Raw genomic sequence first — 52,926 nt, forward strand, 5'->3', positions numbered from 1 at the left:
CCTCGCCCTGCACTACTCCGCCGGGTTCCGCACCGTCGGCATCCGCGAACGCATCGCCCAACACCACGGCGCCTGGCGCGACACCGTCTTCCTGGAACGCCGCCGCGCCTGCGACGACAACTAACCCCACTCAATCCCTGCACATCGCTACCTGTCACCGAACGCCGGTAGTGGGGGCACTGAAAGGTGCCCGAAATCTCGCCGCCGGGCTACCGGCCCGACGTCTACTACCTGCAGCAGCTCGGCGCTCTCGACAGTGCTGGGAACCCCGGCATCGCCGCGGCATCTCCCAAACCCGCCTCGGACTCGGCTACGTCGGCCTGGAATGGCAAACGAGCTTTCCCTCGCCACCCTCCGCGGTGTCACCCGCGACGCCCGATCCGGGGTCGACCACCTGGTCAACTAAACCCAGGTACCGGCGAAGGGTGCAGCGCTGTGCTGCCGCCGCGTGCAACGCACTGACCTGACTGAGGCGGAGACCGTCAGCCCTCAGGGACACGCGTCCGTCGTGGTGCCCAAGTCGGTTTTCGTCTCGGACGCGGTGCTGTAGGACGTCCTGACGGGCTCGGGCTCGCAGGTCGCTGAGGTCCCACGCCCGGTCGCGCTGTTCCGCAACCCGGTCGTGAGCGAGCCCAGGGCCCACGGACCGGTAAGTGCAGCGGGGCGTGCCGGTTGGACGGGATGGTGATCACCAGATCCCGGAGGTGTGGCCTGCTCGGCCACGAGGGCGGCATGAGCGGATAATCCCCCGGCAGCCATGCCTGAAAACATCGCCGACGGGTCTGTCGAACCCTAATCCAGGGCGGACAGGATGCAGAAGAAACCGCATGTCAGACCACGGTCGGTGCGAAGATCATTACCTCGTGGGGTAGTCCTGTGTCTGAGGACTTGAACCCCCACCAGTGGGAGGAACCCCCCGTTCCGGGGATTCGTCTCCATGACGGCGATGCTAGCGCCGCGGCTGTCGGAATATCCAGGTCCCTTCCGGGAGTAGCCTGGATCGGGCTTGCGCTGAAGCGTGCGTTGGTGCTCCGCGTTGGGCGGGATTGCTCGCGAGCCACGTCACCCGCGTCCAGCGCAGCCTGTCGACGAGACCAAGGCCGCATCTCCAGCCGAAACGTCCACTGGCGCTGACAAATTTCCTTCAAGTGCTCGAACCCGACACTGTCCCGATGCTGAAGACCAGCCTGCAATCGACCCAGCCTTCATACGAGCGCGCAACCACGTCCCGACCTCCGCGACGACGTCGGTGGCAGTTTGGCGACGATGCAGGTAGCGGCGATAATCTAGCCGCGAGACTTGCTACGAGACGTCGCTGAGTGTCAGCGCCTGCAGGGTTTCGATTCAGGACGGTCGGCTACTCTGCGTATCTATGATGAAACACTACGTACATCTCAAACTTGGTGGGGAGACGTACGAGTTCGTAACGCTCTATCGAGCACTCGGGCATGATCATCCAGAAGCGGGCCGCGTCCTAGGCGGCCCCGATCTAGGTTCGCGATACCCCGATCACCAACGCCCAGCGATCGAGCCTGACCGCGACGACTGGTCCATTGAGCTCCCCGCCGTGATCTGGCTGATGGACCTGGTCCGTGATGGAGTTGTAGCAGCTGAGTATGTGCGCGAGCTCCTCATCACCATGAGTAGCCCACCCGGTGGATGCTGCTGGGCCTGTGAGTCACTGGAAGAGACCGAATCAGATGTCATCGAGCGATGCCGGCGAGAGCGCGACGAGTGGCTGGTCTGGTGGAGCAGCGTTACTCCTCGCTCGCACCCCTATGCCGTGACCGGCTCGTCGATCCACCACTGGGATTGTCGAACCTTGGGCGAGCCCGTCCCGCCGCCGGTGATTACCAGCAAGCACGACTACCTGAAGAATCGAAGGGCCTTTTCCCCGTACCGGCGTGACGCCTTCAAGCGGGTGACTGTTGAGGAAGCGCGCTCATGGCGCTTGCGCCGCTGCAAGATCTGCTCTCCCGAACTTCCCGCAGCTTGGCGTGACGGAACCTCCGATGTGCCATCAACTTACTGACATCCCACTGGTCTGCCGCGGTTCGCGTCCGCGGTGGAGCGGTGCTTTCTGCGGCGCAATAGCCAGCGTCGCAGTTCGTCGGCGCCCCAGATGATGACGGGATAGGGCAAGACGAAGGCGAGCATGTCCGGCGTCAATGCCGCTGTGCCGAGAAGTTCTTGCAGGGGCGGGAGGTAGATGATCGCGACGGTGAGGGTTAGTTCGAACGCGATTCCCCACAGCAGCAGCGGGTTGGACAGCGCGCCGATGGATCGCAGCGACGCGTGTTCGGTGCGTGCGGCGAAGGCGGTGCCGGTCTGGCCGGCGACCAGACCGAGGAAGGTCATGGTCGTGGCTTGCAGGTAGGCGTGGTGCAAGGGCGTGCCGGGGGCGGTGGGGCGCCGGGATGCCACCCGGCGGTGAGCAGGACGTAGCAGAACCCGGCCATCGCCAGGGCCGCGGCGATCACGCCGAGGAACAGCCAGGACCGCAGCAGCATCGGGGTCGTGACGACCGGTTCGCTGCGTTTGCGGGGCGGTCGCCGCATCAGGCCGGGTTCGGCGGGTTCGCGGCCGAGTGCAAGCGCGGGGAGAGTTTCGGTGCCGACGTCGAATGCCAGCAGCTGCAGGACGGACAGCGGTAACGGGATGGCGGGCGCCCCCGGAGAGCGCGAACACCAGGAATGACGTCACTTCCGGAGTGGCGTGGGCGAAGATGTAGACGATGAACTTCCGGATGTTGTCGTAGACCTGCCGACCGGCCCATGGAGACTCCGATGTCGGCGCGCCGCAAGGCGGGGGCGTCGTTCGCACCGTCGCCGGTCATCGCGACCACGTGCCCGGCGTCGCGCAGCACGTCGGCGATGCGCAGCTTCGCTTCCGGCGACGACCGGGCGAAAATCAGCGTGCGTGCAGCAGAGGCACGTGGCTGTCGACCAGGTCGGCCGAGCGGAAGGCGGGCATCGATTCCCCGGTCAGCGCGGACAGGTCGACCTCGATGCCGCCGTCGAGCAGCCGGGCATCCACCGAGACCCGATCGCCTTCCTCGATGATGAGCACGTCCCCGGGCACCAACTCGATGGCCTCCACCTCGGACGCCCGCCCGTCGCGGATGACCTTCGCGCGCATCGGCAGGTAGGCCGCGAGCGCCTCCACCGCCTTCTCCGCGTGTTGTTCCTGGACGATCGCGAATGCGGGGTTGATCGCGATCACCACGACGATCGCGATGGCAACGGGTTGGATGCCCACCGCCCACGCCAGGCCGGCCGCCGCCCACAGCAGCAGCGCCAGCGGGTGCGTGAATTGCCGTGCCAGCTCGCCCGGCCACCTTCGGCCACCTCGTCGTCGCAGCTCGTTCGGCCAGGCGTGGACCAGCCGCCGCTGCGCTTCGCGGGTGGTGAGTCCGGACCGGGAGCTGCGCAGGTCGCGCAGCAGGAGGTCGACCCGCTCGGTCGGGTCGAGGCGAACTCCGGGCTCCACATCAACGGCCTCGGCCATCGGGCACCCCATCGGCTTCCGGTTCCGTCACCGCCCCGGGCTACCCACCGCAGCGGTCGGCCTCGCCGGAACCACGGGGCTCCCAAGGCTGCGTGCACGGGCGGTCTGCGCGACCATCGGTGGGGTCTGGGGCCGCGTGCGGGAGGGAGCGCGGATGCGCGGAATTCGGGGCTTCTTCGAGCGCTTTCGCCCGGCGGGAACGCCAGGAGCGGCGGCACGCCCCGGTGTGCCGGTCGACCGCGTGGCGGAGGCGTCCGCCGAGCTGGCACCCGTGTTCGCGCTGCTCGAAGATGCTGAGGTCGAGGCGCGGCAGGTTCGCGCGAACGGGCGAGAGGAGAGCGCCCGGATCCGGCAGGAGGCCCGCGAACGAGCGGAGGCCATCGTCGCCGATGCCAACGCGCGTGCCGGAGCGGTGCGTGCCGACGTGGTGGCCGAGCTGAGTGGCCTCGGCGGCGGGCGCGCGTGCTGGGCCTGCTCGCCGAGTCGGACAGGTTGTCGGAGTTCGCCGAGCTGGTCGGTGCCGGTGCGTTGCCGGGGCGAGAACGAGTCGTGCTGCTGGGCGGCCGCTTGATCCGGGAAGCGGTCCTGCAGCAGAACGCGTTGTCCACTATGGATTCCTTCTGCGGTGGGGACAAAGCGGTCGCACTGGTCGAGTCGGTGCTCTCGATCACTACCGAATGCCAGGAACTGGTCGGCGCAGGCGTCTCGGTCGAGGTGGTCGAGGAGTTCGACTTCGCACCTCTGGTGCGCGTTCGGGAAGAGACCGCACCGCACGATGCCGACGGCGTTCGCCGGCGCTGCGCGGCTGTGCTCTCCGCGCTTCGGGAGTTGCAACCGTGATAGCCCGGCAGCGCATCGAGTACACCGGGGTCCGCGAGCTGCGCGGCCCGTTGGCGGTCGTTGCCGGTGTTCGCGGCGTCGGGTGGGACGAGTTCGTGCGAATCCGGTTGTCCGGCCGGGAGATGCGGCACGGCTTGGTGCTGGAGGTCGACCGGGGACCTGGCCGTCGTGGAGGTGCTGGAGGGCACCGCCGGCATGGACACCGCGGGTACCCGGCTGGAGTTCACCGGGGAGCCGCTGCGCGTTCCGGTCGGACCTGGGTGGCTGGGGCGGATCTGCAACGGCCGAGGTGATCCCGCCGATGGTGGACCACCGGTGTTCACGACGCGGCGGGCCGCGGTGGCCGGTGCCCCGATCAACCCCGGGCGCTGCGAACCCCCGGCCGAGCCGGTGCTCACCGGCCTGTCCGCGATCGATGCGCTGACCACCCTGGTGCGCGAGCAGAAGCTGCCGGTGTTCTCCCTCCCCGGGCTGCCGCACCTGGAGTTGGCCACCCAGATCGCGGCGCAGGCCAACGTCGGGGGCGAGCCCTTCTCGGTGGTGTTCGCAGGCATGGGGCCGACGCACACCGATGCCGCGTTCGCCCAGGACGCCCTCGCTCCGCGCTCGGCTGCCGGAGAGCTCGTGCTGCTGCTCAACACCGCCGATGACCCGGTGATCAAGCGGATCCTCACGCCGCGGCTGGCGTTGACCATCGCCGAGGCGCTGGCCTTCGACGGCGGTCGGCACGTGCTCGTGGTGATGACCGACATGACCAGCTACGCCGAGGCCCTGCGCGAGGTCTCCGCCGCCCGGGGTGAGGTCCCGGGCCGCCGCGCCTACCCCGGATACCTCTACAGCGACCTGGCGTCGGTGTACGAGCGGTGCGGCCGGATCCGCGGTCTGCCCGGATCGGTGACGGTGCTGCCCGTGCTCACCATGCCGGGCGGCGACATCACCCACCCCGTGCCCGACCTCACCGGCAACATCACCGAAGGCCAGATCGTGTTCTCCCGCGAGGTGAACGAGCAGGGCATCTACCCGCCGATCGATCCCCTGTCCTCGCTGTCCCGCCTCATGCGCGTCGGGTCGGGCCCGAACCGCACGAGGCCCGACCACCTGCCCGTCGCCGCGCAACTGGTGGCCGCGCTCGCCAGGGCCCGGCAGCTGCGCGAGCTGTCCGAGCTGATCGGAACATCGGCGCTGAGCCGGATCGATCGGTCGTACCTCGATTTCGAGGAGGCGTTCCGGCGCGACCTGGTCGCCCAGCGCCCCGACGAGTCCCGAACCCTTGACGACACCCTCGAACGCGCCTGGCAGGTGCTCCTCCACCTGCCGGCCGGTGAACTGGCCATGCTGCCGAGCGACCTCCTCGACCGCCGTCGCACCGATCCACCGGCCCAGCAGGAAGCGGGGTGACCGAGATGGCCGAGATCCGGGTCCCGCCGGGACGAGCCGGGCGGCTGCGGCTGCGCCGCCGACTGGACATCGCCGAGCGGGGCGCCGTGCTGCTGGAGCAGAAACTGCGTGCTCTGCAACGAGAAGAGCGTCGGCTGGCGCAACTGGCCCGCACCAGCGAGAGGGAATGGACGCGAACCGCGACGGAGGCCGAAACCTGGTTGATCCGGGCGACCTTGCTCGCCGGGCAGCGCGGGCTTCGGCTCGCACATCCCGACCAGGCCGCCGAGGTCGGCGTTCACTGGACCACGGCGATGGGGGTGAGGTATCCGGACGACGTCTCCTGCACCCTTCCGCGGCGAGGCCCCGAGTCGCCCGCGATACCCTGCAGCGCGGCCGTGATCGAAGCAGGAACAGCGCACGGGGCAGCCCTCGTCGCGGGTCTGCGGCACGCCGCAGACCTTGCGGCCTGGCGGCTGATCGGCGCGGAGATCGCCACGACCCGGCAGCGCGTGCGCATGCTTCGGCGCTACTGGGCGCCGCGGCTGCGGAACGCGCTGGCCGCCACGGACCTCGCACTGGAGGAACGGGAGCGAGCCGAGGCAGTGCTGCGTCGTTGGACAAAACCATGATCCCAAGCCCGTATCACCTCGGCGATCACGCCCAGGAACAGCGTTTTCGGGTACCTCTGCATCAGGCCGTGCATGCGCGGTGAATCCTCAGCCGGGCACGTTGCGTTCCAGCTCGTCGAGCCACGCGCGGGCGGTGGCGTCGCTGGGTGCCCGCCAATCGCCGCGAGGCGACAGCGCGCCGCCGGATCCGACCTCGGGCCCGTTGGGCAGCGCGGAGCGCTTGAACTGGCTGGATTGCACGAACCGGTGCAGGAACACGGCCAACCAGTGCTTGATGGCGGGTAAGTCGTATTCGTTGCGCTTCTCGGGTGGGATCAGCGACGGCCAGCTGCCTCGGTCGCGGTCCGACCACGCCTGGTGCGCGAGGTAGGCGATCCGGCTCGGCAGATACCCGAACCGAAGCAGGTGGTAGAGGTGGAAGTCCTGCAGTTCGAACGGGCCGACGGTGGCTTCCGAGCTCTGCGCCGGTTGGCCCGTCCCCGGCTTCCCGGCGGGAACCAGTTCCGGCGAGATCACGGTGTCCAGGATGGACTGCAGCACCTCGGCTGCCGCGTTGCCGAGCTCCCCGGTGTCGATGGTCCAGCGGATCAGGTGCTGGACGAGCGTTTTCGGCACCGAGGCGTTGACGTTGTAGTGCGACATGTGGTCGCCGACCCCGTAGGTGCTCCAGCCCAGCGCGATCTCGCTGAGATCGCCGGTGCCCACGACGATGGCGCCGCGCTGGTTGGCCAGCCGGAACAGGTGCGACGTGCGCTCTCCGGCCTGCACGTTCTCGTACGTGACGTCGTAGACGGGCTCGCCGCGGGCTGCCGGGTGGTCGAGGTCGCGCAGCATCTGCATCGCAGACGGCCGGATGTCGATCTCCCCGGCCGTGACACCCAGCGCCGCCATCAACCGGTGGGCGTTGTCGCGAGTCCGCTCGCTGGTGGCGAAGCCGGGGAGGGAGAAACCGAGCACGTTGCTGCGGGGCAACTCGAGCAGGTCCATGCTCCGCGCCGCGACGATGAGCGCCTGGGTGGAGTCCAGCCCGCCGGAAACTCCGATCACCACCTTCCCGGCGCCGGTGGCGGCCAGTCGCCGGGCCAGGCCCTGCACTTGGATGTTGTACACCTCGCGGCATCGCTCGCCCAGGGTCACCGGATCGGAAGGCACGTAGGGAAAGCGCGGCACTTCGCGGCGCAGGGGGACCGAGGTGGCCGGTGGAGCCAGGTCGATCTGGACGCGGCGGAGACCGCGTACGCGCTCCATGTGGTCGTGCGCGGAGTCGGCGAAGCTGGTGGTCCGCATGCGGTCCTGAACCAGCCGTTGCAGGTCCACATCCGCTGTCACTAGTTGCGGGCCGGAACCGAACCGGTCGCCCTCGGCCAGCTTCTCGCCGTTCTCGTGGATCAGCGCGTGCCCGTCCCACGCCAGGTCCGTGGTGGATTCGCCGGGCCCTGCCGCGGCGTAGAGGTAGGCGGCGATGCACCGCGCCGAGTGCGACGCGCACAGCTGACGGCGGTAGTCGGCCTTGGCGATGGTGATGTTGCTGGCCGAGAGGTTTACCAGCACGTTGGCGCCGGCCAGCGCGGCCCACGTGCTGGGCGGGACCGGGACCCACAGGTCCTCGCAGATTTCGACGTGGAACGTGAACCCGGGGAGTCGTGGCGCCTCGAACAGCAGGTCGTCGCCGAACGGGACGTCGTTGCCGAACAAGGTCACGCGGCGCGCGATCGCATCACGCGCCGCGGCGAAGTAGCGCCTCTCGTAGAACTCCCGGTAGGTGGGCAGGTAGCTCTTGGGGACGACGCCGACGACCTCGCCCCGGTGGATCACCACCCCGCAGTTGAAGAGCCGTTCGCCGAAGCGCAGCGGAGCGCCGACCACGAGCACCGTGTCCAGCTCACCGCTCCCGGCCACCACACGGCGCAGCCCGGACAGCATGGAGTCCAGCAGGGCGTCCTGGTGGAAGAGGTCATCGATGCTGTAGGACGACAGACCGAGCTCGGGGAACAGGGCCAGCACAGCGTTGTCCGAGGTAGCGCGGCGCGCCAGGTCGAGGATGCGGTCGGCGTTGAGCTCGGGGTCGACCCCGCCGACCACGGGCACGCCGACCGCGACCCGCGCGAATCCGTGCCGGTACAGCGATCCGAAATCAGCCATCGCCGACCATCGTCGAACATGCCCAGGACCGGCGCAGCGAACGCGGACTTCGGCAGCGCGTGGACCGGCGTCGTCGGTGAGGACAGGGAAGGAGTTGCTGCCGCGACGCGAACGTGGCAGCGACGCGCGGATTGGTCCGGTCGCCCCTGGTGCGGGCGAACGTCACGCCGGATGCTTGACGACAGCGCACTGCGCAAAGCGGTTGCATTGACGAGTCGAGCTCCGTCCCTGGTACCTGCCGCCGGGACGGTTCGGCACGGGCCTTTCGGTCACCGCACGAACGGGCCGTGACCTCACATTACAGACAAGTAGGCAGGAACTGCTCATAAGCCGGTCATTGGCCTGGGTTCATTCGGCATGCACTTGACCACTCTTGCCAGGTTGGGCATGTATCAGGCTGCCAAATAGCTCTTGACTCGTCCCGCCAACTTGGAGCCCTGGATTGTTGTTGGCCGGCATTCGACCACCGCCGATCCCCAAGATGCGGCGGGAGGGCGCCCATCTACTCGGGCAGCTGTGGCTTGCCATCTCGCTAGACCAACACGCGGTTTGCTGTTGACCAGACAGGCCCAACGTGTGCGATTCGTCCGTACGAGTGGATCAAGCTTGTGTTGGAACGCGAGCGTCTCTCGCACTGTTAGAAAGGTGGCGTTCACGTTGTGACGTCATCCTGTTCCGAAGCTGTTGGCACTGTGGGGGTTAGTGGTGCTCGGCCTGCGGCCCTCGCACGTCGCCGGATGAGAGGGCTAGTTGATGGACCCGAGTATCGATGTGGGCTCCCTGGCGAGTGAGGCCGCTCAGGTGGTGGTGACCGGGCTCGTGGGCAGTGCAGGCGCGGCGCTGCGGGCTCGCCTGGTGAAGCTGTTCACGCGCGGCGACGCTGATCAGGAGCAGCAGTCCGCTGAGGTGCGCAAACTCGATGAGACCGGAAGGCAACTGGAAACAGTCTCGGAAGAAGAACGGGAGGAACTGTCTCGACAGCTCGAACCGAACTGGCAGCGGCGCTTGATGGTGTTCCTCGAGGATCATCCAGATGCCGCGGAGGAACTGGCGGCCCTCGTCCAAGATTTCAGCAACAACGACGAGGATTCGCCTCAGCGAAGCGGGCCGATGTTTGCAAGTGGCGGTGACAACGCCGTGGTCATCCAGTCTGGCCGTGACACCCGGTTTGGTGGGGGGCTGCAGCGGTGACTGTGCCGGGATGGGACAACTTCACCCCCGTCGGCAGTGCGAGCGACGCATACGCGCATGCCCCTGTTCCGCAAAAGGACCTCGAACCAGCCGGCCCGGGAATGACTGTCCGAACGGGGCCGCACAGCACGGTCTTGCAGGCTGGCGGCAACATCGAGGTCAACCAGATCCTCGGCAAAGTGCTATCCGAATGTGGCTTGCGATCAGAACTTGCTGCTGTTCGGCAGTGCTATGCATCGATCGCCCCACAGCAGTGGAACCACTTGGTTCAAGTCTGGAAAAGTCACCAGCTGATCCTGATTACGGGCCAACGGCGCATCGGCAAACGCACTGTGGCGCTGCGGCTATTGGGGCAAGTCGATCCGGAGACACGGCTTGATGGTGTAGACGTCGAGAGCGTAAGGGAACTGAATAAGGACTGGGACAAGCCAGATGTAGGAATGCTACCTGCGAGGTCAGGCAGAACTTACTTCCTCGACCTCGGCGAAACCGCCACCGACGCCTTCCCCGAGGACTTCGGAGTCAAGTTACGGTCATTCGTTGAGGACCGCGCACACTTGGGAATTAGGCTCGTGGTGACCATGACCGACGAGGCGTGGTCACGATGCGCGCAGTCGGTTCATGACGAGCGAGTGCAGATCTTTCCACCTGTCGCGCATGACGTCGCTACTGAGCACCTGGTGCGCCTCCACCGCCGTGACCGAGTTGGATGGCTCGACCAGGAAATCCTGAGTTCGCTGCTCACCAGCAGCACGAGACCGCGAGATGCTGCAGGGCTCGCGTCCGCCATCGCACATGCACCCGAGCCTCCGGTGCATGACGGTGAGGTGAAGCTGAACGACGTCCTGGCGCGGGTCGCTGATGAGTTCCGCGCATGGGGCGGACACCTGTCAAGTTTCTTTGACGACAAGGACAAGCACTCGGCTGAGGACCGTGCGCTTCTGATCGCTTCCGCCGTACTGGACGGGGCGCCACCGCTGGTCGTATGGAAGGCCGCCATGAACTTGCTCGGCGGCCGGAAGTCGGAGCCAACGGTTGAGGAACTGTTGCTGGATGATGATCTCGAACCCAAGCTGGCGCGAATCGCTGAGATGGACACGGACGCGGTCACTGATGATGTCTCGCTCGATGTTGCACGGCACGGGCTCAGCTACGCCGTTTTGCCTCATATCTGGCGACAGCGGCCACAACTTCGAGAGGCGCTCCTGGGCTGGATCCGTAGGATCACCGGTCCTGGCGGCGAAGGTGAGAGCCGGCTTCCCGTGGTCGGGAAGCGGCTCTCCACGCTCGTCGATAAGTACCCGGAGTTCGATCTGATCGACACCCTCACTCGATGGGCGAACGATTGGCCGGAGAACTGCGGGTTGGTCGCCGGCCTGCTGACAGAACTTGCCGGTGACACGCCGCTTGGTATGAAGGTACGAGACAAGACCCGTACATGGGCCTACAACTATGGCAAGCGCACATCTACAACAGCTCCGACTCACGAAGCAGAAGTCGTGGCCGAGATGTGTGCCGGGCCGTTTGCTGATGACTACCCCAACGGCACCCTCATCAGGCTGAAGTGGCTCTTGAACGGGCCGCCATCCGACACCATCCACGAGTCCGCCCGACGCGCACTTCATCGTCTGTGCCGTAATCCCCAAGACACGGCCTCGGCGTTGCATGCCGTGCTGGGCTGGGAAAACGATGCGCCGCTGGCCACGGCTCGTGGTTTCCTGAGCCTGATCGACATCAACACGGCCCAGGCGGCCACACAGCAGTTGCTGGAGCAGGCCAGCCATGATCCTGAAGTTCTTAACGGCCTGCGCAAAGGTTGGCGAATCGCCACCAAATCCGAGGAGACCATCGACGCTGCAGCCGACACGGTTCGGTGCTGGATATCAGCGATGCGGTCAGGCGTCCTTCGCATCGAGCCGGCCGTTTCCTTGCTCGGCGAGGTCATGCGTCAAGGTGTCGCAACAAACTTCCTGGCCAAGGCGTTCATGGATGCGGCTTCGGATGGTGACACTGACGCCACAGGAGCCGAGCTGCTCACCAAGATCATGATGTCCCGGCCAATGGGGTGAAACGTTGTCCCGCAGGCGACGCCAGAAACATCATCTCGTCTTTACCGCACACCTCAGAAGTCGCTTGCCCTCGGTCAGGTTCGTTGTCACCTTGGAGCTTCACTGGTGGTGCACCGGCGAAAGAGTAGCCGGTGCACCACCCTCCTTGCTGGCCTTGATCCGCAGCACCGTTCGCCAACATGCAGGCGATATCCTCGTCAATCAAGACCCCTACGATCTGTATGCTGTACAAGATGCGTTGCTGTTGAACACGGCCGATGACCTCATGCCTGAGGGCTTCCCTGATCTGCGCATAGCCCTCACTGACGCGAGAGTTGTCCTCGACGAGACGGCACAAGCAGCTCTCGCTGACCATGACGAGGCGCAGCGACGGCAATGGCAACGCGCGAACGCGTTGCGTGCGCAGACGATTGCTCTCAAGGATCTCCTCGTGGAACCTGGACTCGGATTGGCATGGATGGCTAAAACACAACCCGACTCAGCCGTGAACAGGAAGCAGGAAATTATCGACTTTCTTGATCACATTGCCAAGGAAGCTGGACCGGTGGCTGAAGGCGACACTCTTGTGGAGCCGTTGGTTGAGTTGTTCCGCGAATTCGTCGCACCGTTAACCGATCCAACGCAGCGGCAGTTAGTGCTAAAGACCCTGCCAGCTTTCTTCGAGTACTACGGGCAATATGAACTCGCGCAAAAAGCCGAGCAATCTGCCGCCGTCATCCAGGCGACCGTGACCACGACGGCGCTTGATTCCGACATTCTGTCCGAGCGCGCAGAAGAGGCCGAGGTAGATGACCACCACCACGAGACCACATCGCCACGTCGCCGGTGATGATCTTGCCGATGCAGTCGCGACTCACCTGCCTGGCTGGCATCCTGCGTCGCAGGCAGCTCTAACGAGGTGGTCAGTGCGCCTGCGTTCATCGGGTGGGAGAGGTTCACTGGTTCCACAACGGCCGGGATGGCCCGTGGGTGTTGGCCAGTCTGGGTGCCTTCTCTAGCTGCGATTGCGAGGTGCCGAGCCATGACGGCGGAACGGAATATGCCGGTGTTGGTCGGAGTGGACGGCTCGGAGCAGTCGCTCGTGGCTGCGCAGTGGGCTGTCATGGACGGCGATCTCCGGACGGCCCCGGTTCGTCTGGTGACGGTCGTCGACGATGCGAGCCGGGACGACGCTGCGTTCGAGCTGCTTTCGAGAGTGGCTGATCAGTGTCGCAGCGATCGCCCGCGAGTCGAGGTGTTCGACGAGATCAAGCACGGGTTGCCGATCGAGAACTTGGTTTGGGCGTCCTCGGGGGCGCAGCTGCTGGTGGTCGGATCGCGTGGGCGTGGTCAGGTCGCCGAGGCGGTGCTGGGTTCGGTGAGCACGGCGGTGGCCATGCATGCACGTTGTCCCGTGGTGGTCGTTCGGGATCGTCGTACGAGCTTCTCCGTCGGCCCAGTGGTGGTCGGTGTCGACGACTCGGCACCTGCCCGTGCAGCACTGCGATTCGCGTTCGAGGAGGCCGCCGCGCGGCGGACCGACCTGCTGGCGATGCACATCTGGCGACCGGTTCTCGCCGAGTATTCCTGGATCGAGAACTCCCCGGCGGGGGCGGCGTGGTTCAGCTTGGATGATGCACAGCGGGAGCTGGACGAGCAGCTCGCCTCGTGGCGTGAGAAGTATCCGAACGTCGAGGTGCGCGACGTCGTGCGCTACGGGCATCCGGTCGAGGAGCTGACGGCGGCGGCCTCTCACGGCCAGTTGCTCGTCGTCGGCCATCGCGGTATCGGTGGGTTCAAGCAGCTGTTGCTGGGGTCCGTCGCGCATGGCGTGCTGCATCACGCCGAGTGTCCGGTGGCCATCGTCCGTTCCGCTCTCACGCCTTGACAACGGAAACACCGCCGTAGCATTTGTCGGGGCCCGGTGTCATTCGTGGTCGCGGACTACCACCACGGGGCAGGGTGCGTGGTTGACGCAGTACTGGCCGACTGAGCCGAGCAGGGCGTGGGCGAAGCCGCCGTATCCCCGGTGACCGACGACGAGGAGGTCTGCCGATTCGGCTGCGTCCAGTAGGGCTTTGGCCGGGTGACCGCGAGCCACCTCCTTCCGGATCGCGGCGTCGTCGGTGTCATCGACGGTTTCATGGATGATGGTGTTGAGCGCCTCTTCTGTTACGCGATCACATTCTTCGGCCGTGCGCATGGGCCAGTCGTAGAGCTCAGGGAGCTCCCACGACATGACGGCGGTGATGCGGCCGTTGGTCAAGTGGGCTTGCCGGACGGCCCATCGCAGGGCATCCCGGGACGACGGTGAGCCGTCGACACCGACGACGATCGCGAAGTCGCGTTGCTCGGTCATGCTGTCTCCAAGTCGTTGCGGTCCGCTTCGAGGAGGGCCGCAACGACAGCGTCGACTCAAGCCGGTCCGACAGCGGGTCCTTTCTGCACGGAGATGGTGGGGAGGTGTTCACGGACCAGCAGGCTGCTCATGGCCAGCACCCACAGCGCGGTCAATCCGCCAGGAATGTAGGTGGTCAGGGCTGCGCCCGGGGCCAAGACGCCGCCGACGGAGAGGACGGTGATCGCGCTGAGAACCGAGATGACGGCGACGAATCCGGAGAACCAAGCTGCCCATTGCGGGAACACCCCGGTCCGAGCAATGGCCACTGCGGTGGCCGTCAGCGGCACGGCGAGGGCCAGTCCCGTGACAGTGGCCGCGACGGTCACAACCGTGTAGGGAGCGGCGGCGAACACGAGCAGGGCGGGGCGCGAGGTCATCGCGAAGACCGCTCCACCGAAGACGGCGGCACCGAAGAATCCGATCGTGGAGGTCAGCGCGAAACCCGCCAGCACGACCGCTGGGGCGTCGCTCCGGTCGTCCGCGAGCCGGAAAGCGGTGGCCAGCGTGGCGCCGAACCACAGGAACAGGGCGATCGCGGCGGCGTAGAGCAGCACGGCCGTGAGGACGACACCGCGTTCGGCGAGCAGGTACCCGGCGATTGTGTCTGCGGATTCGGTGATGCGTGGGGCACCGGCGAGCAGGATGCCGGCGATGATGGAGAGAACCAGCGCGCCGAGACCAGCCAGCCCGCCCCAACGCATCTCGTGACCTTCATTCATCGGTTCCCCCTCGAGGATTCGACATGGGATCAATGTCCGAGGGTTCACCTCAACCGGCAACGCGTCATGCGGCCGAAAGTCCCTTGTTTCCAGTGGTGTTCTTGCCATCGATTAGCGATTGCAGGCCTGCCTCTGCGAGTGCCGAGCACGTTTGCGGTGCGGGTCCTTCTCCTCCTGCGCGTCCGCCTGTGGTCGGTGATGCTCGAAATTGGCGGCGACTGGAGATCCAAGGGGTGCACGATGCGAACGGGAGTGGCGCAGAACGTTCCGATCAGCGTGCAGGTGACAGGTGAAGTGGCACCCGGCATCGCCGACTACGCGGAGCGTCGAGTCCGTTCGGCTCTCCGCTACGCCCATGAACCTGTGCTGCACGCGAGAGTGCGCGTGCAGCGACATGGTGATCCCGCCGTCGCACGCCCGATCACCGCGCAGGCCAACCTCGATGTCAACGGGCGGATAGTCCGCGTGCAGGTGGCCGGCTCCGTTGCCACGGAGGCCCTCGACCTGCTGCGTGACCGCCTTCAGCACCGCCTCGAGCACATCGCGCGGCGCCGTAAGCGTGGAGCGGTGGTCGAGCCCCATGAATGGCGCCACGGCGGCGAACCCGCGCATCGCCCCTCGTACTTTCCGCGTCCGCCTGACCAGTGTGAGGTCGTTCGGCACAAGTCGTTCACGCTGGCGCGCTGCGATGTGGACGAAGCGGTGTTCGAGATGGAGGTCATGGACTACGACTTCCACCTCTTCACCGAACTCGGCTCCGAGCAGGACAGCGTCTTGTACCGGACGCCGGACGGCTACCGCCTGGCCCAGGTCGACCCGCACCCGGCGGAGTTGGCCGAGCATTTCACGCCGGTCACCGTGAGCGAACGGCCACCGCCTGTGCTGACCACCGTTGAAGCGGCCGAGCGGCTCGGGACGCTGGGCCTGCCGTTCCTGTTCTACCTGGACGGTGAGCGGGGCCGAAGTGCTGTGCTCTATCGCAGGTACGACGGGCACTACGGCCTGATCACGCCTGCCGAGTGACGCGGCTTCACAGCCACGTCTCGATGGCCAGCAGATCTCGCATGGAGATCACCCCGACCACCGTCTGCCCCTGCATGACCGGCAGGTGGCGGACGCCGGAGTCGAGCATGCGCCGCGCGAGGTCCCGGGTTTCCTCGCCGAACTTGGCGGTCTCGATCTGGTGGGTGGCGAACGTGGTGGCCGTCGTGGTTCGCGGATCGACGTCCTGGGCAATGGCCCGGACCACGTCTCGTTCCGAGATGATGCCCATGATCCGGTCGCCCTCGAGAACTGCGAGGGCACCGACGTGATCCGCGGTCATCTTCCGGGCCACTTCTTTGATCGAATCGGTCGCCTCGCAGGTCAGCGTTCCTTGGCGGAAGACTTCCTCGACTCGCATGGATCCTCCTCGCGGGCACCGCGCACGGTTGTGCGTGCGGGCGGTGGGGACGGTTGATCTCGGCGCTCGATCACCTGAACCTGACGTGTCCCCGGCGCCGCCAGGGCGAGCGCACGAGCGACGTGGCGGGCGGCGATGTCCCCGACCGGGTCGGTGATCACCACCGCGCCGTCGCGCACGGACACGGACCACTTGTCGAAGCCTCCGTAGCGATCGAGGTTTCGCCGCACTTCGGCTCTGATCACCGGATCGTCCCGGGCCAGACCGCGCATCAGATCGCGCCGGGTCACGATGCCCACGACCACGCGGCTCTGGACGACGGGAACGGCACGCAAGTGGTGGCTGAGCATCGTCTTGGCGATGTCGGCGCAGTCGGTGCCTGGAGCCGCGGTGCGCACCTTCTTGGTCATGACCTGGCTGACGAGGGTCGGTGGTGCCCCGCTCGGCATGTGCAGGTGGTGTTCAGTGGTGCGGGGATCGTGCGGGATCGCATCGCGGATCAGATCGGCCTCGGTGACGATGCCGACGAGAATGCCGTCCCAGTCGATCACGGGTGCGGCGGTGAACCCGTGTTCGGCCAGCGTCCCGGCAGCCGTTCTGATCGAGTCGTACTCCCGAACGGTGATGACCGGGTGTGACATGATGTCTTCGGCTTGCATCGTTGCTCCCGGACTCTCCCGTGGCCGCGCCTGTTGCGCAGACGGCACGGAGGCTGCAAGCACTCGGATGTTCCTACGCTGCCCACCTTGCCGAGGTCATCACGGCGCGCGGCAGGGCCGATGGGCCTCCGTCCAACCGGCCGCGTGGTTCGAATGGGCCGGCCGGTCTCGATCGGCGGTGATTTTCTCCCCAAGCGCATCGCGAGTTGACAAGTGCTGCTCGGCTGCTCAGGAGCCCCGTACTACCGGCTGGATGTGCACTGCGGTGACCTTGTATTCGGGGCAGTCCGTGGCGGTGTCGGTGTGCGGTGAAGTGAGTTCGTTGACGGGTGCGGTGGGGAAGTGGAAGGCGGCGAACACCTGGCCGGGTGCGACATCGGTGGTGGGATGCGCGGTCAGAGTGGTCTGGCCCCAGCGGCTGGTGGTGATCACGTCGGTTCCGTCGGGGATGTCGAGGCGGGCTGCGTCCGAGGGGTGGATCTCCAGTGTTTCGGTGGGGAGGAGTTCGAGGTTGGCGGTTCGGCGGGTCATGGAGCCGGTGTTGTAGTGGACGAGCCGACGTCCGGTGATCAGCAGGAACGGGAAGTCGGCATCGGGCTGTTCGCCGGGCGGCAGGTAGGGGCGGGCGGCCAGCGCGGCCTTGCCGTCCGGGGTGGCGAACCGGTCGAGGTAGAGCACGGCTTCGCCCGGCCGGTCCGAGGCCGGGCAGGGCCAGTGCAAGGAGCCTTCGGCCTCCAGACGCTGGTGCGACAAACCCGCGAAAACCGGTGTCAGGGAGGCACATTCGGCCAGTGCGGCGGCCGGAGTGGGGCAGCCCAAGCCGGTGCCCATCGCTTGGGCGACCTGCTGCAGGATGTTGAAGTCGTCGGATGCCTGGCCGGGTGGTGCCAGGGCTGGGCGGACGCGTTGGAAGCGCCGGTCGAAGTTGACGAAAGTCCCGTCCTTTTCCAGGAAGGAGGCTGCGGGGAAGACGACGTCGGCGTGTTCGGCTGTGCGGGAGCGGAACATGTCGTGGCAGACCACGAATTCGCACGCGTCGAGTGCGGCGCGCACGTGACCTGAGTTTGGGTCGCTTTGCGCGATGTCTTCTCCGATGACGTAGAGGGCTCGCAGGTCGCCGGAGATCGCGGCGTCGAACATTTGCGGGATGCGCAAGCCAGGACGTTCAGGCACCGGGCGGCCCCAGGCCCGCTCGAAGCGGGCGCGGATCGCTGGGGCGGCGATGTGCTGGTAACCGGGAAGCACATCTGGAAGGGCGCCCATATCCGAGGCGCCTTGGACGTTGTTCTGCCCGCGAAGGGGAAGGATGCCGCAGCAGCCGGTGGTGCCGACTGCACCGCGGAGGATGGCGAGGTTGGCCAGGGTGCGCACGCCGTCGGTGCCGTGGGCGTGTTCGGTGACGCCGAGCCCGTAGACGATGGCGGGGTGCTGCGCCCGTCCGAAGAGGCGGGCGGCGGCCACCAGGTCTGTCGAGCGCACGTCGGCGATGGCTGCCACCGTCTCGGGCGGGTAGTCGGCCAGGAGTGTTGCGAGGTCGTCGAAACCCGTGGTGCGGTGGTCGAGGAACGCGTGGTCGAGGTGATCCTCCCCGATCAGGAGGTGAGCGAGTCCGTTGAAGACGGCGACGTTCGAACCCGGCGCGGCTTGCAGGTGCACATCGGCGAGTGCGGCGAGTTCGGTGCGGCGAGGATCGATGACGACCAGCCGGGCTCCGGCGAGCACGCGTTGCTTGATGCGCGCTCCGACGACGGGGTGGGCTTCGGTGGGGTTGGCGCCGGCGAGGAGGATGCAGTCGGTGTGGTCGAGGTCGTCGAGCGGGTTGGTGCCGCCTGCCAGGCCGAAGGAGGCGGTGAGCCCGGCGGCCGAGGGGGCGTGGCACAGCCGCGAGCAGTTGTCGATGCTGTTGGTGCCGATGATGGTGCGGATGAACTTCTGGGCCAGGTAGTTCTCCTCGTTCGTGGCGCGGGCGGAGGAGATCATGGCGATCGCGTCGGGGCCATGCTGGTCCCGGATGTCGGTGAGTCGCTGTGCGACCAGGCCGAGTGCTTCGTCCCAGGTTGATTCGACGAGTTGTCCGTTGTGTCGAACCAGGGGTGCGGTCAGCCTGTCCTCGGCTCGGGTGAAGGCGTGCGCGAAGCGGCCTTTGATGCAGGCGTGGCCGCGGTTGACCGGCGCCCCGTGAGTGGGGGTGATCGCGGCGATGTCGTCGTCGCGGACGTGGACGTCGAGGGTGCAGCCGACTCCGCAGTATCCGCAGGTGGTCGTGGTGGTGGAGGTGATCGGGCGGAGGTCGAGCAGGCCGGGTTCGGACAGGGCGCCGGTCGGGCAGCTGTCGACGCAACCGCCGCAGCCCACGCAAGGCGAGGACACCCACGGGCCGCCATCGCCAGGTGCCACGACGGTGTCGAAGCCGCGGCCGGTGAGTTCGAGCGCGAAGGTGCCCTGGACTTCGGCGCACATGGCGACACACCGTCCGCAGGCGATGCACAGGTCGCGGTCGAGTTTGACGTACGGGTGCGAATGATCCACCCCGCGATCGTGTTCTGCGCCGGTGAAATCGCTGGAGGTGATGCCGAAATGAGCACATGCCCGGACCAGTTCACTGCGCTCCGCCGGAATGGTCAGCGCCCGGTCGGGCAGTTCGGACACCATCAGCTCAGCGGCTCCGCGCGCAGCCTGGTGGGCGGTTGGATCGTCCAGTTGGACTGCAAGGCCTTCGGCCGCAGGAGTGGTGCACGCGGCAACGATGCGACCGCCCGCGCGGACCAGGCAGGTTCGGCACGAGCCGCGCGGGGACAGCCTTGCGTCGTAGCACAGCGTCGGGAGATAACCTCCGCTCGCGTGCACGGCGTCGAGCACCGTCGCGTCCTCCAGAACGTCCACAGGAACGCCATCGACGATGACCCGCATCAGCTGCCTCCGGCGAGTAGTTCGTCGCGGTAGACCCGCACCAGGCTCCGGACCGCGCCGGGCACGCCCCGCCCGAAGGCGCACAGGCTGCCAACACCCATCACATCGAGAAGTTCTTCCTGCTGCGCCAGGGCGGTCGCGCTACCCGGCACCAGGTCTGCCAGCTCGCGACCACGGCGTGATCCGACCCGGCACGGAGTGCAGGCACCGCAACTTTCCGCGGCAGCGAAGGTCCACACGTGCCGGAGGAGTTCCGCCGCGGAAATGCCGTCGTCGATGGCCACGAGACTGCCATGACCAAGAGCTACCCCCGCCTCGGCGAGCGCTTCGGCGAGCAGCGGGACGTCCAGGTCGTCGGGGCCGAGGAAACCGCCGAGGGGCCCGCCGACCTGCAGGGCCCGCAGCCTGTGCCCGGGCTTCAGCCCGCCACCGAGCCTTTCGACGAGATAGCGCAACGGCACCCCGAACTCGACCTCGTACACGCCGGGTCGGCGGAACCGCTCGCTGAGGCACACCAGCTTGGTGCCGGTCTCGACGTCGGCACCGAGGCGGGCGTATGCGCTGCCGCCGTGCCGAACGACCCATGGCACTGCGGCGAGGGTTTCAACGTTGTTCACGACTGTGGGCCGTCCGGAGAGGCCGACGCTTGTCGGGTACGGGGGCCGGGGCCGGACGCTGCCGCGAAGGCCCTGCAGCGCACGCAGCAGCGCGGTTTCCTCCCCCGCAACGTAGGAACCCGCTCCGCGCACGACCTCCACGTCGAAGTCGAACGCCGAGCCGTGCACGCCGACCCCGAAGTGCCCGGCGTCGCGCGCAGCTCCCACTGCGGACAGGGTTTTCTCCGCTGCCTCTGGGTATTCGGAGCGGACGAACACCACGCCCCGGTTCGCGCCGGTCGCAAACCCGGCAAGGGCGAGCCCTTCCAGAACGCGGTCCGGATCGTCTTCCAGCAGCAGCCGGTCGCAGAACGAGCCCGGATCGCCCTCGTCGCCGTTGGCCACCACGAACCTCGGGGCGGGGCCACGAGACGCTGCCTGCCACTTGTTCGCCACCGGGAACTCGGCCCCGCCTCGACCGCGCAGCCCGGCGCGGGCGACCTCGGCCAGGACGGTGGCCGGAGATCCGGCCGCCACGACTTCCGGCCACACCTGCCAGGGCTCCTCCGCACCGAGCAGACCCGCGAGCACGACCGGATTGCGGCTGGCGTTGTGGTAGGGGACCGGGGGCGGCGGAGGCGGGTGTGCAGGGGAGAGCAATCGCGCACCGAGATCGGGTCCCGTGACGGGAGTCCGCCCATCGAGCGCGGTGGGGGAGGCATAGCAGTAGCCCAGGCAGTACGCCCCAGCCAACGACAACGACCTATCAATGCTGGTGTGTCCACATTTGACGCCGAGGGCTGCTTCGGCCAACGGCACGGTGTGGTTGCCAGCCGAGACAAAGCACGACGTGCCCTCGCAGATGCGCACGTGGCGGGTTGCCTCATCGCCGGTGAAGTCGGCGAAGAACGAGGCGGCACCGTTGACGGCAGCAACCGGCAAACCCAGCTCGCCTGCGATGCGTCGCACGTCGGCATTGCTGATGTGCCCCCGGAGATCGAGGACTGTTCGCAGCCCGCGGAGCACGTCGGTTCCGTGGATCCCGAACCGCTGTTCCCATCCGGCGAACGCGTCATGTGTCACGACTGCAACTCCCTCACCACATCAGGTGCGGATCACCGCTACGGGACATGGCGCGTGGTGGAGCACCCCTCGGGCCACCGAGCCCAGCAGAAGCCCGGCGAAGCCGCCGTGCCCACGGTGGCCGACGACGAGCAGTTGCGCATGCTGAGCGGCTTCGCACAGTGCTTGCACCGGGTGTTCGTTGGTGATCGCTTTGCGCACGGCGACGTCGGGATAGTCGGCGGCCCACCCGGCAAGTTGCTCTGCGAGGTGGGTCTCGGCCCGCTCCTGGAGTTCGTCACGGTCCGGGTGCGGGTAGGGGCCGGGGATGAAGTACGCGTCGGGCAGTGCTTGCACGGCGACCAAGTCGGTACGGCGCTGGTTGGCGGCGTCGAAGGCGTAGTGCAGCGCCGATTTGCTGCCTGGTGAGCCATCGACCCCGACGATCACTGGTCCGGTCATCACGGTGCCTGCACCGCGCATCACGACGACCGGGCACCTGGCGTGCGTGGCCACCGCGGCGCTGATGGAGCCGAGCAGCGCGTCGTGGAAGGCGCCGTGCCCGTGTGACCCGACCACGATCAGCCGGGCGGCGTCGGATCGGCGGACCAACTCCTCGGCGGGATGCCCGAAGTCGACCTCGGCTACCAACTCCAGGGTCGGCATGGCGAGCCGGCAGCGGTCCGCGATCTCCTGCACCGTCTCCTCTGCCTGCGACTCACGAGCGGGATCGTCGCCGACCAGGAGCAGGTGCAACGGAACGCCCAGCCGGCCCGCTTCGGCAGTCGCCCACAGCGCAGCCCGAGCCGAGGGCTCGGACCCGTCGACCCCGGCCACGACGGATTGCTTTTCCCTCGGCATGTCCCGCGCTCCCACGCTCGCGTGCGGTGACCACGTTTCCAATCGGCCTGGTGCCATGGGGAGGGCCGATGGACTCTTGCCTCGGCTGTTGCGGGTGCGGAGGGTGCTCAGCACGACGGCTTCGTCTGCGGGAGAGCAGGAGGGACGCAGGGCCGGTGTTGGGCGAGGAACAGGCTTCTGGTCGCCCGCGTGCTGTGCGCGCGGTGCTGGCTGATGGAAGCGTTGTCACGATCCGGCCGCTGTGCTCTGACGATCTTGGTGAGCTCGAACGCCTGCATGGCGAGCTCACCGAGGAGGATCGTTACTTCCGGTTCTTCGGGTTTCCGTCGCGGACCGGTCTTGATCGTTTCCTGCGCGGGCTGGTGGCTGTCGGCGATGCGCACCTGCTGGCTCTCGGTGCGTTCCGCGGCGACCACCTGGTCGGGATCGGGCACTTCGAGACCCTGGTCGGGGAGGTCGCCGAGGTCGCTTTCCTGGTCGAACACCGGCTCCACGCGCGCGGGGTGGCGACGTTGCTGCTGGAGCATCTGGTGGCCGCGGCGCGGCAGCGTGGGATCCGGATGTTCCTGGCGGAGGTGCTGGCGGAGAATTCGGCGATGTTGCGGGTGTTGCTCGACAGCGGCTTGCGGTGCAGCACCCGGCTGGACGGGACGACCTACCAGGTGAAGCTGGACCTCGACGTCGGTGAGCAGTATTTCTCGCGGCTCAGCGACCGGGAGCGGGTGGCCGATGTCGCGAGTCTGCGGTGGTTGCTCCACCCAGCATCGGTGGCGGTGGTGGGGGCTAGCCGGCGAACGTCCGCTGTCGGCGACGCCGTGCTGCGCAACATCGTTGACGGCGGCTACACCGGTGCGGCCTACGCGGTCAACCGCCGTGGCGGCCAGGTCTGCGGTCTGCGCGCGTATCGGAGCGTGATCGATCTACCTGAGCCGCCGGAGCTGGCGGTCTTGTGCGTGCCGGCGGGCGTCGTGCCGGATGTCGCGGAGGAATGCGGGCGGTCCGGGGTGCGGGCGCTGGTCGTGCTGGCTGCCGGGCTCACCGAGGACCGGGGGCTCGCCGAGCGGCTGCTGGAAGCGGTCCGCCACTGGGGGATGCGGCTGCTGGGGCCGAATTGCCTGGGGTTGATCAACGCAGATCCCGAGGTGCAGCTGAACGCGACCTTCGCCGCCACCGGGATCCCGGCGGGACAGGTGGGCGTCGCCACGCAGTCCGGAGGTGTCGGGATCGCCGTGTTGGAAGGCCTTTCCGCACTGGGTCTGGGTATCTCCGCTCTGGTGTCCACAGGGGACAAATATGACGTGAGTGGCAACGACATGCTGCTGTGGTGGGAGCGTGACGAGGCCACCCGGGTGGGGGTGCTGTACCTGGAATCCTTCGGCAATCCGCGGAAGTTCGCGTGGCTGGCGCGACGGACCAGCCGCATCAAGCCGCTGATCGTGCTGCGCAGCGGTGCGAGCCCGGTCGCGCAGAAGGCGGCGGCATCGCACACCGCGGCCACCGCGACGCCGGGCACGACCAGGGACGCGTTGTTGCGGCAGACCGGCGTCATCGGCGTCGACGACCTTGCGGAACTGCTGGCCGTGCTCGCCGTTGTCTGTTGGCAGGCGGTGCCGTCCGGACGGCGTGTCGCGGTGGTGACCAATGCCGGCGGCCTCGGCGTGCTCACCGCTGACGCCTGCGCGCGAGCAGGACTGGAGTTCCCGTCGCTGCACGAGGACACCTGTGCCCGGTTGGCCGCGACCCTCCCGGGGCACGCGAGCCTGAGCAATCCGGTGGATGCGACTGCCACGGTCGACAGCGACACGTTCGCGCGAACCGTGGCGACTGTCCTCGGCGATCCATCGATCGACTCGGTTGTCGTGCCGGTGGTTCGCACAGCGGTAAGCGATCCAGCCGAGGGGCTGGCCGAGATGGTGGCGCGGGAGCGGGAAGGTGGATGCGACAAGCCGGTGCTCGTTGTGCGCGGCGGGCAGGCCGAATCGGTAGCTGCGCTCGAGGCGGACAACGCGCGGGTTCCCGCGTTCGCCGACCCCTCACTGGCCGCCCGCGCGCTCGCCGATCTCGCCGAGTACGCGTACTGGCTGGCTCGCCCTCCCGGAATCGTCCCCGACTTCGCTGATGTCGACACCGCAGCGGCCCGTGCGCTCATCGACGAAGCGCTTGAGAAGTTGCCAGGGGGTGGGTGGCTGGATCCGGAGCCCGTGGCGGCCGTCCTGAGGCACTTCGGGCTCCCCGTCGTGCCGACGACCGCCTGCACCACCGTGACGGAGGCCCTCGCCGCGTTCCGCGAGCTGGGCGGATGCGTCGTCGTGAAGGTCCGGGCAGCAGGAGTCCTGCACAAGGCACACGCAGGCGGTGTCGTGCTGGGCGTGTCGACCGTCGCCGAGCTGCGCGGCGCCTGGGCTCAGCTGCAGGGCCGCTTCGGCGCCGCGTTCGGCGGCGTCGTGCTGCAACCCTCGGTAGAACCCGGACAGGAGTTCCTGGTCGGCGTGATCGATGAGGCCGCGTTCGGTCCGGTGGTCACGTTCGGGCTGGGCGGGACCGACACCGACCTGATCGCCGACCGCAGCCATCGGCTCGTCCCGCTGACCGACCACGACGCCGCAGACATGCTCCACGAACTGCGCGCCGCTCCACAGCTGTTCGGCGACGCGCGGCTGGACAGCGGCAAGCTGATCGACGTGCTGCTGCGCACCGCTCGCATGGCCGAAGTGCTGCCCGAAATCGCTGAGGTGGACCTCAACCCAGTGATCGCCTCCGAACGGGGCGTGTGCGTTCCCGACGCGCGCGTTCGCCTCGAACCGCGGGAACCCGTCGACCCGCTGATCCGCAAGCTGCGGGCGTGAGTGGTGACCATCAGCCCTACCCGCCCACCTGGCCGGTGCGGAACCGTCGACGCGGGTGTTTCGTCTGCCGAGGTGACATTTGATGGGTGGTTTGCACAGCAGCAAACGGCGTCGGGTCGACGAGCCGGCTTGTCGGTGGTCGGCCGAGGAGATCGGGATCCTGGCCGATGCGGTGCGCAGCGCGCCGTCCGTGCACAACACGCGCCCCTGGTCGCTCGCAGTGCGGGAGCGCACGGCCGAGCTCCGGGAAGGTGAGATCGAGACGTTGGCGTACCACGACCCGGAGGGGCGGGACCGGCGGATGTCTTGCGGCGCGGCCCTGACGAATCTCGTGCTGGCGGTACGCAGCCTCGGCTGGACTGCTGACGTGGACATCGGCATCGCCGGCAAGAGCCTGGCGATTGCGAAGGTCACGGGTTCCCGCAGGGCCGACCCGACCGCGGCGGAAATCCGGCGCTACGAGGCCATCGGTGATCGCACGTCATACCGCCGCGCCTTCGGGCCGGAGGCCGTGCCGGGACAACTTCGGGAGACCGTGAGCAGTGCGGCCACCTCAGTGTCGGTGCTCGGCCGGTGGATCAGCGGTGGGGACGAAGCACTCGCGGTGGCGAGGCTGCTCGCTTACGCCGCCGGGGCCTTCCACGGCAATGCCGACTACAAGCGCGAGTTGAGCGCGTGGACCACCGTGCCGGGCGAGTCGAAAGGGGAAGGTGAGCTCGGGTTGTCCTGGGCCGATCTCGTTTCGGCGGGTTTGGGGGCGGTCGGCCTGGCCACCTCCCGGACCCGGGTTCCGGATGAGTCCGTGCTCACCGCCCGGATCGAGCGTGAATCCCTGCTCGTGGTCAGCAGCCGGGGTGACGAGCCGCTTGATCACATCCGGGCCGGCGAGTCCGTCGAGCAAGCGTGGCTGGAGGCCACCGGCGCCGGACTGGCGGCCTCGATCATGACGCAGCCGTTGCACCTGGGCGAGGTCAGGGATGCGCTGGCGGTCCGCCTCGGGTTGTCGACGGTGCCGCAGGCCCTGATGCGGTTCGGGTATCCAGCGGCGGCGACGCCCGGAAACCGCAGGGGACAGCCATGACGACTCCTGGGCCGAAACCGGTAACGGTGGGCATCGACGGCTCCTCGTCGGCGCTCGACGCGGCGTGCTGGGCGGCGGCCGAGGCTGTTCGCCGCAACACGTGGTTGCGAGTCGTCTTCTGCGATGTCCTCGCGCAGATGTACCTTCCGGATCTGCCGACGATGCCGCCGCCGCAGACCTACAGCGAAGCGCTGGCACGACAGGCCCAGGTTTGGCTGCACCGCGCCAAGGAAGAGGCGCAGGCCGCCGCCCCAGCGGTGGAGGTGCGGACCTTCGTGCGCACCGGCGACGCCGCGTCCGTGCTCATCGAGGAGTCGCGCAAGGCGCAGCTGATGGTCGTGGGCAGCCGTGGACTCGGTGGCTTCACCGGCTTGGTCGTGGGATCGGTCGCGGTGGCTTTGTGCGCGCACGGTCAATGCCCTGTCGCGGTCGTGCGGCGACCGGCGACCGACCTGAGGCCCGACGCGCCGGTCGTCGTCGGCCTGGACGCCCGGGACGGGCAGGAGCTGGTTCTGACAGCGGCGTTCGACGCCGCCGCAATGCGCAACGCCCCGCTGGTCGTAGTCCACACCTGGCACGAAGCCGGGTCCGAACAAGCCTGGTACAGCTTCCACGCAGAGGGCCGTGGCGCCGCCGTACAAGCCGAGGAAGAACGTTTCCTCGCCGAAACGATGGCCGGCTGGGGCGATAAATATCCGGATGTCGCGGTGCGTCGCGTCGTTGCGCACAGCCGACCAGCACGAGCACTGCTCGAGCAAGCCGAACACGCCCAGCTCGTCGTCGTCGGTGCGCGCGGACGAGGAGGTTTCACCGGCCTGCTGCTGGGTTCGACGAGCCAGCAACTCGTGCACCACGCACCGTGTCCGCTGCTAGTGGCGCGTTGATGTCGGGGAACTCCCGGAAGGAGAGGGCGATGCACTACTGGGATGGCTACGGAGCGGGGGTATGGGGGTTCGCGATGATGACGGTGAGCATGGTGCTGTTCTGGGCACTGATCATCGTCGCCATCGTTGCGCTGGTCCGCTACCTCGGGCGCACCGGGCGGGCCGAGAAGGGCACCGGCTCCGCGGAGGAGATCCTCGCGGAGCGGTTCGCTCGCGGAGACATCGACGAAGAGGAATACCGCCGCCGGCTGCAGGCCCTGTCGGAGCACGGTCGCAGGAGAACATGACGTGCTGCGGCGCCGGATGTATCGCCCCTTCGCGGTGGTGGTACCCGAGGCATGCGGATCGTGCGCCGAAGCCTTCCAGGAACCGAATTCGTTTTCAGGACGGGGAGAAGATCCGATGAACAAGGAAACGAAGGAGACCGGCACTACGCCTGACACCACCGTCACCCCGGCGCCCTGGGAGGTCACCGGCCGAACCGTGACGATCGACGATTTCGCCGCCGAATACGACTTCGACGCAGTGGAACACCTCGTGGTGAACAGGCCGCCGGATGCGGTGTACTCCGCTCTCCGCCACCTCGATCTGCTCACGATCCGGTCCCGCACCGCTGACCTGGCGATGTGGGTGCGCGCGCTGCCCGAACGGCTCAAGAGACGCGTTCCGCCACGGCAACCGACCCGGCTGACCTACGACGACCTCGTCGCCAGCGAAGACTGGGTGCTGCTCGGCGAGCAACCGGGACGCGAGGTCGTCTTCGGCGCGACAGGCCGGTTCTGGACCCCGATCGTGCGCTGGGAGCCCGTGCCGGCCGAGGAGTTCCGCGAGTACGGCAAACCCGGCCGAGGCAAGATCATCTCATCGCTGTCCGTACGCCCCTACGGCCGCAACAGCAGCCTGGTGACGTACGACATCCGCACGACGCTTTGCGATCCGATGACCCGTCGGGTGTTCGGCGTGTACTGGCGGACGGTGAAGCCGTTCGTCCGGGCGATCATGCGGGCCACCCTGCGCACGGCCGCCAAGCAGGCGGCATAGTCGGCGGCGGCGATGTCGGGGCTGTGCACTGATCTGTACGAGATCAGGATGGCGGCCAGCTATCTGCGCCGTGGCATGACCGCGCCGGCGACGTTCAGCCTGTTCGCGCGGAAGTTGCCGCGTGATCGGGGCTTCCTGGTCTCAGCCGGCCTTGCCGACTGCCTGGATTTCCTGCAGCGCCTGCATTTCGACGCCGACGAGCTGACGTATCTCGCCGACGTGGTCGGTCTGCGCGAGGGCGACCTGGCAGCGCTGGACGAGTTGCGGTTCACCGGCGAGGTGTGGGCGGTACCCGAGGGGCGGGTGGTCTTCGCTGACGAACCGTTCCTGGAGGTCACTGCGCCGATTGCGCAGGCGCAGCTGGCGGAGACGGCATTGCTGAACTTCGTGACGTACCAGTCGTCGGTGGCGGCCAAGGCGGCCCGGTGCCGGATCGCCGCGCCGCGGGCGGATCTGATCGATTTCGCCGCACGGCGCACCCACGGCCTGGAGGCCGCCAGGGCGGTCGCGCGGGCATCGGCGATCGTCGGCTTCGCAGGTACCAGCTACGTGGCTGCGGCGCGGGAGTTCGGGCTTCCGGCCGCCGGGACGATGGCGCATTCCTATGTGGAGGCGTTCCAAGATGAGCGGGCGGCTTTCGGGGCCTTCGCGGAAGACTTTCCCGGTGCCACGGTGTTCCTGGTGGACACCTACGACACCATCCAGGGCGTGCGTACCGCCATTGGGGTCGCCGCGGAGCTGAGCCGCGGCGGGAGTCTGGGCATCCGGCTCGACTCCGGCGACCTGGGCGCACTGGCGATCCTGTCCCGCCGCCTGCTCGATGAGGCCGGGTTCACCGATGCCCGGATCATGGCCAGCGGTGGGCTGGACGAACACCAGCTCGCGGCCCTTGACGGCACCCCGATCGATGCCTTCGGCATCGGGACTCGCATGGGCGTGTCAGCCGACGCCCCGTCCTTGGACAGCGCCTACAAAATCGTCGAATACGACCACCGTCCGGTCATGAAGCTGTCCTCGGGCAAATTGACCGCCCCGGGCGCCAAGCAGATCTACCGCGGCGATTCGGGGGAGCCGGACCTCCTTGCCTTGCGAGAAGAAACACCCCCGGCCGACCGAGAACCACTGTTGAGTCCAGTGATGCTCGGCGGCGAACGCCTGAGCGCCCCGGAACCCGTCCCCGTGGCACACCAGCGATTCGATCGAGATCTCCACTGGCTCCCAGACACGGCGCGCCTGCTCACCGACCCCACGCCAGTCGAGGTGACGTGGAGCCCGGAACTGCAGCGGCTGACGAGCGATCTGCAATGGTCCCTGGCAACCCGGTACGGACTGGAAGACACCTCGAATCGATAGCAGCAACATCGTGATTTGACAGCGGGGTTTCCTCGCTGTCTGCGGACTCTCGGGTTGTGGCAGGCCACCTCATGAGTGCGCGAGAGGGGACGCGGTGGCGCATCCACATCACCTCCGAGACTGGCAGCCCGCCGATGCGACACCGGCGGTCGACCCGCGCGAATCGGCTGCGCTCTTGCTTCGGGACCTGCGCACCCGCGTCGAGGGACTGACCGAACGGGAGGCCCGGAGGCGGCTGGAGGTGCACGGTCCCAATGAGCTGCCGCATCATCGGGCACGGCAGTGGCCGGCGGCGTTGGCTCGGCAGTTCACCCATCCGCTCGCCTTGTTGCTCTGGGTCGCCGCGGCCCTGGCTTGGGTGGCTGGAACCCGGGAATTGGCGACCGCGATCGTCGCGGTCATCGTGCTCAACGCGGCACTGGCGTTCTGGCAGGAAGAACAAGCTGAGCAGGCAGTGCGGTCGCTGGGCGAATACCTGCCGCAGCGGTGCCAAGTGCGACGCGATGCCTGCTCGCGTTCGGTGCTGGCGGCTGAGCTGGTGCCGGGCGATGTGCTGCTGTTGAACGAGGGCGATCGGATTCCTGCTGACGCGCGGCTGCTCAGCGGGGCGGTGGAGATCGACGCCTCGGCCTTGACGGGTGAGTCCAGTCCGGTAGAGCGCGCGGCCGACCTGCCCGACATCGCGTCGCGGCCGTTGGATTCGGCGGTGCTGGTGTTCAGCGGCACGGTGTGCACGGGTGGGGCTGCTGAGGCGGTGGTGCATGCGACGGGTCGGCACACCGAGCTTGGCCGCATCGCGGCGCTGTCGGTGCGGGTGCGGGTGGCGGAAAGCCCGTTGGAACGGCAGGTACGTCGGGTCGCCTGGCTGATCGCAGCGGTGTCCGCCGGGGTCGCGGCGGCGTTCCTGCCACTGGGGGTGCTGGCGGGCCTGAGCTGGGCGCAGGCGTTCCTGTTCGCCATCGGGCTGCTGGTGGCGAACGTCCCCGAAGGACTGCTGCCCACGATCACGCTCGCCCTGGCGGCCGGAGTGCGGAGCATGGCCCGGCGCGGCGCGCTGGTCAAACGCCTGTCCGCCGTGGAGACGTTGGGTTCGGCGACGGTCATCTGCACGGACAAGACGGGCACGTTGACGCGCAACGTGATGCGGGTGGTGGAAGCACGCGACGGCGCCGGCGAACAAACGTCACCCAGGATTGAACTCGCTACCGCACTGGCGCGGTGCGCCACCGCGGACGAGCGCGCCTCCTCCGGTGACCCGATGGAGCTGGCGTTGCTGGCGTTCGCACGAACTTGTGGCGCCGAGGTCGGTGCGGAAACCCGTGAGCAGCAGCGGATTCGCTTGTTCCGGTTCGATCCGCACCTGAAACGGATGACCACGGTGGACCCGACGACGCGGGGTGTCGCCGCACATGTCAAAGGCGCGCCCGAAGAGGTGATCACCCGGTGCACCAGCGTTCTGCCCGGTTCGGGAGCGGCTCGGCCGCTGACGTATCAAACGCGGTCCAGGCTGGTCGAGGTCGTCAACGAGATGGCCGATGGTGGGTTGCGCGTGCTCGCGGTCGCGAAACGCGACTTCACCGCGCCGCCGGCCGACCGCACCACGGCCGAGTCGCAACTCTGCCTGCTCGGGTTCGTCGGGTTGATCGACCCGCCACGTCCCGAGGTCGCCGCCGCGGTCGGAGCATGTCATTCGGCCGGGATCCAGGTGCACGTGGTCACCGGGGACAACGGCCGCACGGCTGCCGCGATCGCCCGGCAAGTCGGTATCGGAGCCGACCACGTGGTCCACGGTCCCGCGCTGGATGAGATGCCGGAGGCCGAGCTGGATCGGCTGCTGACCAGTGGGCAGGAGATCGTGTTCTGCCGGGCGGCGCCGGAGAGCAAGGTGCGCATCGCCGACGCCCTGCACCACTGCGGACACGTGGTGGCCATGACCGGGGACGGCGTCAACGACGCGCCCGCCCTGCGCCGCGCGGACCTCGGCGTTGCCATGGGCGCCAGCGGTACGGACGTGGCGAGGGAAGCTGCGACGATCGTGCTCGCCGACGACAACTTCGCCACCATCGTGGGCGGTATCGAGGAAGGACGCCGGGTCTACGACAACGTGCGCAAGTTCGTGCTCTACATCTTCGCCCACACCGTGCCGGAAGTGCTGCCGTTCCTGCTCTTCGCGCTCTCCGGCGGCGCCATCCCGTTGCCGCTGACGGTGCTGCAGATCCTGGCGATCGACCTCGGCACCGAAACGCTGCCGGCCCTGGCGTTGGGCAGGGAACCCGCGGAGCCGGGACTGATGGAGCAGCCGCCCCGCAAACGGTCGCAAAGCGTGGTCACCAGGAGGATGCTGCTGCGTGCCTGGGGAATCATGGGAACGGTTTCCGGTGTTCTCGTGCTCATCGCGTTCTTCGCGGTGCTGCTTGCCGCGGGGTGGTGGCCAGGCACCGACGTCGTGGCTGATCCCGCACTTCATCATACGTACTTGCAAGCCACGACAACGAGTTTCGCCGCGATCGTGTTCTGCCAGATCGGAACCGCGTTCGCCGCGAGGACCGACCGCACCGCACTGCGCCAAGTGGGCCTCACCACGAACCGGCTGCTGCTCGCCGGCTGTGCGTTCGAGATCCTGTTCGCTGCCGCGATCATCTACCTGCCGTCGCTGCAGGCCGTGTTCGGCACCGCGCCCCCGCCAGCATGGGCCTATGCGCTGATGCTGCCCTTCCCCGCGCTGGTCTGGGGCGTAGACGAGTTGTACCGCTACCGCGGCCGCACTCGCTCGGCCGGTGCTCCGGAGCGGCCCGGCGCCGGGATCTCGACTGCGAGCAGGTCAGAAGGCTCAGGGGACGTGGGACGCGACGGTGCGCCGAAACCTCCCCGGCCGTCCGGGCCTGGACCCGATGACGAAATGCCCTAATCGGGCTCGGGCAGGTGGCCCAATCTTGAGTGGAAGCAAACCTTCTGGAGCACGTGATGGACGCCAAATCGGTCGGGGCCCACGTTCGTTGGCTCACCCATTCCCTGGGGCGGAATCCGTTGCGGCGCCGACTGGACCGAGTCGCGGCGATGGCGATCCTCGTGTTGCTCGCAGCCGCCGTGTTGATGGTTCCCGCGGCGATCGCGGCCGGAAACGCGAGTTATGCGAGGGAAGCACGTGAGGCTGCTGTCGTCGCCGCGACCGGGCGACCGGTGGAAGCCGTCGTGACGGGTGAACCCGAGGCCCACGCGATCGGCGGACCCGAGAACCATTCCATCACGTACTCGGCCGAGATCTCGTGGATCGGCGCAGACGGGAATGGCCGCGTGGATACCACTGCCGTCCCACCGGGGACTGCGCTCGGCAGCAAGATCCGGTTGTGGGTCGACAGGGCTGATCGCATCACGGTTGCGCCGCCGAGCGAAAGCCAGCTGCGGGCCTCCGCTGTCGGTTTCACCATCGGGATCATGGTCACCGGGCAGCTGCTGTGCACCGGGTTGATCTGGGGTGTCCGGGGGATCGCCGACGCATGTGCCGCGCGTGCCTGGAACCGGGAGTGGGAAAGCGTCGAGGCGAAGTGGCTGGAGCACTGAGCCGCCGATGTGACGGGAGTGCGATGTGGGGACCGTGAACAACGACAGGCCGCTTGTGGTCGGAATCGACGGTTCGCAAGCCAGCATTCGCGCCCTGCGGTGGGCACTGCGGGAAGCGCGAGTACGAGACGCTTCGGTGTACGCGATCATGGTGTGGCAATCACACGCGGTTCTCGCAGGGCCCGGGCCATTGACGATGTACCCCGAACTGGCGCCGCACCACGCTCGCGAACAGCATTGGCGAGACCTCACCAGCATCGTCAGCACCTGTCTGGGCGGGGAGTCCGCACCCGAAGTGCACGCCGAGCTCCTGGAAGGACACCCCGCCGAGGTGCTGGCGGACCGCTCGACGAACGCCGCCATGCTGGTGCTGGGCGATCAACGGCATGGGAGGGCTGCCGAAGTGGTGCTCGGCAGCACGGCGTTGCGCTGCATCCACAAAGCACGGTGCCCGGTGCTGATCGTCCCCACCGGCATGGACATCGGGAACTCCGACGAGGAAGCAGCAGAGAACCCGGCCCGCGACCCCGTGCTCGGCTGAGCGGCCACTGCGAAACGGTGCAGTAGCCGGGGATGTCACAGAGAATCGTCGGGTACCAGCCGGAAGACCCCGATACGCCGCGTCTCGATGCGGATAGTTCGTTTGAAGGTGTTAGGGGCGATTGCCATGGTGGAGGCAGGTCGCAAAGCGGTGGTCGTGGGCTTCGACCATTCGGAGTTGTCACGGAATGCGGTCTGGTGGGCCGCGCGGGAAGCATCCAGCCGACGCAGGCCGTTGCTGCTGGTGCACGTGTTCACGTGGCCGTTCGAGGAGGCCACGATGGTTCGCCTTCCCGGCCGCGATGACATGCTGGAGCCCCTCCAGGAGAACCTGCGCCGCGAGCTCGCCGTTCTGGGCGAGGGTTGCAAGAAGATCGACCCCGGGCTGGAAGTGCATTCCGACCTCCTGTTCGGGGATCCGGCCGGCGAGCTGGGGGCACTGGCCGAGAAGGCCGAACTGCTCGTGCTCGGCGGCGCCCGGGTCGATGGTGGCGGTGTGCTGGGCTCGACGTCGGCGGAGGTGCTGGCGAGCCGGTCCGGGGCACCGGTCGTGGTCGTTCGTGGTGACCACGAGCACCCTGCGCTGGAGGCGGCCCCCGTCATCGTGGGCACCGACGGATCAGCGACCAGCAAGCTCGCCGTCGGTTTCGCCTACGACTTCGCCTCGCGCCACGGCTGCGAACTCGTGGCGGTGCACGCCTGGAGCGACCTCCCACTGGACCCCTTCGCGCGCGTGCAGGGCTGGGAGCTCCCATGGGGCGAGGTGCGCGGCGATGCCGAAGAGGTGCTCGCCGAATCCCTCGCGGGCTGGGGAGAGCACTACCCAGACGTCGAAGTGCGACGGGCGGTCACGCCGGAGCAACCCGCTGAAGCGCTGCTCCGGGAAGCCCAGGAGGCGAGCCTGCTCGTCGTGGGCAGCCACGGGCGCGGCCGGCTCCGCCGGGCTTTTCTCGGTTCGGTGAGCCACGCGGTGGCGAACCGCGCACCGTGTCCCGTCGCGGTGCTACGCGCTGGGCGGTGACACCTCCGGCATGCGATGTCGTGGATCAGAATGCCTAGGTCTTGGTGCCACGGATAACCGCGATCGGGCAGGGGGCGTGGTGCAGGGCACCGGCTGCCACGGAACCCAGGAACAGGCCGTCGAAGCCGCCGCGCCCGCGGTGCCCGACGACCAGTAGCTGGGCGTCCCGGCCGGCGTCGGTCAACGCCGCTACGGGGTGCCCATGCTGCGCCACCTCGCGGGTGCGGACCTTCAGGAACTCCGCGCGCAAGGAGGCCATCAGCTCGGTGAGCGAGCGTTCGATCTCCCGCTGCACCCGCTCCCGGTCGTCGGGTGTCAGTGGCACGGCGAGCAGTCCCTCCTCGTGCCACACCTGCATGGCCACCAATTCCGCTCCGCGGCCGGCCGCTTCTTCGAAGGCGAACCGCAGCGCGGCCAGGCTGCATTCCGACCCGTCCACACCGACCACCACCGGCCCCACGGTCGTCGGAACACCTTTGCGCACCACGACCACCGGGCACGCGCCGTGGGTGGCCACGGCCGAGCTCACCCCACCCAGCAAGGCGTCGGTGAAGCCACCGTGCCCCCGTGCGCCGAGGACCACCAGCTGCGCCTTGGCGCTGTGGCGCAGCAGCTGCTCAACGGGGTGGCCGGGGACGATTTCAGTGTCGACGTCCACGTGGGGTGCTTGAGCGCGGCATTTCGCGGCGGCTTTTTGCACAGCTTTCTCCGCGTAGTCAGCGCGTGCGGGGTCGTCGTTGACGATCACCAGCCGCAAGGGTGCGCTGCGGAGGTCTGCTTCGGCCACAGCCCAGACGGCCGCCCGGACGGAGTCTTCCGAGCCGTCGACGCCCACGACGATGGACTTGTCCGATGTCGCCATCTCGCCTCCTCATCAGCTTTCGCCGCGGACGACGGCCACCGGACACGTCGCGTGGTGGAGCAGGCCGGCGGCCACTGAGCCCAGCAGCAGTCCGGTGAATCCGCCCCGTCCCCGATGCCCGATGACCAGCAGCCGTGCTTCTTCGCTGGTGGCAGCCAGCTCGGAAACCGGGTGTCCGCGTTGCGCGACCTGTTGCACCGGCACGTTCGGATAGGCCTCTGCCCACCCGGCGAGCTGTTCGGACAGACCGCGCAGGGCTTCCGCCCGTAGGTCGAGCAGCTCGTACTCCAGCCTGGGCACGATCGGGGCGTACTCGACGTCCTGCCAAACCTGCATGGCCACGAGTTCGGTGCCGTACCGGGATGCGGCGTCGAATGCGTACTGCAGGGCTGGGCGGCTGTACCGGGAGTTGTCCAGTCCGACGAGAACTGGACCGGTGTCGCGGTGGTCGCGGACCACGACTACCGGACAGCGTGCGTGCGTCGCGACCTGGCTACTGACCGATCCCAGCAACGTTGCGCTCAGAGTGCTGCGTCCGCGTGACCCGACGACGACCAGCTGTGCGTCGCCGGACAGGTGCATCAGCACGTCGGCCGGGTGCCCGTGGACGACGGTCGGCTCGATTTTCAGTTGCGGCCAGCGGGCGGCGAGTTGATCCACCACGCCCCCGACGATCTCCCAAGCCTCATCGTCCTGCAGGGGATTGTCGGTGACCATCACGACGCGAACCTGCGCTGCCTGCCGCAGGTCGGCCTCGCGAGCGGCCCAGACGGCAGCGGTAGTGGATCGTTCGGATCCGTCGACACCCGCAATGACCGGCGCGTTCGTCATTTCAGCCCCCACAACGCGAATCCGGGCCCACCGCAGAACGCGAGCTTCGTGCCACTAGGGCATTGGCCCGGTGTCGTTCCCCAGGATGCGGGACCTGCCGAGGCCCTGCACGTCGCACCTCGTCCTGCGTTCATGATGACGGTTCGTTCGAGGTGGAAGAGCGGGAACCGAAGGGCCGGAAGGCTCTAGCGGCCGGTTGCGCAGCGGGCGCAGAGTGCGAGAGCTCGAGCTGGAGGTTGTGATGGTTACGCTGAGCATCATCAAGGCCGACACCGGTGGGTTCGTCGGGCACTCGGCGGTGCACCCCGACATGCTGGCCGCCGGGCAGGATGCGCTGAGCAGCGCGGTCGCCGACGGTCTGCTGCTGGACGGCAAGGTCGGTCATTGCGGGGACGACCTGTCGTTGATCATGACCCACGAGCACGGTGCCGATGCCGAGGAAGTGCATTCCTTCGCCTGGGACGTGTTCCTGCGAACCACGGAGATCGCCAAGGGGCTCGGGCTCTACGGTGCGGGGCAGGACCTGCTTTCCGATGCGTTCAGCGGGAACCTGCGGGGGATGGGCCCGGGGTACGCGGAGCTGGAGTTCACCGAGCGGCCGAGCGAGCCGGTGGTGTGCTTCCTGGCGGACAAGACCGAGCCGGGGGCGTGGAACCTGCCGCTGTACAAGATGTTCGCGGATCCGTTCAACACCGCGGGCCTGGTGATCGACGCGAAGATGCACGCGGGGTTCCGGTTCGAGGTCTACGACCTGTACGAGGAGAAGCGGATCTGGTTCGACTGCCCGCGTGAGATCTACGAGATGCTGATGTTCATCGGCGCCCCGGCGAGGTATGTGATCCACTCGGTGGAGTCGAAGACCTTGCACGAGCAGGCGGTGGCGACCTCGACGCAGCGGTTGTCGTTGATCGCGGGCAAGTACGTCGGCAAGGACGATCCGGTGATGATCGTGCGTTGCCAGTCCGGGTTGCCCGCCCTCGGTGAGGTGCTGGAGCCGTTCGCCTTCGCCTACACCGCGGGCGGGTGCATGCGCGGATCGCACCACGCACCGATGATGCCGGTCAGCGTCAACGACGCCCACCCGGCACGGTTCGACGGGCCACCCCGCGTGGTCGCCCTGGGATTCCAGGTGCATCAGGGCAAGCTGATCGGGCCACGGGACCTGTTCGACGACCCGTCGTTCGACCGCGCCAGGGCGCAGACCAACGAGGTCATGGACTACCTTCGCCGCCACGGGCCGTTCGAGCCGCACCGGCTTCCCCTGGAGGACCTGGAGTACACCACCATGGCGGACCTGGAGAAGCTCCTGGCCGACCGGTGGCAATCGATGCCCGAAGCAGCTGTCCCGGCCCCGCGCTGACGCGGTTAGCCGATTGTCGTGGTATCGCGCGATTTCCGGGGCAGTGGGCGCTTCGCCTCGCCAATCGGTTCCGCAGCGTCGGATGCAGCCGCAGGTTCCCACAGCCTTTCGGCGCAGGACGTCGTGCGATCGCTGCACACCGACCTCCAACGCGGGCTGACCGAGCTGGAAGCGGGTCACCGCTTGGAGCGGTATGGCCAGAATGTGCTGCCCCGAGCGGAATCAGCGGGCCCGGTCATCCGGCTGCTGCGGCAGCTGAACCACCCGTTGATCTATGTGCTGCTCGTCGCCGGGGCAGGCGCGTTGGTGTTCGGCGAAGGCGTCGACGCGAGCGTGATCTTCGGTGTCGTCCTGGTGAACATGCTCGTTGGATTCGTGCAGGAGTCGAAGGCCGAGGCCGCACTGGACAAGCTGCAGGCGATGGTGCGCACCGCCGCGAGAGTCCTCCGCGACGGCCGTGAGCGCACGGTGCCATCCGACAACGTCGTGCCCGGTGATGTGGTGCTGGTCGATGCGGGCGACAAAGTGCCGGCGGATCTCCGCCTGATCCGGCCGACCAATCTACGCGTCGACGAATCGGCACTGACCGGCGAATCCGTCCCGGTGCTCAAGGAGGCGGCCGAGTTGCCGACTGCGACGCCGGTGGCCGATCGCCGCAACATGCTGTACTCGGGCACGCTCGTCGCTACCGGAGCCGGGTTGGGCATCGCGGTGGCCACCGGGGCGGACACCGAGCTGGGCAACATTCACCGACTGGTCGCTTCGGCTGAGGAACTGGCCACTCCGTTGACGCGGAAACTGGCCTGGTTCAGCAAAGTGCTCACCGCGGTCATCCTCGCGCTGGCTGCGGTGACGTTCGCCATCGGGGTGGCTCGCGGGCAGGGCGTGGGGGAGATGTTCACCGCGGCGGTGGCGCTGGCCGTCGGGGCGATCCCGGAGGGCCTCCCGGCCGCGGTCACCATCACCTTGGCCATCGGGGTGGGGCGCATGGCCCGCAGACGGGCGGTGATCCGTCGGCTGCCTGCGGTGGAGACGTTGGGCAGCACGACCGTGATCGGCTCGGACAAGACCGGCACCCTCACGGAGAACCAGATGACGGTCCGGGCGGTGTGGACGCCGGACGGTCGGTTCGACGCGACCGGCTCCGGGTACGGGGCCGACGGCGAGATCCTCGACAATTCAGGACAAGCTGGCGACGCGCACATCGGCGCATTGCACTGGTGCCTGCTCGCGGGCGCAGCGTGCAACGACGCAGCGCTCGTGCACCGGGACGGCCGACCAGGGGTGGTCGGCGATCCCACCGAAGGCGCCCTGCTGGTGGTCGCCCGCAAGGCAGGCCTGGACCTGGAACGAGACGTCGCGGTGGCATTGCCACGCCTTGCTGCGCTGCCGTTCAGCTCGGAACGGCAGTACATGGCCACCTTGCACGCCGTGCCCGGTCAGGATCGGCGAGTGCTGCTGGCCAAAGGCGCGGTCGAACGCCTCCTGACGCTGTGCACGAAGGAGATGTCCGCCGATGGCTCACTGCGGCCGGTGGACCGGGACGCTGTTCTGGCTGCTGCCGAAAATCTCGCCAGGGCTGGGCTTCGAGTTCTGGCGATGGCGATGAAACGGGTCTGCGCAACGGAGCAGTTCGATGGATCGTCGATGTCCACGCCGTTGGTCTTCACCGGATTGCAGGCGATGTTCGACCCACCCCGGCGGGATGCCGCGGCCGCGGTGCGCGCCTGCCATGGTGCCGGTGTCGCGGTCAAGATGATCACGGGTGACCATGCCGCCACCGCCACTGCGATTGCCGGCGATCTCGGCTTGCTCGACGACGGCGGTGACGTGCTCACCGGGTCCGATCTGGCCGAGCTGCCTGCCGGGGAGTTGCCGGGCGTGGTGGATCGAGCAGCGGTGTTCGCTCGCGTGTCACCCGAGCAGAAACTCCGATTGGTCGAGGCATTCCAAGCCAGCGGCCACGTCGTGGCGATGACCGGTGACGGGGTCAACGATGCACCGGCGCTGCGGCGGGCCGATATCGGCGTCGCCATGGGCCGCAGCGGCACCGATGTGGCCAAGGATGCCGCCGACATGGTGCTCACCGACGACGACTTCGCCACGATCGAAGCGGCAGTGGAGGAAGGTCGCGGTGTCTTCGACAACCTCACCAAGTTCATCGCGTGGACGCTGCCGACGAACATGGCCGAGGGGTTCGTGATCCTCGTGGCCATCGTCCTCGGCGCGGCGCTGCCGATCTTGCCGACGCAGATCTTGTGGATCAACATGACCACCGCCGTCGCCCTCGGGCTGATGCTCGCCTTCGAACCCAAGGAAGCCGACAGCATGCAGCGCCCACCGCGCGATCCCCGCAAGCCGTTGCTGACTCGCCCGCTGGTGCTGCGGATCCTGCTGGTGTCGGTGTTGCTCGTCGGAGGTTCGTGGTGGTTGTACTCCTGGGAACTGGCGAATGGCGCGACGCTTGCCGAGGCCCGCACCGCTGCGGTGAACCTGTTCGTCGCGGTCGAGCTGGTATACCTCTTCAACTGCCGGTCGCTGACTCGTCCGATGTGGAGCATCGGTGTGTTCAGCAACCGGTGGATCCTTGGCGGTGTGGCCGTGCAGGCAGCGGGGCAACTCGCGATCACCTACCTGCCGGTGTTCAACGGCCTGTTCCACACCGCACCCATCACGGCTGACGTCTGGCTTCGGATTCTCGGCCTAGCCCTGCTGGCCTGGCTCATCGTCGCCGCCGACAAACGACTGCGCAAGCGCCTCATCTAGCCACCGTCCCTAGCTAGCTGTGTAGGTGCGCGGGTTCGCCGGTCATTTGCTCGACGTCGATTTCGGCGCTCTTGAGCAAGCGGTGAGCCAGGTCGTACAACGCCCGGGCGGCTGCCAACTCATCCCCGATTTCCGGCACGTTCTGATCCTCCGGATTGCGCCGGGCCGCACCTTTGCCGCGGAGGTCGGTCGCATCTCGGGTGTGCAGTCGCGCTTCGGCGTGCGTGTGGTCGGCATCCTCGTAGAGATCGATGTCGACGGTCCAGCGTTGTGTCGAAGTCATGTCCGATGCCTCGCTATTCGGTCTGAAGCTTCCAGCCGTCGAGCAGGAGCAGCGCCCCGGCCAGCGCCCCGGCCGTGAAGAAACCCGCGCCGTCACCGAGGAGCAGGCAAAGTACGGCAAGACCCGCCGACGTGATCCCAAGTGTCCTTCGCGCCGACAGCCATGCACGGAAACGGGTGAGCGGACGGACGTCGGTGATTTTCCGCGCGAACGCCGGGTCTTCGGCGTTCAGGTGCCGCTCGATCTCGTCGAGGAGGCGGCGTTCGTATCGTCGAAGCATGGCTTCCTCCGGAGGTCGACCGGCCTGCTGGGGCAAGCATCGCCAAGCGCGAGTCCGGACGAACAGAGCCCATTGGCATCTCTCCACGCTTGGCGAGTCATCGGCGTCGGGTTCCGGTGCGCCGCGGTCAACGTGGGTACCGTGTGGACGCCGTCGTCGAGCGTCGATGCTCAGCGGACTATGGCCACGGGGCAGGGCGCGTAGTGCGCTACGGCGTGGCTGACCGAACCGAGCAGGGTGGAGCGGATGATTCCGCGTCCCCGAGTGCCGACAACGAGGAGATCGGCGTCGACAGCAGCGGTGAGCAGGGCTTCGGTCGGGCCTTCGGTAGTGGTCACGGTCTGGTGCAGGACAACGTCTGGATAGCGGTCCCTCCAGCCCGCCACGCATTCGGCCAGAACCCGGCGGCAGTCATCGACGACGTCGGAGCCGGAGATCCACCCCTGGTTCGGGCGCAGGGCGTCAGACGGTTCCTCGGCGAACGCCAGCAATGCGGTCAATTCAGAGTGGTGGCGGGAAGCGAAGTCGTAGGCGAAACCGACCGCCCGCTGGCTGCATTCGGAGCCGTCCACCCCTACGACGACGCGTTCGAAACCAGCGGGAGGTCGTGCCAAGGCTGGCTCTCGCTCGCCGCGTACGACGATGACCGGGACGTGCGCGGTGCGCACCAGTTCGCTGGCGGTTGAGCTGAGCAGGACCCGGTGAACCGGGCTCGGGCTGGGTGGGCCCAGCACGAGGACGCTCGCATGCGTGGCTGAGTCCAGCAGCACGCTCGCCGGATGTCCCATGCGCGCCGCTGTCCGCACCGACAGGCCGGGAAGCTGCCGGCGGCATTCCGCAGCCATGTCCGCCACTGCGCGCTCGGCGGAGCTGCGCAGGGGCTCGAAGGCGACGGTTTCGGTGGGGAGGTGGATGCGGGTCAGCTCCTCGAGCGGGACGGAGATGGCGTGCACCAGCAGCAAGGGCTGCCCGAGGGTGGCGGCCTCGAGCGCAGCCCACCACACGGCCCGTCGGGATTCGGCTGAGGCATCGAATCCGACGACGACCGTGCTGGACTGGAGCATCGGCATCGCGATCAACCTCCCGGCACGCCCTTCCGGTGCAAGCGCCACCCGGGCAATTCAGGCGCCCAGCTGGAGCGGCACGCGGGTTCTGGTGGGTCTTCTGGATGATCGGGAGTCAACCGGGAACCACTGCGACTGGGCACGGCGCGTGGTGCAGTACGCCCCGGGCCACCGATCCGATCAGCAGTCCGGTGAACCCGCCGCGGCCGCGGTGGCCGACGACCAGCAGTTGCGCGTGCTCGGCGGCCTCGTGCAATGCCTGTACCGGAGGGATGTTCGACACCACCTGGTGCACGACCACCTCCGGGTAGGACGCGGTCAGGGGCGACAGCTGTTCGGTGAGTTGCTGTTTGGCGTGGGCCAGAAGTTCGTCGCGATCCGGGTGGTCGTAGGGACCTGGGATGAAGTAGGCGTTCGGCAGCGCTTGCAATGCAACCAGCTCGCTGCGCCTGCGGTTCGCGATCTCGAACGCGAACCGCAACGCCGGCCGGCATTCGGGGGAGCCGTCGACACCGGCGACGACCGGGCCCGGCAGATCCGCACCGCCGCTCGGTACGACGACCACCGGGGACGAGGCGTGCGTGGCGACCGCGGCGCTGGTCGAACCGAGCAACGTGTCCCGGAACACGCCTTGTCCTCGGGATCCCACCACGACGAGCCGCGCGGAAGCCGATCGGTGCACCAGTTCTGCGGCTGGATGGCCGTAGGTGACCTCCTCGGAGATCTCCAGCTCGTTCACAGCGTCCTGGCAGCGGTTGCCGATGTCGCGCACCACTTCCTCGGCGTACGGCTTTCGGATGGGGTCGTTGTTGACCAAGACCAGGAGCAGCGGTGTCGACAGGAGTTGCGCTTCGCCCGCAGCCCACAGCGCCGCCTGCATGGACGATTCGGAGCCGTCGACGCCGACCACGATGGGCTGTTTCGCTCGCGTCATGCCTCGCGCCTTCCGCGATGGTCGTGCCACAACGCCGACCACGCTGCCAACCACAGTCGCCGTGCGGATAGGGCCGATCGGCCCTGGAGCCAGGCAACCTCGGTGTGAATAAGGTGAGGCTTACCTGAATTCTTCCTGTTGAAGGAATTTGCGAATGTTGTTCGGAAATGCGTTGATCGGACTGCGGGAAGGGCTGGAGGCCGTTCTCGTGGTCAGCATTCTGGTCGCATTCCTCGTCCGGACCGATCGCCGCCGGGCGCTGCTGCAGGTCTGGGCCGGTGTCGGCGTGGCGGTGGCGTTGTCGGTGACGGTGGGCGCGGTGCTCACTTATACGGCGGCGACGCTCAGCTTCGAGGCGCAGGAGGCATTCGGCGGGATCGCCTCGATCGTCGCGGTCGCCTTCGTCACTGGCATGATCTTCTGGATGCGCCGCGCCGGCCGAACCCTGGCCGCCCAGCTGCGCGGGCAGCTCGACGAGGCGCTGCGGCTCGGGCCGGTCGCCGTGGCCACGGTGGCGTTCCTCTCGGTCGCGCGGGAGGGCATGGAGACCGCGGTGTTCTTCTTCTCCAGCGTGCAGTCCGCCGGCGGCGGCACCGTGCTGCCGCTGGTCGGTTTCCTGATCGGCATCGCGATCGCGATCATGCTCGGCTGGCTGCTCTACGCCGGGGCGATCAAGGTCAACCTGTCGAAGTTCTTCACCGTCACCGGCGTGCTGCTGGTCTTCGTCGCCTCCGGGGTCTTCGCCTACGGCGTGCACGACCTGCAGGAGGCCGGGATCCTGCCCGGCCTGAACACCCTCGCCTTCGACGTCAGCAACATCATCCCGCCGACGTCCTGGTACGGCGCGCTGCTGAAGGGGATCTTCAACTTCTCCCCGCAGACCACCGTGCTCGAGGCCGTCGTCTGGGTCGGCTACGTCGCGATCGTCCTCCCGCTGTTCCTCAGCCCCCACCGCAGTGCCCGTAGGCCCGCCGAGATCCGTACCAAGGAGGCAAAGTGATCAACAACGCCCGCGCCCTGGCGCCTGTTCTCGGCGCGGTCCTGCTCGCGGCCGGATGCGCCGGCCAGCCCGGCGGCGGCGCGCCCGGCGCGATCACCGTCGAGGCCTCCGACGACGCCTGCAAGCTGTCCGCGACCTCCGCCGCGGCCGGCACGATCCGCTTCGACATCACCAACAAGGGCAGCCAGGTCACCGAGTTCTACCTCTACGACGAGGGCGGCCGGATCGTCAGCGAGGTCGAGAACATCGGCCCCGGCCTGAGCCGCCAGCTCGTCGCCGAGGTTCCGCAGGGCGGCAAGTACACGACCGCGTGCAAGCCCGGCATGAAGGGCGACGGCATCCGCGGCGAGTTCACCGTCACTGAGCCGGTTACACCCTGATTGGGCGCCGCACACGTTTCAGCGCATGCAGGAGCGTCGCCGCAGACATTTTCGTAGGGGGCGTGAGTGCGAAGCGGGCCCCGCGCCCTTTCGCACTCACGGCCGCTCCGCCGTAGCGTTTACCTATGAACGCGGTTGTAAAGAAGATCGAGTCCCGCACGTCGCGTGCCCAGAACCTGTTGGAAGAGCAGGTGGGCAACGAGCTCAACGCGTCGCAGCAGTACCTGGCGTGCGCGGTGTGGTTCGACCAGCGCGATCTGCCCCGGTTGGCCGCGTACTTCTACCGGCAGTCGGTGCGCAAGCGCAATCACGCGATGCGGGTCGTGCAGTACATGATCGACAAGAATGTCGCGGTGGAGATTCCGGATGTGCAGGCCGTCCGCAACGACTTCTCCGATCCCCGCGAACTCATCTCACTCGCCTTGGAGCAGGAACGCGCCGTGACCGAAGAAGTCACGACATTGTCCCGAGCCCTGCGCGAGGAGAGCGATTACCTCGGTGAGCAGTTCATGCGCTGGTTCCTGTCCGAGCAGGTCGATGAGGTCGCGCAGATGACCACGATGCTGAACATCACCGACCGCTCGCAGGGCAACATGTTCGACTTGGAGGACTACCTCAAACGAGACCCCGTCGGGGACAACAGGTACGAATCGGCCGCCCCGCGCACCGCTGGTGGGAAGCTGTGACGAAGTCACACCAACCGCTGTGGCTGGCGCGGATTGAGCCCGGGCGGGCTTGACCGGCCGCTGCGTGTTGACGTGGGCGACCGATCCCGCGTCTTGTTCCGCGAGACCTCTCAGCGGTAGGCAGGGACGTGGCGCTGCGGGACCTCAGGAATCGCGGTCGGTGTCTGCGAGCGCGAAGTAGTTCTCCTCTTCCTGGGTGAAGTGCAGGCGTAGCACGGCGTGCAAGCCGTACAGGGTGGCGAGAAGGTCTTCGATCTGGTCGTCTCCGATGCGGTCGTGGGATTCCGCCAACTTCAGGTGAGCGCCGATCCTCCTGCTGAGCCGGTCGATCTCGGCGTGCATGCGACTCATCGTCGCGGTCGCTTCGGAGCCGCCCAGGGCGGCGGCGATGGCGGGGTAGAGCTGGGTCTCCTCGGCTCGTTCATGCGGGACGAGCCGCTGGTCCAGGAACGCTCTCGTCTGGCTCAGCGCGGCAAGAGCTTTCGTCGAACCGGGGGCTTCGGAGACGAGGTCTGCGGTGTCGCGGATCAGGTGCAGGGTTTCGCGGAGCTTCTCCTGTTCGGATGCGAAGCGGTGCAGCAGGTCCTCCGTGGAGTGCGGCACGGCGAGCTCGCCGCGGTGACTCCCGCGCAGCGCACGTAATGCGTTGACGATGACCGCGACGTCGATGCCTTCCTGCAGCAAGGCGCCGGCCGCCGGTGGCAGCCAGCCAACGGCGGCAACGCCCATGGCGATAATCGACAGGCCCATGCCGACGGCGGCGCTTTGCACGGCGATACCGCGCGCTCTGCGGGCGATGCTCATGGCGTCGGCGACCCGGTCGAGCCGGTCCGAGGTGAGAACGACATCGGCGGCCTCCGATGACGCGGTCGCACCGCGTGCGCCCATCGCGATCCCGACCGTCGCCGCAGCCAGGGCGGGGGCGTCGTTGACGCCGTCGCCGACCATGATGGTGGTCGCCGTTTCGCTTTCATCGCGGACGCGCGCGACCTTCTCCGCGGGGGTCTGTTCCGCGTGCACCCAGTCCAGTCCCAGCACCGTGGCGACTTCCCGGGCGGGTTCGGCGCGGTCGCCGGTGAGCATGACCAGGCGGCGCAGCCCGGCTTTCCGCAACCGTCTGAGGGTCCTGGGGGCGTCCCGGCGCAGCGGATCGCGCAGCAGCACGGCGCCCCGGAGTTCGCCTTCGCAGCTGACCCAGGCGATGGCGGCGGCGTCGAGCATGGCTCGGTTCAGCACGGCGTCGGTCCAGCGCGGCCTGCTTTCGGGCAGCGCGAGCTTGCCGACTTCGACGCGCCTGCCGTCGACGATGCCCGTCATTCCGCGCCCGGGCTGTTCCGACGCGTCGCGGGGTGGGGTGAGCGTGAGCTGCTGTCGGCGAGCGTGCGCGACGATGGCTTCGGCGAGGATGTGCGGGGACGCTTGGTCCAGCGAGGCGGCCAGCCGGAGCACCTCCTCCGGGTCGACCGCCGGGGCGGCGATGACATCGACGACGGTTGGGCGCCCTGCAGTCAAGGTGCCGGTCTTGTCCATGATCCCGGTGGTGGCGTGGCCGAGGTTCTCCAATGCCGTGCCGTCGCGGATGATCACCCCGACCCGGGAAGCGCGGGACATGCCGGACACGACGGCCACCGGGACCGCCAGCAGCAGCGGGCAGGGCGTGGCGACCACCAACACGGCGACTGCGCCCACCGCGGAGCCCGTGATCAGCCAGGCGGTGCCGGCCAGGAGCAGGGCCAGGGGCAGGAACCACGCCGCGTACCTGTCGGCGAGCCGGACGACGGGTGCCCGCTCTGCACCGGCCTGCCGCGCCAACCGCACGATCCCGGCGTACGTGCTCTCTTCGGCGGTGGCACTGACCCGCAGGTCGAAGGCTGGGCCCGCGTTGACGCCGCCGCTGCGTACGGGCTCTCCGGCGCCCCGCTCGACGTGGACGGACTCGCCGGTCAGCACCGCCTCGTCGAGGACCGCGGCACCGCCGCCGACCCAGCCGTCCACCGGCACGACCTCGCCGGGGCTCACCAGCAGCAGGTCGCCGGCGCGCACCTGGTCCACGGCAACCGTTTCGAGCGCATCACCTGTGTACCGATGTGCGAAGCGGGGCGCGTGTTCCAGCAACGCACGCAGGTCGTGGGAGGCCCGGCACTGCGCTGCGGAGTCCAGCGCCTGCCCGGAGGCCAGCATGACCGCGATCAGCGATCCGGCGAGGTACTCGTGAACCGCGAGGGTGCCGCCGAGCGAGAGCACGGCGATGAGATCGACCCCGGTGCGGCCGCGCCACAACGCGAGAGCCATCCACGCCAGCGCAGGCACGATGGCGACCGCGGTTCCGGCCATCCACGCCGCATCCGCCGTCCCGGTAGCGCCCACCGCCCAGGCGATGACGCCGATCAGCAGCGCACTCGTCGTGACCGCGAGGAGGGTCGGCTCGAACCAAGGCCGAAGGCCGTGTGCGGCGTGCTGCTGCGCTGAGCGTGGTTCGGACATGACCGGCATACCCCCGCGGTCAGGCCTACCCCGCGCGGCGCGCAACCACACCTGAGCCGAGTGACGCAAAGCACCGTGACCGAGTGACGAAGGACCTGCTCAGAGGGCTGCCAACGGCCCGCATGCTGAAAGCGGATCCGGGGAATGCGCCCGGTTTGATCGTTGGCGAGGAGAACAGCTGATGGACCAGGTTGGCGTTGTTGCGGCGCCGTTGCACGGGGCTGCTCTGGACAGGGCGACGCGGTCCCGGCAAGACCTGCTTGCCGCGGTGCCGTTGCACGAGCTCATCCCGGAGCCGCGCGAATCGGTGGGTGGCATGCGGTTGGTGGTCAGTCGCGGGCCTGCCGCGGGGGCCGAGTTCGCGATCAGCGCGGCGCTGACGTTGGTCGGGCGGCACCGCGACTGCGACATCGTGATCGACGATGTGACCGTGTCCCGGTACCACGCCGAACTGGCGGTGCACGACGGCCGGTGCGTCCTGGTGGACGGCGGATCCCTCAACGGCACCTACGTCAACCGGCGTTCGGTGGAGTCGGCGGAGCTGGCCGACGGTGACGAGATCTGGATTGGGAAGATGCGGTTCACCTTCCGCGCCGGCGACGGGGAGGCTGGCGGCATCACGACCAAGCGGTGAGGACACCACTGCGGAGCCCACTGACGAGTCCACTGTGGTGGTTCGCGGTGGCCCGCATCGCCCCAACAGCTACCCGCCCGATGCGGTAGCTCGCTGCCATCGCCGAGCCCCGTGCGCGGCGGGCGATCTTACTCGCCGCCCTTTTGTATGTATGAGCGTACGAATTCCGCGGCGTTCTCCTCCAGGACGTCGTCGATCTCGTCCAGCATTGCTTCCGTGTTGTCCTCGAGCTTGTCCCGCCGATCCTGACCGGTGGGTGTTGGATCGGTTGGCTCATCGTCGTCATGACGGCCGTGGCGTTGCGGCTTTTCCTGGCGCATCCTCTGCCTCCCCGCAGGTGTGTCCTTTGCGGTGCTTCTGGAAGCTGGCTGCTCGTGGACCGAGCGGGCCGAAGGCCGTAGGCAAGTGTCACGAGATCTGATTGCGGCCATCTAGGGCCCAACGGCCTCTTCTCACCACGGGCGGGGAGGGGCACGTTGGATGAGTTGCGGGCTCCGCCGGCGATGCGTGAATGCTGTGAGAAGGACGTCGATGAGTGCAGCCGAACCGGGAGTACCGCCCAAATGATGTGGCGTTATTGCTGACCGTGGTCCGTGAGCTTGTGGCGGAGCGTCGCTGCGCTGACGCCGCCGCAGCCGCGGCGTTGGACAGTGGTTTCGAGCGTGATCTCGGGCTCGATAGCCTGGCACTCGCTGAGCTTCTGCCGCGTGTCGAGGAGGCCTTCGGTGTCAGCCTGCAGGCGGGCACGCTCGGCACTATCGAGACGCCTCGCGATCTCCTTGCGGCCATCAGGAGTGCGCCATGCACAGGTGCCCACCGGCTGTTCGAGGGCCGGTATGCAGTGCCGCCGCATGCTGAGCGGATTCCCGACACGATCGCCACCTTGACTGAAGCGCTGGCCTGGCACGCCCGTGTCCACCCGGATCGGCAGCACGTGCGGATTCTCCACGACGAGGCCCAGGAGGTGGTCAGCTATCGCGATCTGCAACGCAGTGCCGCTCGGGTGGCTGCGGGATTGCTGGCGCGAGATCTCCGGCTCGGTGATGCGGTGGCGCTCATGCTGCCGACAGGTCGGGACTACTTCGCCGGCTTCACCGGGGTGCTGCTGGCCGGCGGGGTACCCGTGCCGATCTACCCACCGACGCGGCCGTCGCAGCTGGCCGACCACCTGCGCCGGCAGGTGGGCATCCTCAACAACGCCCGAGCACGGCTGCTGGTCACCGATCCCGGGGCTGCGCGGCTGGGGCGGCTGGTGCAGGGCCAGGTCGCGTCGATGCGGCATGTCCTCACGCCCGCTGAGCTCACCGACTGCGGTGAGGTGGGCGCGGTCGGCCGGGATGCCACCGACGTGGCGTTGCTGCAATACACCTCGGGCAGCACCGGCAACCCCAAAGGCGTGGTGCTCACCCACGCCAACCTGCTGTCCAACATCCGGGCGATGGCCCAGGTCGCTCATGTTTCGACCGCCGACGTGTTCATCAGCTGGCTGCCGCTTTACCACGACATGGGGCTGATCGGGGCGTGGCTGTCCAGCCTCTACTTCGGACTGCCACTGGTGGTGATGCCGCCGTCGACCTTCCTGGCTCGGCCTGCTCGATGGCTGCAGGCCATCCACACTCACCGGGGAACCCTGTCCGCAGGACCGAATTTCGCCTATGAGCTGTGCCTGCGGAAGATCGGAGCTCCCGAGATCGAGGGCCTGGATCTCAGCTCGTGGCGAGTGGCGTTCAACGGCGCCGAACCAGTGCACGCGGACACCCTGACCAGGTTCGCCGAGCGGTTCCGGCCCTACGGGTTCGACCCGCGGGCGCTGACCCCGGTCTACGGGCTCGCCGAATCGTGCGTGGGCCTGACCTTCCCACCGATGGGGCGCGGCCCGGTCGTGGATCGAGTCATCCGCGAGGAGTTCGTGCGCTCTGGCCGGGCGCTGCGGGCCGCCGCCGGCGATCCCGATCCGCTGCGATTCGTCTCCTGCGGTGTGCCGCTGCCCGGCCACGAGATCCGGGTCGCAGACACGGCGGGCAACGCGCTCGGTGACCGGCGCGAGGGCAGGATCGAGTTCCGGGGCTCGTCGGTGACCACGGGCTACTTCCGCAATCCGCGGGCGACCCAGGCCCTGGTCCGACGCGGGTGGCTGGACACCGGTGATCTCGGGTATCTCGACGCAGGTGAGCTCTACGTCACAGGCCGGGCCAAGGACCTCATCATCCGGGCGGGGCGCAATCTGCATCCCGAAGAGCTCGAAGCCGCCGTCGGTGACCTACCCGGCATCCGCAAGGGCTGCGTCGCCGTGTTCGCCAGCACCGGCCGGCGAACCGGCGACACCGAGCAGCTCGTCGTGCTCGCCGAGACCCGCCAAATCGACACAGCCGCTCTCGCCGCACTGCACGACCGCATCGGGACGATCACGATCGACCTTCTCGGGGCAGCACCCGATGATGTCGTTCTCGCTCCGCCTGGGGCCATACCGAAGACTTCGAGCGGCAAGATCCGCCGCGCCGCGAGTCGCGAGTCCTACGAGCGGGGAATGACAGGCGAGCGGTACCGTCCACTGTGGTTGAGAGCTGGATTCGCGGCCACGGCAGCAGGGAGCTACCTGCGCTGGATCGGGCGGCTTGTCGGCGGCATGGTCTTCGATGCGTGGTGCTGGTGCCTGCTCGTCGGGGTCGGTGTTCCGACTGTGCTGGCGGCAGCGCTGCTGCCCAGCCGCGCACCGGCAGTCGCCCGCCGGGCCGCTCGAAGCCTGGCCCTTCTCACGGGCACGCGCCTGATCGTGGCCAACGCCGAGCAACTCTCGCGAACCCCGGCCTGTGTGGTCGTCGTCAACCACCCCAGTTACCTCGATGGCATCGCACTGATGGCAGCCCTGCCCGGTCAGTACACGTTCGTCGCGGGTGAAGTCCTCGCCACCAAGCCGGTGCTCGGGTTCTTGCTGCGGCGTGTGGGGACCGTGTTCGTGCAGCGTGCCGACCGCGAGCAGGGCGTGGCCGACACCCGCCGCCTGACCGTCGCGGCCCGGGCAGGGCGGCGGCTCGTCCTGTTCCCGGAAGGTGGGCTGTCGCCGCTTCCGGGGCTGCGCCCGTTCCACATGGGAGCTTTCGTGATCGCCGCAGGTGCTGGGCGACCGGTCGTCCCGGTCGCGATTCATGGCACGCGTTCCATCCTCCAGCCCGGCAGCCACCGCTTCGTCCATTGCGGCGTTGTCCACGTGACCGTGGGCGAACCGATACATCCGGCTGGCGTGGACTGGGATGCCGCTGTTGAACTGGAACACCGAGCTCGCAACGTGATCTCCGAACACTGTGGCGAACCTGACCGAGTCCGGTAGCGGAAGCCGTCGGCGCCGGCTAGCCCCTGGAGGTGAGGTAGTCCACTGAGGACTGAATCGTGGTGAGGCGGTCGTAGTCCTCATCATCGATGCGGATTCCGCTGGTGTTGCTGAGGTGTTCGACGAAGGTGAGGAAGTCCAGGGAGTCCAGTTCGAGTGCGTCGCGAAAGTCCTCGCGGTCGTCGAGTCTATCGAGTTCGCCGTCGGGAATGGCTTTCAACAACGCGTTGCGGACGAGGTCGCGGGCGGCTTCGGGCGTGATCGGCGGTGTCATCACAGCTCCTCCGGTCGTTGCAGGAAGGCGTTGACGGAGGTGAGGAAGCGGGCACCGGTGGCGCCGTCGCTGGCTCGGTGGTCACCGGAGAGCGTCGCGGTGACCAGCGGGCGGATCCCGATGAGATCCCCTACCGCCCAGGGACGGCGCATGACCGCGCCGAAACCGACCAGCGCCACCTGCGGCGGGTAGATCACGCCCTGGACGGAGTCGACGCCGAGATCACCGAGGTTGGTCACGGTGATCGTGGCCGGTGTGGTGTCCGAGGAACGCAGGCGCGAGGTGCGGGCACGGGTGACCAGTTCGCGCAGGCTGTGCATGAGTTCGATCAGCGGTAGTTGGGCGGCGTCGGGGATGGTGGGGGTGAGCACCCCGCCGCCGTGCAGCGACACGGCGACGCCGAGGTGGACGGAATCCGCAGGGGTGAAGTGGTCGCCGATCCAGTGGCCGTTGAGATCGGGCACGTCGCGTGCGGCGAGGGCGCTTGCCTTGAGCAGGAGCGCGGCGGGCACGATGCGGTCGGCAACGGCTGAGTGGCGGTTCAGGTCGTGCAGCCATTCCGTGGCGGCGGCGATGTCGATGGTGCTGGTGAGATAGTAGTGCGGGATTTCTCGTTTGGACCTCGACATCAGGGCGGCGATGGCCTGCCGCATGCTCTCCGGGCGGCGCTCGGTCGTTGTGGGTGCCTGTGTTGGGGGCGGCGTTTGTCGTGCGGCGTGGACGTCCCAGGCGCGGATGGAACTGTCGGTGCCGGAGCCGGTCAGCCGGGTGGGGTCGACACCGAGTTCGGTGGCCAGCCGACGGGCGTAGGGGGAGATCCGCTGGCGCGCCGGTGCCGGTGACGCGGGTGCCGAGCCGATTGCCCGCGGATGCGGCTCAGCTCCCTGCCGCGCGGCTGTTTCGATGTCGGTGCGGGTGATGGCTCCGCCATGTCCGGTGCCGTGCACCGTCGTGAGGTCGACGCCGAGTTGCGCGGCGAGTTTGCGTACTGGTGGTGAGGCGGGCGGTACGACCGGTGGTTCACGGCGGGGCCTGCCGCGAGCCGAGGGCTTGGCGGGCGGCGGGCCCCGCCGTGAACCACCGGTC

Annotated in this window: 48 protein-coding genes and 3 pseudogenes; 29 read left to right on the forward strand and 22 right to left on the reverse strand. The window is 67.9% G+C overall.

Annotated features, from left to right (window positions below; all coding sequences use genetic code 11):
- A pseudogene (locus tag E1288_RS49210) lies at positions 1-124 on the forward strand (ArsR family transcriptional regulator); the annotation flags it as partial.
- Positions 125-1,372: 1,248 nt separating this feature from the next.
- Positions 1,373-2,032, forward strand: coding sequence for a hypothetical protein (locus E1288_RS34415; protein WP_132492762.1), 660 nt, complete (start codon positions 1,373-1,375; stop codon positions 2,030-2,032).
- Here the strand turns inward: E1288_RS34415 and E1288_RS49940 are convergent.
- The 4 genes from E1288_RS49940 to E1288_RS47395 are packed head-to-tail and all read right to left on the reverse strand — an operon-like array spanning position 2,026 to position 3,507.
- Positions 2,026-2,358 carry a cation transporting ATPase C-terminal domain-containing protein gene (locus tag E1288_RS49940; RefSeq protein WP_165968410.1) on the reverse strand — a complete coding sequence of 111 codons (333 nt, stop codon included), beginning with the start codon at positions 2,356-2,358 and terminating at the stop codon, positions 2,026-2,028. The genes E1288_RS34415 and E1288_RS49940 overlap by 7 nt on opposite strands.
- Positions 2,355-2,660 carry a cation transporting ATPase C-terminal domain-containing protein gene (locus tag E1288_RS49945; protein WP_165968413.1) on the reverse strand — a complete coding sequence of 102 codons (306 nt, stop codon included), beginning with the start codon at positions 2,658-2,660 and terminating at the stop codon, positions 2,355-2,357. The genes E1288_RS49940 and E1288_RS49945 overlap by 4 nt, the downstream gene beginning before the upstream one ends.
- Positions 2,558-2,866: a hypothetical protein gene (locus E1288_RS50180; RefSeq protein ID WP_328592524.1), complete on the reverse strand. Its 309-nt coding sequence runs from the start codon at positions 2,864-2,866 to the stop codon at positions 2,558-2,560. Before E1288_RS50180 ends, E1288_RS49945 begins: the two co-directional genes overlap by 103 nt.
- 44 nt (positions 2,867-2,910) lie before the next feature.
- Positions 2,911-3,507, reverse strand: coding sequence for a P-type ATPase (locus E1288_RS47395; protein ID WP_165968411.1), 597 nt, complete (start codon positions 3,505-3,507; stop codon positions 2,911-2,913).
- Between the two features lie 154 nt (positions 3,508-3,661).
- Between E1288_RS47395 and E1288_RS34425 the strand changes: the two genes are divergently transcribed.
- The 4 genes from E1288_RS34425 (at position 3,662) to E1288_RS34435 (ending at position 6,356) form a co-directional block, all read left to right on the forward strand.
- A complete protein-coding gene (locus E1288_RS34425; protein ID WP_132492764.1) occupies positions 3,662-4,078 on the forward strand; it encodes a DivIVA domain-containing protein in 417 nt (138 codons plus the stop codon).
- Positions 3,970-4,347, forward strand: a complete 378-nt coding sequence (locus E1288_RS49225; RefSeq protein ID WP_408014258.1) for an ATP synthase beta subunit C-terminal domain-containing protein — start codon at positions 3,970-3,972, stop codon at positions 4,345-4,347. Before E1288_RS34425 ends, E1288_RS49225 begins: the two co-directional genes overlap by 109 nt.
- Positions 4,348-4,515: 168 nt before the next feature.
- Complete coding sequence (locus E1288_RS34430; RefSeq protein ID WP_268951986.1) at positions 4,516-5,745, forward strand: V-type ATP synthase subunit B; 1,230 nt, start codon at positions 4,516-4,518, stop codon at positions 5,743-5,745.
- Between the two features lie 5 nt (positions 5,746-5,750).
- Positions 5,751-6,356: a V-type ATP synthase subunit D gene (locus tag E1288_RS34435; protein ID WP_132492836.1), complete on the forward strand. Its 606-nt coding sequence runs from the start codon at positions 5,751-5,753 to the stop codon at positions 6,354-6,356.
- Between the two features lie 87 nt (positions 6,357-6,443).
- On the opposite strand, the gene E1288_RS34440 is transcribed toward E1288_RS34435, so the two are convergent.
- Positions 6,444-8,498, reverse strand: coding sequence for an NAD(+) synthase (locus E1288_RS34440; RefSeq protein ID WP_132492766.1), 2,055 nt, complete (start codon positions 8,496-8,498; stop codon positions 6,444-6,446).
- Positions 8,499-9,251: 753 nt separating this feature from the next.
- On the opposite strand from E1288_RS34440, the gene E1288_RS34445 reads away from it, so the two are divergent.
- From E1288_RS34445 to E1288_RS34460, 4 genes are all read left to right on the forward strand, one after another.
- On the forward strand, positions 9,252-9,689 hold the full coding sequence (locus E1288_RS34445) for a hypothetical protein (RefSeq protein WP_132492768.1): 438 nt from the start codon (positions 9,252-9,254) through the stop codon (positions 9,687-9,689).
- Positions 9,686-11,758 (forward strand): hypothetical protein, encoded by a 2,073-nt coding sequence (locus E1288_RS34450; RefSeq protein WP_132492770.1) that lies wholly within the window; start codon positions 9,686-9,688, stop codon positions 11,756-11,758. Before E1288_RS34445 ends, E1288_RS34450 begins: the two co-directional genes overlap by 4 nt.
- A 145-nt stretch (positions 11,759-11,903) precedes the next feature.
- Positions 11,904-12,587 (forward strand): hypothetical protein, encoded by a 684-nt coding sequence (locus tag E1288_RS34455; protein WP_132492772.1) that lies wholly within the window; start codon positions 11,904-11,906, stop codon positions 12,585-12,587.
- A 192-nt stretch (positions 12,588-12,779) separates the two neighbouring features.
- Complete coding sequence (locus E1288_RS34460) at positions 12,780-13,625, forward strand: universal stress protein (protein WP_132492774.1); 846 nt, start codon at positions 12,780-12,782, stop codon at positions 13,623-13,625.
- Between the two features lie 39 nt (positions 13,626-13,664).
- On the opposite strand, the gene E1288_RS34465 is transcribed toward E1288_RS34460, so the two are convergent.
- Positions 13,665-14,096 carry a universal stress protein gene (locus E1288_RS34465; protein WP_132492776.1) on the reverse strand — a complete coding sequence of 144 codons (432 nt, stop codon included), beginning with the start codon at positions 14,094-14,096 and terminating at the stop codon, positions 13,665-13,667.
- Positions 14,097-14,152: 56 nt separating this feature from the next.
- Positions 14,153-14,857 (reverse strand): hypothetical protein, encoded by a 705-nt coding sequence (locus E1288_RS34470; protein ID WP_132492778.1) that lies wholly within the window; start codon positions 14,855-14,857, stop codon positions 14,153-14,155.
- Between the two features lie 252 nt (positions 14,858-15,109).
- Here E1288_RS34470 and E1288_RS34475 point away from each other — a divergent pair, with 252 nt between their 5' ends.
- Positions 15,110-15,880, forward strand: a complete 771-nt coding sequence (locus E1288_RS34475) for a ribosome hibernation promotion factor (protein WP_235884010.1) — start codon at positions 15,110-15,112, stop codon at positions 15,878-15,880.
- Between the two features lie 7 nt (positions 15,881-15,887).
- Here the strand turns inward: E1288_RS34475 and E1288_RS34480 are convergent, their stop codons facing one another.
- The 5 genes from E1288_RS34480 to E1288_RS34500 all read right to left on the reverse strand — a co-directional run bounded on the left by E1288_RS34480 (position 15,888) and on the right by E1288_RS34500 (position 22,347).
- A complete protein-coding gene (locus tag E1288_RS34480; protein WP_132492780.1) occupies positions 15,888-16,259 on the reverse strand; it encodes a CBS domain-containing protein in 372 nt (123 codons plus the stop codon).
- Positions 16,223-16,918, reverse strand: a complete 696-nt coding sequence (locus E1288_RS34485) for a CBS domain-containing protein (RefSeq protein WP_235884011.1) — start codon at positions 16,916-16,918, stop codon at positions 16,223-16,225. The genes E1288_RS34480 and E1288_RS34485 overlap by 37 nt, the downstream gene beginning before the upstream one ends.
- Positions 16,919-17,146: 228 nt before the next feature.
- Positions 17,147-19,828, reverse strand: a complete 2,682-nt coding sequence (gene fdhF, locus E1288_RS34490) for a formate dehydrogenase subunit alpha (RefSeq protein ID WP_132492782.1) — start codon at positions 19,826-19,828, stop codon at positions 17,147-17,149.
- On the reverse strand, positions 19,828-21,507 hold the full coding sequence (locus E1288_RS34495) for an NAD(P)H-dependent oxidoreductase subunit E (RefSeq protein ID WP_132492784.1): 1,680 nt from the start codon (positions 21,505-21,507) through the stop codon (positions 19,828-19,830). The genes fdhF and E1288_RS34495 overlap by 1 nt, the downstream gene beginning before the upstream one ends.
- A 21-nt stretch (positions 21,508-21,528) precedes the next feature.
- Complete coding sequence (locus E1288_RS34500; RefSeq protein ID WP_132492786.1) at positions 21,529-22,347, reverse strand: universal stress protein; 819 nt, start codon at positions 22,345-22,347, stop codon at positions 21,529-21,531.
- A 203-nt stretch (positions 22,348-22,550) separates the two neighbouring features.
- Between E1288_RS34500 and E1288_RS34505 the strand changes: the two genes are divergently transcribed.
- From E1288_RS34505 to E1288_RS34550, 10 genes are all read left to right on the forward strand, one after another.
- Positions 22,551-25,193, forward strand: a complete 2,643-nt coding sequence (locus E1288_RS34505; protein WP_268951987.1) for a bifunctional acetate--CoA ligase family protein/GNAT family N-acetyltransferase — start codon at positions 22,551-22,553, stop codon at positions 25,191-25,193.
- Between the two features lie 82 nt (positions 25,194-25,275).
- Positions 25,276-26,274, forward strand: a complete 999-nt coding sequence (locus E1288_RS34510) for a nitroreductase family protein (protein ID WP_132492790.1) — start codon at positions 25,276-25,278, stop codon at positions 26,272-26,274.
- The gene (locus tag E1288_RS34515) at positions 26,271-27,158 is read left to right on the forward strand and encodes a universal stress protein (RefSeq protein ID WP_132492792.1); all 888 of its coding nucleotides are present in this window, start codon (positions 26,271-26,273) and stop codon (positions 27,156-27,158) included. Before E1288_RS34510 ends, E1288_RS34515 begins: the two co-directional genes overlap by 4 nt.
- A gap of 29 nt (positions 27,159-27,187) precedes the next feature.
- Positions 27,188-27,445, forward strand: coding sequence for an SHOCT domain-containing protein (locus E1288_RS34520; RefSeq protein WP_132492794.1), 258 nt, complete (start codon positions 27,188-27,190; stop codon positions 27,443-27,445).
- A gap of 115 nt (positions 27,446-27,560) precedes the next feature.
- Complete coding sequence (locus E1288_RS34525) at positions 27,561-28,199, forward strand: hypothetical protein (protein ID WP_235884012.1); 639 nt, start codon at positions 27,561-27,563, stop codon at positions 28,197-28,199.
- Between the two features lie 12 nt (positions 28,200-28,211).
- The gene (locus tag E1288_RS34530) at positions 28,212-29,552 is read left to right on the forward strand and encodes a nicotinate phosphoribosyltransferase (RefSeq protein ID WP_132492796.1); all 1,341 of its coding nucleotides are present in this window, start codon (positions 28,212-28,214) and stop codon (positions 29,550-29,552) included.
- A 94-nt stretch (positions 29,553-29,646) separates the two neighbouring features.
- Positions 29,647-32,460 (forward strand): cation-translocating P-type ATPase, encoded by a 2,814-nt coding sequence (locus E1288_RS34535; protein ID WP_132492798.1) that lies wholly within the window; start codon positions 29,647-29,649, stop codon positions 32,458-32,460.
- 56 nt (positions 32,461-32,516) lie between these two features.
- Positions 32,517-33,113, forward strand: a complete 597-nt coding sequence (locus E1288_RS34540) for an Rv1733c family protein (RefSeq protein WP_456320516.1) — start codon at positions 32,517-32,519, stop codon at positions 33,111-33,113.
- Positions 33,114-33,168: 55 nt separating this feature from the next.
- A complete protein-coding gene (locus E1288_RS34545; protein WP_235884021.1) occupies positions 33,169-33,654 on the forward strand; it encodes a universal stress protein in 486 nt (161 codons plus the stop codon).
- A 126-nt stretch (positions 33,655-33,780) separates the two neighbouring features.
- Positions 33,781-34,674 (forward strand): universal stress protein, encoded by an 894-nt coding sequence (locus tag E1288_RS34550; protein WP_132492804.1) that lies wholly within the window; start codon positions 33,781-33,783, stop codon positions 34,672-34,674.
- Between the two features lie 34 nt (positions 34,675-34,708).
- Here E1288_RS34550 and E1288_RS34555 read toward each other — a convergent pair whose 3' ends face one another.
- Both E1288_RS34555 and E1288_RS34560 read right to left on the reverse strand, forming a co-directional pair.
- The gene (locus E1288_RS34555; protein ID WP_132492806.1) at positions 34,709-35,536 is read right to left on the reverse strand and encodes a universal stress protein; all 828 of its coding nucleotides are present in this window, start codon (positions 35,534-35,536) and stop codon (positions 34,709-34,711) included.
- A 12-nt stretch (positions 35,537-35,548) separates the two neighbouring features.
- Positions 35,549-36,367 (reverse strand): universal stress protein, encoded by an 819-nt coding sequence (locus tag E1288_RS34560; RefSeq protein ID WP_132492808.1) that lies wholly within the window; start codon positions 36,365-36,367, stop codon positions 35,549-35,551.
- 241 nt (positions 36,368-36,608) lie between these two features.
- Here E1288_RS34560 and fbp point away from each other — a divergent pair, with 241 nt between their 5' ends.
- Positions 36,609-37,727 carry a fructose-1,6-bisphosphate aldolase/phosphatase gene (gene fbp, locus E1288_RS34565; RefSeq protein WP_132492810.1) on the forward strand — a complete coding sequence of 373 codons (1,119 nt, stop codon included), beginning with the start codon at positions 36,609-36,611 and terminating at the stop codon, positions 37,725-37,727.
- Positions 37,728-37,745: 18 nt separating this feature from the next.
- Positions 37,746-40,493 carry an HAD-IC family P-type ATPase gene (locus E1288_RS34570; RefSeq protein WP_408014263.1) on the forward strand — a complete coding sequence of 916 codons (2,748 nt, stop codon included), beginning with the start codon at positions 37,746-37,748 and terminating at the stop codon, positions 40,491-40,493.
- Between the two features lie 13 nt (positions 40,494-40,506).
- On the opposite strand, the gene E1288_RS34575 is transcribed toward E1288_RS34570, so the two are convergent.
- From E1288_RS34575 to E1288_RS34590, 4 genes are all read right to left on the reverse strand, one after another.
- Positions 40,507-40,776: a DUF1876 domain-containing protein gene (locus E1288_RS34575; protein ID WP_132492812.1), complete on the reverse strand. Its 270-nt coding sequence runs from the start codon at positions 40,774-40,776 to the stop codon at positions 40,507-40,509.
- Positions 40,777-40,789: 13 nt separating this feature from the next.
- The gene (locus E1288_RS34580) at positions 40,790-41,092 is read right to left on the reverse strand and encodes a DUF3040 domain-containing protein (protein WP_235884016.1); all 303 of its coding nucleotides are present in this window, start codon (positions 41,090-41,092) and stop codon (positions 40,790-40,792) included.
- 134 nt (positions 41,093-41,226) lie between these two features.
- Complete coding sequence (locus E1288_RS34585) at positions 41,227-42,126, reverse strand: universal stress protein (protein ID WP_132492814.1); 900 nt, start codon at positions 42,124-42,126, stop codon at positions 41,227-41,229.
- A gap of 109 nt (positions 42,127-42,235) precedes the next feature.
- Positions 42,236-43,054 carry a universal stress protein gene (locus E1288_RS34590; protein WP_132492816.1) on the reverse strand — a complete coding sequence of 273 codons (819 nt, stop codon included), beginning with the start codon at positions 43,052-43,054 and terminating at the stop codon, positions 42,236-42,238.
- A 154-nt stretch (positions 43,055-43,208) separates the two neighbouring features.
- Here E1288_RS34590 and efeU point away from each other — a divergent pair, with 154 nt between their 5' ends.
- The 3 genes and pseudogenes from efeU (at position 43,209) to E1288_RS34605 (ending at position 45,120) form a co-directional block, all read left to right on the forward strand.
- The gene (efeU, locus tag E1288_RS34595; RefSeq protein ID WP_132492818.1) at positions 43,209-44,054 is read left to right on the forward strand and encodes an iron uptake transporter permease EfeU; all 846 of its coding nucleotides are present in this window, start codon (positions 43,209-43,211) and stop codon (positions 44,052-44,054) included.
- A pseudogene (locus E1288_RS34600) lies at positions 44,051-44,416 on the forward strand (cupredoxin domain-containing protein); the annotation flags it as partial. The gene efeU and the pseudogene E1288_RS34600, both read left to right, overlap by 4 nt.
- A 143-nt stretch (positions 44,417-44,559) precedes the next feature.
- A complete protein-coding gene (locus E1288_RS34605) occupies positions 44,560-45,120 on the forward strand; it encodes a ferritin (protein WP_132492822.1) in 561 nt (186 codons plus the stop codon).
- 144 nt (positions 45,121-45,264) lie between these two features.
- Here the strand turns inward: E1288_RS34605 and E1288_RS34610 are convergent, their stop codons facing one another.
- Complete coding sequence (locus tag E1288_RS34610) at positions 45,265-47,604, reverse strand: heavy metal translocating P-type ATPase (RefSeq protein ID WP_132492824.1); 2,340 nt, start codon at positions 47,602-47,604, stop codon at positions 45,265-45,267.
- Positions 47,605-47,785: 181 nt separating this feature from the next.
- Here E1288_RS34610 and E1288_RS34615 point away from each other — a divergent pair, with 181 nt between their 5' ends.
- Positions 47,786-48,238 (forward strand): FHA domain-containing protein, encoded by a 453-nt coding sequence (locus E1288_RS34615; protein WP_132492826.1) that lies wholly within the window; start codon positions 47,786-47,788, stop codon positions 48,236-48,238.
- 128 nt (positions 48,239-48,366) lie between these two features.
- Here E1288_RS34615 and E1288_RS49950 read toward each other — a convergent pair whose 3' ends face one another.
- The gene (locus tag E1288_RS49950; protein WP_132492828.1) at positions 48,367-48,669 is read right to left on the reverse strand and encodes a ubiquitin-like protein Pup; all 303 of its coding nucleotides are present in this window, start codon (positions 48,667-48,669) and stop codon (positions 48,367-48,369) included.
- 170 nt (positions 48,670-48,839) lie between these two features.
- Between E1288_RS49950 and E1288_RS50550 the strand changes: the two are divergent.
- Both E1288_RS50550 and E1288_RS34625 read left to right on the forward strand, forming a co-directional pair.
- A pseudogene (locus E1288_RS50550) lies at positions 48,840-48,968 on the forward strand (phosphopantetheine-binding protein); the annotation flags it as partial.
- 204 nt (positions 48,969-49,172) lie between these two features.
- Complete coding sequence (locus E1288_RS34625) at positions 49,173-51,566, forward strand: AMP-binding protein (protein ID WP_235884019.1); 2,394 nt, start codon at positions 49,173-49,175, stop codon at positions 51,564-51,566.
- Between the two features lie 19 nt (positions 51,567-51,585).
- Here the strand turns inward: E1288_RS34625 and E1288_RS34630 are convergent, their stop codons facing one another.
- Entirely contained in the window at positions 51,586-51,840 is a 255-nt protein-coding gene (locus E1288_RS34630) for an acyl carrier protein (protein ID WP_132492832.1), read from the reverse strand.
- A partial coding sequence (locus E1288_RS34635) for a 2-oxo acid dehydrogenase subunit E2 (RefSeq protein WP_132492834.1) occupies positions 51,840-52,926 on the reverse strand: 1,087 nt, incomplete at its 5' end. The genes E1288_RS34635 and E1288_RS34630, both read right to left, overlap by 1 nt.

Source organism: Saccharopolyspora elongata (assembly GCF_004348985.1).
Lineage (GTDB): Bacteria > Actinomycetota > Actinomycetes > Mycobacteriales > Pseudonocardiaceae > Saccharopolyspora > Saccharopolyspora elongata.

Coding starts and splice junctions, on each gene's coding strand:
- E1288_RS47395 (WP_165968411.1), bottom strand. CDS start 3,507: ATGGCCGAGGCCGTTGATGTGGAGCCCGGAGTTCGCCTCGACCCGACC.
- E1288_RS34480 (WP_132492780.1), bottom strand. CDS start 16,259: ATGCGAGTCGAGGAAGTCTTCCGCCAAGGAACGCTGACCTGCGAGGCG.
- E1288_RS34525 (WP_235884012.1), top strand. CDS start 27,561: ATGAACAAGGAAACGAAGGAGACCGGCACTACGCCTGACACCACCGTC.
- E1288_RS34615 (WP_132492826.1), top strand. CDS start 47,786: ATGGACCAGGTTGGCGTTGTTGCGGCGCCGTTGCACGGGGCTGCTCTG.
- E1288_RS34550 (WP_132492804.1), top strand. CDS start 33,781: ATGGTGGAGGCAGGTCGCAAAGCGGTGGTCGTGGGCTTCGACCATTCG.
- E1288_RS34590 (WP_132492816.1), bottom strand. CDS start 43,054: ATGACGCGAGCGAAACAGCCCATCGTGGTCGGCGTCGACGGCTCCGAA.
- E1288_RS49950 (WP_132492828.1), bottom strand. CDS start 48,669: ATGGCCGCAATCAGATCTCGTGACACTTGCCTACGGCCTTCGGCCCGC.
- E1288_RS34610 (WP_132492824.1), bottom strand. CDS start 47,604: ATGTCCGAACCACGCTCAGCGCAGCAGCACGCCGCACACGGCCTTCGG.
- E1288_RS34520 (WP_132492794.1), top strand. CDS start 27,188: ATGCACTACTGGGATGGCTACGGAGCGGGGGTATGGGGGTTCGCGATG.
- E1288_RS34530 (WP_132492796.1), top strand. CDS start 28,212: ATGTCGGGGCTGTGCACTGATCTGTACGAGATCAGGATGGCGGCCAGC.
- E1288_RS34425 (WP_132492764.1), top strand. CDS start 3,662: ATGCGCGGAATTCGGGGCTTCTTCGAGCGCTTTCGCCCGGCGGGAACG.
- E1288_RS34500 (WP_132492786.1), bottom strand. CDS start 22,347: ATGCCGAGGGAAAAGCAATCCGTCGTGGCCGGGGTCGACGGGTCCGAG.
- fdhF (WP_132492782.1), bottom strand. CDS start 19,828: ATGCGGGTCATCGTCGATGGCGTTCCTGTGGACGTTCTGGAGGACGCG.
- fbp (WP_132492810.1), top strand. CDS start 36,609: ATGGTTACGCTGAGCATCATCAAGGCCGACACCGGTGGGTTCGTCGGG.
- E1288_RS34630 (WP_132492832.1), bottom strand. CDS start 51,840: ATGACACCGCCGATCACGCCCGAAGCCGCCCGCGACCTCGTCCGCAAC.
- E1288_RS34440 (WP_132492766.1), bottom strand. CDS start 8,498: ATGGCTGATTTCGGATCGCTGTACCGGCACGGATTCGCGCGGGTCGCG.
- efeU (WP_132492818.1), top strand. CDS start 43,209: ATGTTGTTCGGAAATGCGTTGATCGGACTGCGGGAAGGGCTGGAGGCC.
- E1288_RS34560 (WP_132492808.1), bottom strand. CDS start 36,367: ATGACGAACGCGCCGGTCATTGCGGGTGTCGACGGATCCGAACGATCC.
- E1288_RS34605 (WP_132492822.1), top strand. CDS start 44,560: ATGAACGCGGTTGTAAAGAAGATCGAGTCCCGCACGTCGCGTGCCCAG.
- E1288_RS34510 (WP_132492790.1), top strand. CDS start 25,276: ATGGGTGGTTTGCACAGCAGCAAACGGCGTCGGGTCGACGAGCCGGCT.
- E1288_RS34460 (WP_132492774.1), top strand. CDS start 12,780: ATGACGGCGGAACGGAATATGCCGGTGTTGGTCGGAGTGGACGGCTCG.
- E1288_RS34515 (WP_132492792.1), top strand. CDS start 26,271: ATGACGACTCCTGGGCCGAAACCGGTAACGGTGGGCATCGACGGCTCC.
- E1288_RS34470 (WP_132492778.1), bottom strand. CDS start 14,857: ATGAATGAAGGTCACGAGATGCGTTGGGGCGGGCTGGCTGGTCTCGGC.
- E1288_RS34465 (WP_132492776.1), bottom strand. CDS start 14,096: ATGACCGAGCAACGCGACTTCGCGATCGTCGTCGGTGTCGACGGCTCA.
- E1288_RS34445 (WP_132492768.1), top strand. CDS start 9,252: ATGGACCCGAGTATCGATGTGGGCTCCCTGGCGAGTGAGGCCGCTCAG.
- E1288_RS49940 (WP_165968410.1), bottom strand. CDS start 2,358: ATGACCTTCCTCGGTCTGGTCGCCGGCCAGACCGGCACCGCCTTCGCC.
- E1288_RS34585 (WP_132492814.1), bottom strand. CDS start 42,126: ATGCCGATGCTCCAGTCCAGCACGGTCGTCGTCGGATTCGATGCCTCA.
- E1288_RS34435 (WP_132492836.1), top strand. CDS start 5,751: ATGGCCGAGATCCGGGTCCCGCCGGGACGAGCCGGGCGGCTGCGGCTG.
- E1288_RS34575 (WP_132492812.1), bottom strand. CDS start 40,776: ATGACTTCGACACAACGCTGGACCGTCGACATCGATCTCTACGAGGAT.
- E1288_RS34415 (WP_132492762.1), top strand. CDS start 1,373: ATGATGAAACACTACGTACATCTCAAACTTGGTGGGGAGACGTACGAG.
- E1288_RS34555 (WP_132492806.1), bottom strand. CDS start 35,536: ATGGCGACATCGGACAAGTCCATCGTCGTGGGCGTCGACGGCTCGGAA.
- E1288_RS34540 (WP_456320516.1), top strand. CDS start 32,517: ATGGACGCCAAATCGGTCGGGGCCCACGTTCGTTGGCTCACCCATTCC.
- E1288_RS34485 (WP_235884011.1), bottom strand. CDS start 16,918: ATGCAAGCCGAAGACATCATGTCACACCCGGTCATCACCGTTCGGGAG.